Below are 57,671 nucleotides of genomic sequence, written 5' to 3'. Positions count from 1 at the left end.
GCTTCAGCTCCACTCCTATCAGCGCCGGGCCCATTTCCTTATTATGTTTCTGAATAAATTCAAAACGGGTGATATCGTCGTCTGGTCCCAGTACATGGTTCACGAACTCTTTCAATGCACCTGGGCGTTGTACAAAGCGGATGATGAAGTAATGCTTCAAACCTTCGTATAACAACGAGCGTTCCTTGATCTCCTGCATACGGTCGATATCATTGTTACTGCCACTCACCACACATACTACTTTCTTTCCTTCTATCTCTTTCGCGTAGTAATCGAGCGCCGCGATAGACAGTGCTCCTGCGGGTTCTACAACGATCGCATCTTCATTGTACAGACGTAATATAGTAGAGCAAACCTTCCCTTCCGGTACCAGTTGCATTTTGTTCAATATATCTTTGCAGATGCTGAATGTAAGCGCACCTACTCTTTTTACTGCGGCGCCATCCACGAAACGTTCTATTTCGTCGAGTGTAACCGGCTCGCCTGCCTCCAGTGCGCGTGTCATAGATGGAGCACCTTCAGGTTCCACACCAATGATCTGCGTCTGCGGACTATAAGTTTTAAAATAAGTACCGAGACCTGACGCTAATCCGCCACCACCGATGGGCACGAATACATAATCGATCTTTGCCTGGTCTTCCAGGATCTCTACTGCTACGGTACCTTGTCCTTCGATGATCTTCGCATCATCAAAAGGAGGAATGAAAGTCATGTTGTGCGCCTTAGTAAAAGCCTGGGCTTCCGCCGCACAATCATCAAAAGTATCGCCTACCAGTTTTATTTCGATGTTGTCTCCACCGAACATACTTACCTGGGTCACTTTTTGTTTTGGAGTGATGATAGGCATGAAACAAACGCCCTTGATATCCAGCTGACGGCATGCATAAGCAAAGCCTTGTGCATGGTTACCTGCACTGGCGCAGGTTACGCCTTTTGACAGCGTTTCTTTATCCAGGCTGCTAATCAGGTTGTATGCACCGCGCAATTTATAAGACCTTACAATCTGCATGTCTTCTCTTTTGAGATAGACGTCTGCATTGTACCGGCGGGAGAGCGTAGCGCTATATGTAAGCGGGGTACGGTTCACCACAGGCTTCAACTTCACCGCAGCATCAAGGATGTTCAGCGGGTTCACACTTGTTAGTACCTGGGACATTGTTCTTTAATTAGTGATCAGAAAAAGAATCAGGAACCGATGCATAACACCCAATTCCTGATCCTTTATTTTCCTGATCAAATATTGAATTAGTTGTTAGGACGCAACTTTCTTACAGCTGCACCTGCCTGCCACATTTCGCTTTCACGCAGTTCTTTCAGTTCAACTTCCAGTTTCTCGCGGTAGTCAGGAGTACTGTTAGATGCGATAGAACGTGCAGCTTCTTTACCGGCAGCAACGCTTGCATACAGTTCTTCAAATACTGGCTGGCTTGCATCTTTAAATTTCTTCCACCAATCCAGCGCACCACGCTGAGCGGTAGTAGAACAGTTAGCATACATCCAGTCCATACCGTTTTCAGCAACGAGTGGCATCAGAGACTGAGTCAGTTCTTCAACGGTTTCGTTGAATGCTTCAGATGGAGAGTGACCATTCTTGCGCAGTACTTCGTACTGAGCAGCGAAGATACCCTGGATAGCACCCATCAGGGTACCACGCTCACCTGTTAAGTCAGAAGTAACTTCTTTCTTGAAATCAGTTTCGAACAGGTAACCTGAACCAACACCGATACCCAGCGCAATAACGCGGTCACGTGCCTTCCCGGTTGCATCCTGGAAGATTGCAAAGCTGGAGTTCAGCCCCTGGCCAGCCAGGAACAGTCTGCGCAGGGAAGTACCGGAACCTTTAGGGGCTACCAGGATCACATCCACGTCAGCAGGAGGAACAATACCAGTCTGGTCTTTATAAGTGATACCAAAACCATGAGAGAAATACAAAGCTTTACCTTTAGTCAGGTGTGGCTTTAATGTAGGCCACAGTGCGATCTGACCGGCATCGCTCAACAGGAACTGGATAATAGTACCTTTTGAAGCAGCTTCTTCGATCTCGAACAGTGTCTGACCTGGAACCCAGCCATCAGCGATAGCTTTATCCCATGTTTTAGAACCTTTACGCTGTCCTACGATAACGTTAAAGCCGTTGTCTTTCAGGTTCAGTGCCTGGCCGGGGCCCTGTACGCCGTAACCAATGATAGCTATCACTTCGTTCTTCAGCACTTCTCTAGCTTTTTCCATTGGGAATTCTTCTCTGGTTACTACGTCTTCCAGTACCCCTCCAAAATTGATGGTTGCCATGTTTTGATAGTGTTTGTTTTTTATGAATTATTTAAACTAGATACTTTCTTCTTCTGCAGATACTTCTGCGTTGCCATACTTCGCTTCCTTCAGATTGTCGGGACGAAGTGCTGACAGTTCTTTCAGATGATCATGGAAACGGCGGCTCCATTTTACGATCGCCACTCTTCCACTCTTTGAATATTCGATCAGACCATATGGCGCCAGCTTCGCCTGCAGATCGATCAGCTCCTGCTGATGACCTGTTTTTTCCAATACAAAATACTCGTCTGTAAGTGTGAGTATACGTGCATTGTTCTCGCGGATCAGCTGTTCGATATTACCATTCTGCAATGCCTTTGTAGATATTTTGTAAAGGGCCAGCTCCTGATATACCACCTCGTCTTCCTCATGCACAAAAGCACGGTGGATCTCTATCAGTCTTTCTATCTGACCAACGATCTTCTCCAGCTTCGCTTTTTCGGACAATACGGTGATGATGAACTTATATACGCCCGGGATCTCCGTTTCAGCTGTCGTCAGGCTGGTGATGTTGATACCCCGGCGGGTGAAGATAACGGTGATACGGTTCGTGATACCGATCCTGTCTTCCGTATATACCGTTACTGTATATTCTTTTTGCATAGTGTTCGTGTTAATGATTTCGGGTTCCTTGTTCCTCCTACTCGAGCCTGATATTAGCTATCGGAGCACCGGCAGGCACCATTGGGAATACGTTGTCTTCTTTTTCCACTACAACTTCCAGCAGGTAAGCGCCTTTGTGAGAGATCATCTCATCTACCGCTGCTGCAATATCCGCACGGTCAGTTACTTTCCGGCCCGGGATGAAGAAACCCTTTGCTATCTGTACAAAATCAGGGTTCACCATTTCCGTGGAAGAATAACGTTTGTCAAAGAACAGCTGCTGCCATTGACGCACCATACCCAGGAAGTTATTGTTCAGGATCACTATTTTCACGCCTATTTCAGACTGATAGATAGTACCCAGTTCCTGCAATGTCATCTGGAAACAACCATCACCGATCACCGCCACTACTTCTTTTTCAGGTGTACCTACTTTCGCGCCCATTGATGCCGGCAATGCAAAACCCATTGTTCCCATACCACCTGAAGTGATATTGGTGTTAGGATCTTTAAAGCGATAGTAACGGGAAGCGATCATCTGGTGCTGCCCTACGTCTGTTACCAGTACGGCTTTACCTTCTGTTCTTTCAGAGATGAGACGCACCACTTCAGCCATCTTCAGACCACCTTCAGTAGGATACAGTTCCTTCTTAGTTACTTTTTCCTCTTCCTGTTTATCTGCTTCGCGGAATCCCTGGATCCACTCGTCATGCTTCGCTGGTTTTACCAGTCCCAGTAATGCCTGCAAGGCAGTTTTTGCATCAGCATGTACTGCTACATCCGCTTTGATGATCTTGTTGATCTCAGCGGCGTCTATTTCGATGTGCACCACTTTGGCCTGTTTCGCATATGCGCTCACATCACCGGTAATACGGTCGTCAAAGCGCATCCCCACAGCGATCAGTACATCACACTCATTTGTTTTGATGTTGGGTGCATAGTTACCATGCATACCCAGATAACCTACATACAGCGGATGATCTACCGGAACAGCAGATAAGCCGAGCAAGGTGGAAGCAACAGGAATGCTTGCTTTTTCCGCCAGTGCGATGAGGTCTTTTTCAGCTCCTGCCAACAGTACGCCGTGACCACAAAGGATATATGGACGTTTCGCGCTGTTGATCAGTTCTGCCGCTTCTGCTACCGCATCCTTATCCATTACCGGAACGGGACGGTAACTGCGGATATACTCACATTTTTCGTATTTGAAGTCAAACTTCGCTGCCTGCGCATTCTTGGTGATATCTACCAGTACAGGGCCAGGACGGCCGCTGCCCGCGATATAGAATGCTTTGGCAATAGCGCCTGGAATGTCTTCCGGACGTGTTACCTGGATGTTCCATTTTGTGATAGGCATAGTGATACCTATTACGTCGGTTTCCTGGAATGCATCGGTACCTAGCAGCGCTGCTGCCACCTGACCGGTGATGCACACCATCGGTGTAGAGTCCATGTAAGCATCTGCCAATCCTGTTACCAGGTTGGTAGCTCCGGGACCGGATGTGGCGAAGACCACTCCTGTTTTGCCGGAAGTGCGTGCATAACCTTGTGCTGCATGCGTTGCACCTTGTTCGTGACGGACCAATATGTGATGTACCTGGTCCTGGAAATCGTACAGGGCATCATAAATGGGCATAATAGCGCCTCCCGGATAGCCGAAAATGGTTTCTACACCTTCTGCAATCAGCGAGCGGATCACTGCCTCAGAACCAGTGATATTAAGGGGAGCAGTTGTTGCTGCCCGCTTTTCAGTTGGCTCAGGCTTCATCGGTAACACATCCTTCTGTTGCATTTGAAACGAGTTTTGCGTATTTTAACAATATACCGTTGGTTACTTTCAATGCAGGCTTTACCCACTGTGCCCTGCGGGCTGCCAGTTCCTCTGCGCTCACTTCCACATTGATCGTGTTCTTTTCGGCATCTATTTCAATAATATCATTGTCTTTTACCAGCGCGATGGTACCGCCTTCATAGGCTTCCGGTGTGATATGACCTACCACAAAACCGTGTGTACCACCGGAAAAACGTCCGTCTGTGATCAGCGCTACACTCTTACCAAGACCTACACCCATAATAGCAGAAGTAGGTTTCAGCATTTCAGGCATACCAGGTGCTCCTTTAGGGCCTACCTGTCTGATCACCACCACATCTCCTTTCTGCACACGGCCGCTCTGGATACCTGCTATCAGTTCAAACTCACCATCAAACACACGTGCAGGCCCGCGGAAGCTTAAGCCTTCCTTACCGGTTATTTTTGCTACTGAGCCCAGTTCTGCCAGGTTACCATACAACATCTGTATGTGGCCGGTAGCTTTCAGCGGTTTCTCAGAAGGAACGATAATGTCCTGTGATTCAAAATCCAGATCAGGAACACTTGCCAGGTTCTCTGCCAGGGTCTTGCCGGTTACGGTGAGGCAATGTCCGTGCAGGTAACCTTGTTTCAGTAAATATTTCATTACCAGTGGAACACCGCCAATGTTGTGCAGGTCTTCCATCAGGTATTTACCACTTGGTTTCAGGTCAGCTATCAATGGCGTTTTGTCGCTGATACGCTGGAAATCCTGTAAAGTGAATTTCACGCCTACTGATTTTGCTATGGCGATGAAGTGTAATACCGCATTTGTACTTCCTCCCAGTGCCATCACAACGGTAGCGGCATTTTCAAATGCCTCAAAGGTCATGATGTCGGTAGGCTTAATATCTTTTTCCAGCAGCAGGCGGATATATTTACCTGCTTCCAGGCATTCTTCCTGTTTTTCCTTGCTGGTTGCAGGGCTGGAAGAACTGTATGGAAGGCTCATACCTAATGCCTCAATAGCTGATGACATGGTATTAGCCGTATACATACCGCCACAGGCGCCAGCGCCAGGGCAGGAGTTCATAACTATTCCCTTAAAATCTTCGTCATTCAGCTCACCTGCCATTTTCTGGCCCAGTGCTTCGAATGCGGAGATGATGTTGAGATCTTTTCCTTTGTACTTGCCCGGAGCGATCGTACCACCGTATACCATGATAGACGGACGGTTCAGACGGCCCATTGCCATCAGGGAACCAGGCATGTTTTTATCGCAGCCAGGTACGGTGATCAGTGCATCATAATATTGTGCACCACAAACAGTTTCAATGGAATCAGCAATCACATCACGGCTGACCAGGGAGTAACGCATACCGGGAGTACCATTACTCATACCATCGCTGACGCCTATGGTATGGAAAGTGAGTCCGACGAGATCATTAGCCCAGACGCCTTTTTTGACCTGCTGAGCGAGGTCATTGAGGTGCATGTTACAGGTGTTACCGTCGTAGCCCATACTGGCAACGCCTACCTGTGCTTTCTTCAGGTCTTCTTCTGTTAAACCTATCCCATACAGCTGCGCCTGTGCGGCTGGCTGTGTAGGGTCCTGGGTGAGCGTTTTGCTGTATTTATTTAATTCCATCTGTTTGTTAGTATTTCCGGTTGCTATTTAAAGTAGTACAAAATAGCAGTGATAAAAGCCAAGTTCCAAACCAATTACTGCCCGGTTAGCCGGTATTCAAATCTCTTCGTTTTATGCCTAAACCCGCTATGGCACTGGATAACACACCTTCAAAAATCCAAATTCCAACTTATCAAAAAATACTGTTACGGGAAGAAACGGGAGGTATGTACGAAGTCTTTATGAAGAGCATCCCGCTTTGTTTTGAATAATACAAAGCGGGATGCTTTGCGTAGCTATCTGATGATCGGATACAATACTATCAGTTTCAAATAATAATGTATCGTTTTCAGGTATAGTAATTAGAGGGAATACCTGAATCAGCACGAGTTTTCATGAATATCTGTAACCTGAGACCAGTGGTTAGGAGACTGGTACAGCAGCGCGATCGAATTCTTTTTCCAGCACTCTTGCTTTATAAGCCTGCTGTAGCAATTTGCCCAGGGAAGTAGCCCATGGTTTTGCAAAAGTCTGACCGTCAAGAGAATCCCAACCAACTACTTCTGCTGCGGTACCGCAATAGAATACGCAATCGGCAGTTTTCAGTTCGTCTGTTGTGAAGAGTTTCTCTTCCAGGGGAATACCCAGTTCATGGCATAGTTCAATCACTGTAGCGCGGGTAATGCCCGGCAGAATGTTACCTGGAGGCGGGGTGAAGATCTTACCGTCTTTTTCGAAGAACAGGTTAGCTCCCGGACCTTCAGCTACATAACCGTTCATATCCAGCAGCAGTGCTTCATCGTAACCGTTTTCCTTTGCTTCCTGCGAAGCCAGGATCGAGTTTACATACAGACCGGCAGTTTTTGATTCGATCTTGAATGCTTTTGGATTTGGACGCTGGTAAGATGATGTCATCACACGCAGCAGTTTTTCACCTAAATAAGCGCCCCACTCCCATGCACAGATCAGTACATGTGTTTCGCTGGCCGCTTTCAGGGTCATGTTCGGGGGGCAGAAAGCCAGCGGACGGATGTACGCTTCTTCCATATTGTTCAGTTCCAGTATTTTATAACATGCCTCGATCAGTTCATCATTGTTGAACGTATATGGCATGTGTATCAACTCGCAGGAACGTTTGAATCTGTCAAAGTGCTCTTTCGCTTTGAAAATCTTCACTTTTCCATCAGCTGTTTTGTAAGCACGGATACCTTCGAATACGGCATATCCGTAGTGCAATGACTGACCGTAAAGGTCGATAGTGGCCGCGTTGGCTTTCTTATACTCCCCGTTAACGTAAAGAATGGTGTTCTCGTTGTAATAGCTATACATAATTCAGATATTAGAATTCGATTTTGGATACTTAATTACAGGCGCAAAAAAAAAGCCTTCCTCTTGTGGAGGAAGGCTGCTGTTATCTTTAGTGATTGTACACAATTACCTATCCTCCATATTGGTGGCTAATAATGACAACGACAACCACGACTAGCGTGATAGCCCAATTCAACTGAGCTACGATGTGATTGATCTTGTTATTGTCTTTATTTACCCACATGGAGGTACCTTGTTTTATTTTGCTTCTACAAATGTATTGGTCGTTCGACTAAAAAACAATACGATCAAAAAATTTAGTTATTTCGCAAACAAACCTGCACTTTTTGAAGATATTGAAATAAAAGTTAGTTTCTTTAGTCAAAATCCACACAAATAGCAAAAATATTACAATTCTTCAGGTATTATTTCCAGAGATTGTCCGGATATTCCCCACTTTTCACCAGTGCAGAAAGGCTTTCCTGTACTCCCGGTGCATCTTCTTTATAAGTTACACCGAACCACTGCGCTGCTGTAGGGATGACATTTACCACACCCAGCTTGTTTTTAATGAAGTGATCCACTACAATTGGAATGAAGAATTCTGACTTAGGCTTATCACCGTCTTTCTTTAAGAAATCCTTGAACAGGCCCTGGCTCATGTCAAATACTGACGGATGGAAACCCCAGAAGTTCATGGATACAGGGGTGTCAGGAGCCATAGCATGTTTGCTGCCATCAGCATCTTCATACACGATCTGTTCACCATCTTTGTAAACCTTGGTCCTTTCGTTGATAGCAGCCAGGTTGCTATTGCTGTCAGCCGCACATACACCGCGGGAAACGGAGCCATGCTCACTGATAGTTTTATTCAGCTGATACCCTATCACGCTGTAAACATCAGGCTTCGCGTCATTCTTCAAAAATGCCGCTGCTTTTTCAAAAGAATCACGACCATAGAAATCGTCCGCATTGATTACCGCAAAAGGCTCATTGATAGCGTCTTTCGCACATAATACAGCATGCGCTGTTCCCCATGGTTTGGAACGGTCTGCAGGCATCGGATAACCATTCAGATATGCATCCATTTCCTGGAATACATAATCAGTAGCTACACGCCCCTTCAGTTTTGGCTCAAAGATCTCTTTAAATTCTTTTTCAAAATCCTTGCGAATAATGAATACTATCTTGCCAAAACCGGCACGGATAGCGTCGTAGATGGAGTAATCAACAATTGTTTCACCGCTGGGGCCGAACTGCTGGATCTGTTTCAAACTGCCATAACGGCTAGCCATTCCAGCTGCAAGGATCAATAAAGTTGGTTGCATTTATAGACTTGTTTTTTGTGTTTTCATATTTTGAACAAATTTCCTGGCGATAAATTTAATCATTAAAACCATTATCACGCTGTCTTTTTGTTATCATACTGTTACGCATAATGGGGCATCATGACGCAAATCCCGTACCAACCGGTTCAATCCCTCAAAAAGTACTACATTATTTAATTAATTCATATATTCCGTCACATTGTAATCAGGAACATGTCAAATTAGCATTGTTCAAGGCTACCAGTTTATCAAAAGAATCCACTACCTTAAACCCTTCCGGCCCGGTAATGTAAATAATGTTCCCGCTGCTGTACAGCATGCATACTTACGGAACGCCGGTGCAATCGGATCATCTGGAACAGTGGATTATCGTACCAACAATAAGCATATGAAGAAATTATTCTTGTCAATCCTAACGGCACTTTACTTTCTTAACGGAATGGCGCAACTGAAAACAGGCGATATCACGATCATCCCTGAACCCGTGTTGCTGACTCCCATGCCAGGAAGTTTCGTACTGAATGAGAAAGCGGAAATACATTACAGCGGACAAGCGGCCGGTAAGGTTGCCAATTTTCTGAATGATTTTCTGCAACGCAATTATAATTTCAAACTGCCTGCTAACGGCTATGCAAAATTGCCCCGTGTTACAGCACATTCCGTGATACAACTGGTAGAAGCCAGTGCCGGGAATGCCGAAGGCTACATACTGGAAGTGAACACCGGCCGTGTTTATCTGCAGGGAGACAGCTACGGATTATTCAATGGCTTGCAAACGTTGCTCCAGTTGTTTCCCCTGAATAAACAAACTGCCATTCACCTTCCAGGTGTTAAGATCCAGGACTATCCCCGCTTCGCTTATCGCGGGATGATGCTGGATGTAGGACGCCACTTCTTCCCTCCCGCCGCTGTCAAACAGTTTATTGACATGATGGTGCTCTATAAATTCAACCGCTTTCACTGGCATCTCACTGAAGATCAGGGATGGCGTATAGAGATCAAAAAGTATCCCCGCCTGCAGGAAATTGCTTCCATAAGAAAAGAAACGATCGTAGGCCATCATCGCCGCAGTACTACTTATGATAGTAAACCATATGGCGGTTATTATACACAGGATGAAGTGCGTGATATCGTGAAATATGCTGCCGAAAGGAACGTCACGATCATCCCCGAAATTGAAATGCCAGGCCATTCACAGGCCGTGCTGGCGGCTTATCCGCAGTTCGGAAATACAGGTGGCCCATATGAGGTACGTACTACCTGGGGCATCTCAAAAGATGTTTTAAACCCGGTGAATGATTCTGTCTTTACTTTTTTGCAGGATGTACTGACAGAAGTAATGGCCCTCTTCCCTTCTCAATATATCCATATCGGTGGCGATGAATGTTTGAAAGACCGCTGGAAAGAATCCGCTGACGTGCAGCGCCTCATTAAGAAATTAGGTTTGAAAGATGAACATGATCTGCAGAGTTATTTCATTCAACGGATGGAGAAATTCGTAAACAGTAAAGGACGTACTATCATTGGTTGGGATGAAATACTGGAAGGCGGTCTCGCACCTAATGCTACTGTGATGAGCTGGCGTGGCGAGGAAGGCGGTATTGCCGCCGCCAAACAAAAACATGATGTCATTATGACGCCGAACACTTACCTCTACTTCGATTATACACAAGGTCAGCCTGCTACTGAACCACTGAATGCAGCGGCATATCTTCCGCTCAATACTGTATACAAATATGAGCCTCTGCCGGCTTCCCTAACACCTGCAGAGCGCAAATATATAAAGGGTGTGCAGGGTAATATCTGGACGGAGTTCATCCCTGACCAGCCTATGCTCGATTATATGGTATGGCCGCGGGCACTGGCTTTGTCGGAAATTGCCTGGTCACAACCGTGGAAGAAAAATTATCGTCGTTTCATGCAGAAACTACCGATGGAGTTAGGGCGACTGAATGCGGCCGGCGTCAATTTCCGTATTCCGGAACCACAGGGCCTTGAGAGTAAAGTGGTGACAACGCCTTCAGTAACGGTTACTTTGAAACCTCCTGTGAAAGGTAGTTTCATTTACTATACTACTGATGGTAGTCAGCCGGGAACGAGGAGCACGCCTTATACAAAACCGTTTGCTCTTTCTGTTCCTGAGAATGGTTCTGCAATGGTGCAGTGTATTGTTGTTCTGCCTTCCGGAAGGATCAGTCCTTTGTACAGCGCTACCTATGTACGCAAACCTTATCTTCCTTCATTGCCTGTGCAACCGGGCAAGAAAGGCGTGCGTTTCTCGCTCGTTAATTCCACACCGGCCAATGCGCGTCAGTTACCGGCTACAGGCGATAGCACTGGTGTTTTACCTACCATTGATATTCGTCCGTTGTCGCTTAAAAATGCAGGTGTGACCTATACCGGGTATGTAAAAATCCCTGCGGATGATCTGTATGAATTTCACCTTAACAGCGATGATGGTGCCGTCTTTTATGTGGATGATCAGGTCGTAGTGGATAATGATGGTCAGCATGATCTGACTGACAAAAGTGGGTTCTTACCTTTACGGAAAGGATTACATAAGATCAAGGTACAGTATTTTAATGTTGGTGCAGGCGCTTGGCTGGATGCAGGGATATACAGGGATAGAGAGAAGTTAAATCCTGCGGAGGTATTGTATACCGGGCAGTGATGTTTATGTTTTACTGCTCATGTCTCGTTGTTTGTGTTTTGTTGTTTGTGGGGTGGTTGTTTTTGCGGAAGAGACTGCGGTTTCAGGAGGGATGCCGGTCGGCGCCTCTTTGGTTGGAATGCTATTGAACTTTATCAAGCGTATCAACACAGCATACTTATTTAGCTTCATCAAGCGTGGGTCAAAGAGCCTAAGGCCCGTCATCTCCTCCTGAAACCGTTCCGCTACTTCCGGCGTTCTATTGTAGATGGCGTATCGTGTTATGTTTATAGTGTTATGTTTATAGTGTTATGTTTATAGTGTTTTGTTTATAGTGTTTTGTTTTTTTTATGCGACTAATGCTCGATTACAACAATATCATACTACAAACTATCTCTCCTTCATGGTTGCCGGATAATATCCGGGCGGCAGTGTTGCGCCTCGATCTGCTGCATCCGGAGGTTTCGGGGAATAAGTGGTTTAAACTGCGTTATAATCTTGAAGCTGCATTTGCCAATGGAAAGAAACATATACTCACATTCGGCGGCGCCTATTCCAATCATATTGCAGCTACTGCTGCGGCCTGCCAGTTGGCGGGCATTGCGTGTACCGGCGTTATAAGAGGAGAACGGCCATCCGTGTTAAGTCATACCTTACGTGAAGCATCTGCTAAAGGAATGGAATTATTATTCATTAGCAGGGAGGCATACCGTATTAAGAATGAGACGGATTGGAGCACGCTCTATCCTGATGCATATGTAGTGCCTGAAGGTGGCAATAATGCGTTAGGGGCTAAAGGATGTGAAGAGATCCTTTCATTAGTCAATGATCCATCCTTTACACACATTGTCTGTGCCGTGGGTACAGGTACAACACTGGCAGGCCTGATCAATAGTGCGGATCATCAGCAAGAGATACGAGGTTATGTAGTCCTGAAAGGTGCTGCTTACCTGGAACAGGAAATACAATCCTTGCTGGCTCCCGCCCCTCTCCCACACTGGCAATTAGTGCATCAACATCATGGAGGAGGATATGCAAAAGTGACGCCTGCACTAAGCGGGTTTATGCGGCAATTCTATGATGAAACCGGCATTCCGCTGGATATTGTGTATACCGGTAAGTTAATCATGGGCTTCAGACAGGATGTATCTGAAGGTTTGTATCCTCCGGGTAGCAAGGTGCTGCTCATCCATACAGGCGGATTACAGGGAAATGATGACGGTAGGTAAATCCCTTTTACTTTTAGGGCTTTCAGCATTTTACTTAAATGTATGTACTTCCTGCAACGGTCATCAAAACAAAAAGATAAAGAGCAGACCTCCTGTTGTATGTAGCGATACCAGCAAACACCAATTTGTATTGGATACCATAAAAGGCTATGAGTTTAAGCCCGATGTGAATCTTACTCTCCTGCTGGATATTGAGGAATTCAACAGTAAAGAAGAATTCGATAAATATTTTATGAGGCCACCTATCCCCACAGACAGTGTTCCGCCAGCCTTAAACTTTAAGGACAACTGGCTGGTAGGTATCCTTGTCGATAACAGAACACCTAACATTAATGACCTCAACCGTTGGGATGATGTAGATGCAAAACTCTTCGTCGATAGCTCTTTTACAAAAAACTGCCAGCTTATTATTCCCTTTTTCCTGTTGGCAAATCAGTCTCCTGTTTTTGGAACACCAGCTCCGAAAAGGAAATTTGTGCTGTTCAGTATTCCAAGGTCTGCACAATTCAACGAGGTGTATGTGAAAAACACGGGAGGAAGCTTGTCACGCTCCATAAGGGTTCCCGCTGCTGAAGAGTAAAATGTTTGTTTTACTTTCCGGGCTCTTCTCCCTTTTATTAAAAGCTTTGTTAAATGGTATCCTGATACACTATCTCCATATATCAGAATTGTTTATATTTACGCAGTTCACTATTTTCAATCGTCTATTTACTATTTTTGCCAACTTAAGAGGAAAACCGGTGTTTTTTGTCCAACAAAAGGCATTGGGAAGTATGGATACAGGAATTAGCATTTATGAAGCAGTTGTCGCGTACTATTCTATTCGCAGTCTTTTTTGCAGGTTTATTTATAACGTCAGTTTCAGTTAAAGCACAGACTACCACCACACCGCCAGTATTACCAGATTTCTCTGCACTGATCAAAACAGGCAAGATCCAACTTGACTTCATATCCGGATTCAGGGAGGTTAAATTCATCGGGGTGCAGCGCTCCCTGGATAGCGTATTGAATTTCAGTACGATCGGGCTGGTGAACAATCCGAATGATTTCAGGAATAGTTATCAGGACGTCAAACCCCTTCCCGGTTCCAACTACTATCGCCTGTTCATTCAGTTCAATAACGGCCGCTACCTTTATTCCAGAATTATCCTTGCTGTTCCGGACAGTACCATAGACGGGAGCAAAAAACTACAGCTTGCTGACGTAAAAGAGGCGATTGCAGCCGCTAAAGAGGCCGGGGTAAACACTGGAGCACCCGGAACCTCAAAAGACAAAAATGAGGCCCATAAAGAGGAAAAAATAGTATGGCATCCTTCCAACTATGTATATACCACTGCAGACGGCAATGTGAATATCAAACTGCCGGACGCTGTTGACAAGAAATACAGTGTGAAGTTCTTCGAACCGGATGGGTCTTTCCTGTTCGAGATCAAAGAAGTAAAGGAGCCTTTCCTGATACTCGAAAAAGCCATTTTCCTGCACTCAGGCTGGTTTAATTTCGAGATCTACCAGGACGGCAAATCCTATGAGAAGTGGAACCTGTTCATTCCACTGAACTACAGGAACTAATATATTGATTGATAACTTTTCATCATTCAAGGATCATCAATAATCCTTAATCCATTATCATTTCTGCTTCAAATACTTCTGCGAAGTATTTGCTGATCTTAGCTTTGACTTCCGCTTCCGGTATGACAAAGCCTAACTCTTCCTGCATGGAAGCAACCTTCTTATCAGTAATGCCGCAGGGAACGATATTACCAAAATAGGCCATATCGGTGTTCACATTCAGGGCAAAACCATGCATGGTCACCCAACGGCTGCAACGTACCCCCATCGCACAGATCTTACGCGCACGGATAGGGTCCTGCGGGTCCAGCCACACGCCGGTCTCTCCCGCTGAGCGCTCTCCCTTGATGCCATAGTCTGCCAGCGTACGGATGATAACCTCTTCCAGGAAACGGAGATATTTCCCGATATCAGTAAAGAACTGTTCCAGGTCCAGGATTGGATATCCTACCACCTGCCCGGGACCATGATAGGTGATGTCACCTCCCCGGTTCGTATTTGTAAAGCTGATCCCTTTGTCTTCCAGCTGATGGCCATCCAACAACAAATTCTCTATATGGCCGCTTTTTCCAAGTGTATAAATGTGCGGATGCGCACAGAGCAAGAGGTAATGGGTCGTTTCCTTTGCCTGACCGGCCGGTATCTCCCCTTTTGCCAATGCCTGCTTGATACGTACATTCTCCTGTAAAAGCTGCTCCTGGTAGTCCCAGGCCTTCTGATAATCAATGATTCCCAGGTCGTTCGTGTGGATCTTCTTGTTCATATTGCAGGCACAAAAGTACGGAATTAGTTGATCTCACATCCTCCCTGTCAGCCTTCTGCTTCCTTAAATCCCCGCTGGTAGCCGAATTTCTCCTATTGTTCTTTTAGAAATGCCTTTATACAGGGTCTTTCCTCTGTTCGTCCATATCTCATCACCGGCATTTCCATATCATCTTACCGTCATCTGTATATCGAAGGGATATACAGATGACGGTAAAGTGATGGTGAAATGACGGTATAGCGATATGGAGATATAGAAACCTGGGTAAACCCAGAGCGGGATTGAACTGTAGCAGACACCTTAAATCCGGTACGGGAACACTTCTTATTGTAGTTCCCCACAATATGTGGGCATCCGGCGGGCAATCCGTACCTTTGCAAAAATTTTGAATCCTCATGGCGGAAGAACTGATTGAACTTGACGATGAACTGGAAAATGGCGAAGGCAGCGAGGAGCTGTACGAGCGGGTAAATATTATAGCAGATAAAGGCCAGGAGCCACTCCGGGTTGACAAGTTCCTGATGAACCGGGTGGAAGGTGCTACCCGTAACAAAATTCAGCAGGCTTGTGAAGATGGCATGGTCATCGTCAACGACAAACCGGTTAAATCCAACTATAAGGTAAAGGCACATGATCATATCGTGGTCTTTTCACATAAGAACCCGGAAAATACGGAGGTTATTCCGGAAGAACTTCCGCTGGATATCGTTTATGAGGATGAAGACTTAATGATAATCAATAAGTTGCCGGGAATGGTAGTTCATCCTGGCTGCGGAAACTATACCGGCACTCTGGTGAACGGGCTGGCCTGGTATCTGGGCGATCGTACCACTACACCAGTACCGGAACCGGAAATTCCCCGTTTCGGATTAGTACACCGTATTGATAAGAATACCAGCGGATTGCTTGTCGTAGCCAAATCTGACAAGGCGATGAACGATCTGGCTAAACAGTTCTTCGATCATACCGTTCAACGTCGTTATATGGCTCTTGTATGGGGCGATTTTGAGGAAGATGAAGGAACTATTCAGGCACACGTAGGACGTCACCAGCGTTTCCGCAAGATCATGGATGCATACCCGGATGGAGAATATGGCAAGGACGCTATTACCCATTACAAGGTGCTGGAACGGTATAACTATGTGACACTCATCGAATGCCGTCTGGAAACAGGACGTACCCACCAGATCAGGGTGCATATGCAACACATTGGCCATTCCCTGTTCAATGATGATACTTATGGAGGAAACCGCATCCTGAAAGGCACAGTATTCGCCAAATACAAGCAGTTTGTGGAAAACTGTTTCGAAATTATGCCACGTCATGCCCTTCACGCACAAACGCTTGGTTTTATACACCCCCGGACCCGGAAACCTATGCATTTTGAGAGTCCGCTGCCGGAAGATTTCAAGGCTGTCCTGGAGAAATGGAAGCGGTATGTAAGCGCGAGACCCTTAGACGAGTAATTCCATTAAAAAATAAAAACATATCATTTTTTTCTTTTAATTTAGCGTCTTACCCATGTCCCTTCATGAGAAGCCTATATCTATTACTCGCGGTTTTATTAACCATACTGGGTGCGTATGACGCCCAGGCACAGACACCATTTACGTATTCGACAACCTGCCAGAATGATAGTGTTAGATTTGAAATAGCTCAGGCGGACCTAGCAGATATTGATTCCGTACATTGGTATTTTGGGGACCCAGCCTCCGGCTCCGCGGATACATCCCGGAGAATAAAGGGCGCACACCTATACAATACCCTCGGTGACTACACTGTGCAACTGATCGCCTACAGAAATGGCGTTCCGGAAACCTCCACTACAAACCTGACAATCGTAGAACGTGTTATTTATGATTTCGGTCCTACAGACCAGACCATATGTGACAGTACTACCATTACCCTCACCGCACCTACCGTACCCGGAGCAACCTACGAGTGGCAGGACGGATCTACTGATCCAAGTATCCTGGTCGACACGATGGGCACCTATAAGGTGAAGATCAACGGCTGTCTGATCGACGATTCCGTTAACGTGTTCTATACTCCCGTTCCGGAACTCGACCTGGGAGACAGCAGCCTGATACTTTGTTTAGGTGAAACATTAGAACTGGACGCTACCGCCCAGAACTGTACCTACCTGTGGAACACGGGAGATACTACGCCTAACATCATAGTACACAGTGATGTAGCAATGCCTTCTACTCCTTACATCGTAGTTGCTGATGCTAAAGGTTGTGGAATGTATCGTGATACTATCTATATCGCTTTCGCCGGTCAGGAACATCCGTTCTCTTTAGGAAAAGATACGATCTTATGTCCGGGAGAACAGATAACAGTAGATGCCACCACACCAGGTGCTACCGCTTACAGATGGAGTAACGGCGCCGAAACGCCCACAACCCGAATACGAAGTCGATGGGACCTCTGGGTCTTTGTGAATATCAACAATACCTGTGAGGTGCTCGATACGATCCTGATCCGTTTTAAACCTGAAGAGAATCTGAACCTGGGGAATGATACTGTTGTGTGTAAAGGTGAAACGCTGGTACTGAAAGCTGACTTCGGAACTGCCTCCTACCGTTGGCAGGATACCTCCAAACAGGCTACCTACTATGTACGTGAAACCGGTTACTACTGGGTAAGGGCACAGGTGGGACGTTGTGTTGACAGCGATACCATCCACGTACAGTTTGAAGATACATTACGAACGAACCTGGGACCAGATACTTTATTATGTATAGGAGAGGTTTACAACTTGCATCCAGACGGTGCAGGGGCACAATATAAATGGCAGGACAGTTCTTCCCTACCACTGTTCCCGGTTACGCAGGCAGGACATTATGCCATCGTGGCGACGAATAGTTGCGGACAATCAATAGACGAATTAGATATCACCTACCAGGAGTGCGGTTGCCAGGTATATTTACCGACGGCCTTTACACCGAACGCAGATGGATTGAACGACTACTTCCGACCGAAATTCAGGTGTGCAATTTCCGACTTCGAGCTGGTGCTTTTCAACCGGTGGGGGCAACGGATCTACTACACCACCGATCCGGGAGTAGGCTGGAAAGGTACCTGGGACAAAGGACGCGTACCGGTAGGAACATATGTTTGGGTGATGGATTACAAGATCGTAGCAACCGGAGAGAAAGTGAAGAAGACAGGTTCTGTAACAGTGATCTACTAAAGATAAAAACGACATAAAAACGAAAGAGGGGATCTTCATTGATGAAGATCCCCTCTTTCGTTTTATACTTTACATCGTTATTCGGTGAAGCTATGGAACTTTGCTATGAACTTCGCTGTTTCCCTTTTCTTAAAAGGAACGTCCCAGGTACCGTCGTAGGTAACCAGTGCCGGGATGAGCAGTCCTTGTTGTTTCGTCATCTGTACATTCATCTTCACATCAAAATCAAAGACCATTGTTTTGTAAGAGAGGGAATAAATGCGGCCCACTATCTCAAAATTGTCTTTATTAAAATAAGTGATCAGCTCATTTATCACCACGTCTCCCCTGTCCAGGCTATTAAGACCAGGTTTGGCTTTTGCAGTGAATACATAACAGGGAATATTGCCGGCATAATTCTCTGAAGTGATAGAGAAGTCGTACAGCCTCATTACTTCCGGATCAAAAATAGCCACCTTGCCGCCAACGATAGGAACACCTTTAACTGGTTTACCGGGGTTGAAGATGAGCTTTTTCAGCTGGTTTTTATGTCTGGCTATGCTGCCTTTAGCTCTTTCGGGTTCTTCTCCGCTGGCATCTACACATACGGTGCCTTTAGTGAAAAACAGGTTGCCGTATAACTCTGCCGTATAATAATTGTATTCTCCCTTTTTGTCAAAGAAATCGCCTGTAACGTTTTGGCTAAGTACTTTCATGGTGCGGCATCTGCCTTGCATGGTTTGCACTGTCTGGCCTTTAAGCGAAGCCTGAATTTCGTTATTCTTATCATAAATGCGGATATCATTGTCAGAAGTATATCCCAGGAGACGCAGGTTCTTGAAAGCACGGTAAAAAGTAGTGTCGTCTTCTACTCTTTTTATGAAGCTGTTGACATCAAAGCCTATACGTTTGGCTTCAACGATCACTTCATCCAGGTTAACGGTCATCCCCTTGTATCTGGCGGTATCCTGTGCATAGGTTTGCTGAAAGAAAAACAGTGTGATAGTATAGATCCAGATTTTTCGCATGCTGCGAAATTATGTATTTTACTCATTTTAGCTGGCTTTTCCTGCCACATACATCTGGTCTAGTGTAGGAACGGGGCTTCCGCCTTTTTTCTCTAGGGTTATAGCAAACATCTCAGCGTTGTCTATAGATTTCATCTTCTGCAGCAATTCATGATGGCCGCCCATCTCAAATACGCCCATATCAACCGGTTTGCCATCTACAATGGCCCACAGCTGGTATTGTTTATCGGCGGCCGGTTCCGGCAGATTGTTCACCATGACGAACACTTCTTTTGACTGCTGATTCCAGTAAATGGTAGCCAGTGCTGAAGGGAACGGTTTGGTACCAGGCATCTTTACTGTCTTCATGGAAGGGTCCTTTACGAGATCCATGGAGTGTTCCATTTGTTCCACGCGGGTTTTATACAGGTTTGATTCAGATGCCAATGTATTTTGTGTGGAGAGTAATGCTTCGTAGCGGCCTTTATAATCGTTGATCTGTCCGAAGAATACATAATTAAGTAACAGGCTGCCCAGCAATAACAGGATAGCGGCAACAGCAATCCAGCGCCAGGAGCTGTTTACATAAACTTTTGTTTCAGGGAATGCTTCAGTTTCTGTTTCGGTAGTGAGGGCGCCACTTTCACGTGCCGCTTCTTCATTAACGATGATATGAAAGATACGTTGTTTAAGATCGGCAGGCGGCGTTTTGGATTGTAAAGTAACATATTGCTCCATATCCAGCTGGCAGTCATTCACTGCAGCTGCAACTTCCGGATATTGCGTCATGCCGCGTTCCAGCTCCTGGATCTCGTTGGAGGTAGCTAGTCCGCTTACATAAGCTTCGATCAATCCGGACGATATGAAACGTGATGCGTCCACTCTTATACTAATTTTAGTAAGTTCCTTAATTGTATTATGGCATTTCTCATCCTTGTTTTTACGGTACCCAAAGGAATTTCCAGCACCTTGGAGATCTCTTCCTGGGTGCAACCTTTGTAATACGCTAAATCAATGATGATTCGTTGTTCCTTGGTTAATTTTTCAAGAACCTTTGAAAGTCCCAGATGGTCAACGGATGGGTGTACAGTTAAATTACCTGTATATAAATGTACGTCATCTCCAATGTCTTGGATTTTCTGATCCATTTTATGGGCCTTCGAGCGAAGAGTATCAATAGCAGAATTGCGGGTAATATTGAGCATCCAGGTAAACAAACGTCCCTTACTTTCATCATACCGGTCGATGTTACGCCATATTTTGAGGAACACTTCCTGCAGGACATCATTCGCATTACTTTCGTCGTTGAGCACCTTTAGCGCTACACCGTACAAAGCGGGGGAATAACGGTCATAGAGGTAGCCGAATACCTTCTGGTCTTTGGCTTTCAGCCCCTGTACCAGCTCAGATTCCGTATATGTAAACGCGGATTCCAAAACAGTAATAAATTTTGTTAAAAATAATTATCAGTGTGCTCCACTATTTAGCTGCAGGCGCTACAGTATGATTGGAACTGTTACCGGTACAACTTTGTTACAATCCTAATAAGTCCTAATTAGATGGTTAATGGGAATGCAATATTAAAGGAAAGATAGCAATTATTACGGAATAATTGATAATGAGCGCTCTAGTGCGGTTAAAGGGTAAAAATGAGAGGAAGATCAGCCAGCTACTTTTCCGGCTACAAACATCTGGTCTAAGGTAGGTGAAGGGTTTCCTCCTTTCTTTTCGAGGGTCACGGCAAAAACCTGTGCATTTTCCACCGGCTTTACTTTTTGTACGGAGTGAGCTTTGCTGCCCAGCTCAAATACGCCGGCGTCAATTGGTTTACCATTAACGATGGCCCACAGTTGATATTGTTTATCTGCTGGCGGCTCTGGCAAAGCCTGTGCAAGAATAAATGTTTCTTTGGATTGTGGGTTCCAGCAAACGGTTGCAACCACGCCCGTGTGTTTACCCACACCCGGCATGCGTGTCCATTTGAAGGAAGGATCTTTCATCACGCCCATTTCTTTATGAGCAAAATCCAGCTGTTCCTTCAACGCTTCTTTCTCAGCCATCAGGGAAGACTGTTCTGCCTGCAGGGAGGAAATTTGCTGTTGGTAGCCACCGGAATTACTATAGGAAACGACGTTCATCACCACGCTACCCAGCAACAATACGATCGCCGCGGCGGCGCTGTATTGCCAGATCTGGAGTTGTGATAAATTTATTCCTGTATTTTCTGAGAAAGTATCTTCGTTCGTTTCTGTGATGGTTTCAGATTCAGCAACAACGGGTTCGTCGGCTTCTGTTTTGTGCAGGCGTTCCATTATCTGGCGCTTGATACCAGCGGGAGGTTTGGTAGCCCACAATTGTATATAGCGTTCCATGTCCACCTGCAAAGCATCGGCAGCAGCCTTTACTTCAGGATACTGTTGCATTGCACTGAGCACCTCACGGGATTCTACTTCTGAAAGTAACCCTGTGACATGGTTCTCAATAATACCGGACGATATGTAACGTTGAACATCCACTTGCTTACATCTGTTTTAAAATATTCCGCAATTGTATGATCGCATTACGCATCCTGGTCTTCACTGTTCCCAAAGGGATATCCAATATCTTCGCAATTTCTTCTTGCGTGCACCCTTTATAATAAGCCAGGTCTATAATAACACGTTGTTCCTTATTAAGCTGCTCCACCACTTTAACCAAACCAAGATGGTCCACGGAAGGGTGGATGGCCAACTGGTCTGATGCAAGTCCGTTGCTCCCTAATTCACTAGCTTTTTGCCCCATTTTATGGGCCTTTGAGCGGAGAGTATCAATGGCGGTATTACGCGCGATGTTCACCATCCAGGTGAACAGGCGGCCTTTATCGGAATCATAGCGCTCAATGCTGCGCCAGATCTTGAGAAAGATTTCCTGCAGCACATCACCGGCAACTGTTTCATCGTTTACCACTTTAAGGGCAATACCATATAAGGCCGGTGAATAATGGTCATATAAGTACCCGAAATGTTTTTCGTTCCTCGCCTTAAGGCCAAGCACTAATTCGGATTCTGTATATGTGACTGCTGCTCCCAATGTATTGTATTAGTTTGCAGGCACTAAAGTAATAGGGATTTTTAACATTACAAAATTTTCACTTGTTTTATTTGTGAAATATCATTTTGTAATCCACACTGATCTTGCCTTTTGTGATGTCTTCCAGTTTGCCTTTCAGCATTCTTCTCTTTAATGGCTTCAGATAATCAATGAACAGTTTACCATCAATATGGTCGTATTCATGGAATATTACACGGGCGGTTACGCCTGAGAATGTCTTTTCCTGTGGTTGGAATTTTTCGTCTACATAACGGATGGTTACGGTTTCGGGACGATATACGTCTTCACGCACTTTCGGAATGCTTAAGCAACCTTCATTATAAGGCCACTCTTCACCACCAGTGCTAACAATGTGCGCATTGATAAATACCTGCTTCACACCTTCATCACCAGGATAGTCGTTCTTTTCGTCTTCTTCCAGGTTGTTGATGATCTGCTCACTGTCTACAACAAAAAGGCGGATAGGCCTGTTGATCTGTGGTGCTGCCAGTCCTACTCCGCTGGAAGCATACATGGTTTCCCACATATTAGCAATCAGTTGCTCTAACTGAGGGTAATCTGGAGTAATATCTTCACACATTTTCCGTAATACCGGATGACCGTAAGCAACTATAGGTAGAATCATTTTAAAAAATTTTCAGAAATGCAAAGGTAAGTATCAATCAGGAAATAGGAATGAGGAATTGAAATGTAGTGCGCTGCGCAATACAAAAACCCTTAAACCCCGATTAATCAATTATTTATATTGGAGATATTCCTGCAGGATGATCGTAGCACTGATCTCGTCCACCAGTCCCTTGTTCTGTCTGTCCTTCTTTTTCATGCCACTATCTATCATGGACCGGAAGGCCAGTTTGGAAGTGAATCGTTCGTCTACTTTCTTAACAGGTACTTGTGGGAAATTCTTCTGCAGGATACGCACACATTCAGTTACAAGTGCGGTGGCATCAGTAGCTTCCCCATCCAGGTTCTTAGGATCGCCTATCAGGAACAGTTCTACTGATTCCTGGGCGAGGTATTTTTTGAGATAAGGGATCAGGTCATGCGTAGGTACGGTGGTCAGACCGGTGGCTATCATCTGCAGCGGATCTGTCACTGCAAGTCCTGTTCTCTTTTTTCCATAATCTATTGCAAGGATACGGGCCATACTAACTTTTTAACCGAGGATGAACATATCGGCAATGGCGAATACGGCAAATACCACGCTGGCAATACCATTTGTAGTCATAAAGGCAAGGTTGACACGGCTCAGATCATTTGGTTTTACCAGCAGGTGCTGAGAGATCAGCATGCTGACAAATACCAGCGCGCCTATTGCATACAGCCAGTGGAAGTTACCATAGAAGCCGATCGCAATAGCCAGGGAACCTGAAATAAGGTGTAAGGCCTCAGAGAAGTGCAGTGCCCCTGCTTTTCCCAACCATGCAGGAATAGAGTTCAGGGCCAATGAACGGTCAAAATCCTCATCCTGTAAAGAATAAATAATGTCAAAACCTGCTACCCAGCATAATACAAGGCAGGACAACATTACAGGCAATACCGCAAACTGACCTGTAACCGCCAGGTAAGCACCTACCGGCGCAAGGGATAAACCCAGGCCCAGTACCAGATGACACAATGCGGTAAAGCGTTTGGTATAACTATATCCCAGTACTACCAGCAAAGCTACCGGCGACAGGATAAAACATAACAGGTTGATAAACCAGGTAGCCGCAATGAAGAGCAGACAGTTCACAATAACAAACGTGAGCGCATTCTTCTCAGTGATCACTCCCCGGGGAATTTCCCTGTTCACGGTACGTGGGTTCTTTCTGTCAATGTCTGCATCCAGATAACGGTTGAAGGCCATTGCCGCGCTACGGGCAAACACCATGCACAGCACAACCAGTACGAACGACTGCCAGCTGAAAGAATGATCAGTTTTGGTAGTAGCCATAAAAAAGCCTGTCAGTGCGAAAGGCATGGCAAATATTGTATGGGCGAATTTTACCAGCGAAAGGTATTTATTAACCGTTGCGATCATTATGCCTGTTGTTTTTTCAGTTTTGCAAATATATCCCAAACCACAATACCGGTGCTCACAGAGATGTTTAATGAATGTTTCATGCCAGACTGCGGTATTTCAATACAGCCGTCCACGAGTTTCATCACTTCTGCATCCACACCCGTCACCTCGTTTCCAAATACCAGTGCCAGTGGCTTACCGGCTGCCGGCTCAAATGCATCCAGCATAATGCTGTTCACTGCCTGTTCGATTGCCAGGACCGTATATCCGGCATCCCTGAGTTCCGTCACCGCTTCAACAGTAGTGGCAAAGTATTGCCATTCAACCGTTTCAGTGGCGCCTAACGCCGTTTTCTGAATATCACGGTGAGGCGGTACGGGAGTATATCCACATAAAACGATGCCTTGTAAAAGGAATCCGTCTGCCGTACGGAATACCGATCCTACATTGTGCATGCTGCGTACATTGTCAAGTACCAGCACCAAAGGTGTTTTATCAGCCGCCTTAAACTGGTCCACCGTTTTGCGGCCAAGTTCATCCATGCTTAATTTTCGCATTTTGCAAAAATACGACAAAATGAGTACTACCGGTATGTGTACATCTCTCCCTTCAGCACGTCCGGACATTATTATATATTTGCCGAATGGCAAAAAGCAAATCAGAAACTCCTCTCATGCAACAGCATAACGCTATTAAAGCCCGTTATCCGGATGCGGTGCTGTTGTTCCGTGTGGGAGATTTTTATGAAACTTTTAATGACGATGCGATCATCGCATCCAAAGTATTAGGTATCGTGCTCACCAAAAGAGCCAATGGTTCTGCATCCCAACAGGACCTTGCAGGTTTTCCACACCACTCCCTCGATACCTATCTCCATAAGCTGGTAAAGGCAGGCTACCGTGTAGCGGTGTGCGACCAGCTGGAAGATCCCAAAATGGCAAAAGGCATTGTGAAACGCGGTGTAACCGAAATGGTAACTCCCGGCGTAGCAGTGAATGATAAGATCCTGGAAAATGCCAACAACAACTTCCTGGCGGCCGTACATTTCGGTAAAGACCAGGCCGGGGTATCCTTCCTGGATATTTCAACCGGCGAGTTCTTTGTTGCACAAGGCAACCTGGAATATGTGGATAAACTCCTCCAAAGCTTCAAACCGGCAGAAGTCATATTTGCCCGTCAGCAGCAGAAACATTTCAAGGAACAATTCGGTTCCAAGTTCTATACTTATACACTGGAAGAGTGGATCTTCACGACTAACTACGCACAGGAGATCCTGCTGAAGCAGTTTGAAACACATAGTCTCAAGGGCTTTGGCGTAGAAGGGCTTTCAGAAGCGATCATTGCTGCAGGCGCCGCCCTGCATTACCTGCGCGATACAGAACATCCGCATCTGCAACATATCACCAATATTCAACGGATAGAACAGGATGACTTCCTCTGGATGGACCGGTTCACTATCCGTAACCTCGAACTGCTTGGCAGCAGTGTGGAAAATGGTCATACCCTGCTGGGCACATTGGACAGCACAGTGACGCCTATGGGCGCCAGACTGCTGAAACGGTGGCTGGTACTTCCCCTGCGGGATATCAACCAGATCAACGAACGACTGGACGTTACGGAATTCTTTATTAAAGAGACCGACCTTTCCAGGGACCTGCACCAACATCTGAAGCAAACAGGTGACCTGGAACGCCTCGTATCTAAGATCCCGTTGCGGAAGATCAATCCGAGGGAAGTGATGTCGCTGGCCAAAGCACTGCAGCAGGTGGAAGGTGTAAAGAAACTACTGTCGCAGACCGGTCATCCTTACCTGTTACAACTCAGTGAAAAGCTGAATCATTGTCCGGATATCCTCTGCCGCATCCTGGAACAGGTGATGGAAACACCACCGATACTGGTCAGCAAAGGAGGCGTTATTCAGAACGGCATACACCCTGAACTGGATAACCTCCGTACCATCGCACATTCCGGCAAGGAATACCTGCTGCGTATCCAACAGACAGAATCTGATGCTACCGGTATTCCCAGTCTGAAAGTAGCTTTCAATAACGTATTCGGTTATTACCTTGAGGTAACGAATGCGCACAAAAACAAAGTACCTGAAACCTGGATCCGTAAACAAACGCTGGCTAACGCAGAGCGCTATATTACACCGGAATTAAAAGAGTATGAAGAAAAAATAGTAGGTGCGGAAGAGAAGATCCTTTCCCTGGAAGCACAACTGTTTGATGAACTCCTCCTTGCTTTGCAGCCTCACATTCAGGCCATTCAGCTGAACGCACAGATCCTGGCGCGTATAGACTGTCTGCTGAGTTTTGCCCATAACGCTATTCACTATAAATACCGCCGTCCGAATGTTACAGAAGGTTATCACCTTGACATTCGTGAAGGCAGACACCCCGTAATAGAACGCGGTTTGCCTCCCGGTGAAAGTTATGTAGCCAATGATATCGTACTGGATAAAGAACAGCAACAGATCATCATCCTGACAGGACCGAACATGAGCGGTAAATCGGCCTTACTTCGTCAGACGGCGCTGATCACGCTGATGGCGCACATGGGCAGCTTCGTTCCTGCAGCTGCTGCGGAGATAGGTTTAACAGACAAGATCTTCACACGTGTAGGTGCTTCCGATAACCTGAGTGGCGGCGAATCCACGTTCATGGTTGAAATGAATGAAACAGCCAGTATCATCAATAATATCACACCGCGTAGCCTTGTTATATTAGATGAAATTGGCCGTGGTACCAGCACCTATGACGGTATTTCAATTGCCTGGAGCATTGTGGAATACCTGCATGACATGACGTCGCACAAGCCGAAAACACTTTTCGCCACGCACTATCATGAACTGAATGAGCTGGAGAATAAACATGGCCGGATCAAGAATTTCCATATTACAAATAAGGAGTCTGGCAATAAAGTGGTTTTCCTCCGTAAGCTGGCTCCTGGCGGCAGCCGTCACAGCTTTGGTATCCATGTGGCCCGTATGGCCGGTATGCCGCCTCAATTGCTGCAACGCGCCAATGAAGTGCTGGCACACCTGGAGGAGAAACATATTGACGCACCATTGGAGAAACATATCAAGGATATGGCCACTCCGGCGCCGAAGGTGCAGCTCAGTATTTTCGATACGCACAGCGATACCTTTAAACAGATTAGGGATATGTTGGAGAATGTGGATATCAACAGGCTAACGCCGGTAGAAGCCTTACTGAAGCTAAGTGAAATAAAGAATCTGATATAAAATAAAAGAGGGCTCGTTTCAAGCGAGCCTTCTTTTATTTATTGCCGTTTTATTTCCTGATCCTCATCTCCTTTCTCATAAGGTATGGTCATGATGATCATCGTCATCATTTCATCCTTCGTTCGCATGGCGCCATATACCAGCTGTGGTGGAAAGGAAGGATTGGATGCATTATTTACTGTATTGTCGTAAGATCCTTCCATAGTGATCACTGTACCTTTGGGGATCTTTACCAGTTTAGGGAACCAGTATATTTCCTGCCAGTTAAAATCCCATTGCGGAATAGAGACAAGCCTGATGGTGTCTTTCTGCGGTGTTACAGCATATGCTTTAAAGGTTTTACCCAGTAGGTGCATATGCGGCCATACATACATCAGCGACTGTGTTTCGGTCATCTTCACATTCAGCTTAAAAGTCTTCTCTACGTTAGCAGGGATATAAAAGAAAGGCTCGATGTCCTTCTCTCCTACACCACCGGAACCCAGTGTTGTAGCTTTTATCTGGCGTTTTACAGGCTTCTTTCTGAAAAAGAACTGTACACCGCTGATCACCTCTTCATCTCTTCCTACAGGTGCGTAATGCACTGTAAGTAATACTACACCACGTTTCGGCATAACCCAGCCCATTTCATCCGGGTAAGATTCATAAGTACTACCAGGTATCCATCCACCGAAATATTTCATTTGCTTACGGTAGTTGACATATTGCTGGTAATAATCGAGGTGTGATTCTGTATTGTCGACGTAATCAGCTGTGTTATGCAGATCAGCTTCCGGAACGTCGTCTATTTCATAGTTGGCATGATGAATGACCTTCCTGTTATTGGAAGTAAATTCTATTGCCTCCACGGCAACGGAATCAGGCAATTCAAAAGGCAGTTTATAAACAATGAAACGTTCTACATTATCGCCCTTCAGCGCGTAGGGTGATTTCATCTTCAATACCAGGTCCGGCTCCCGTTTGAACAGGGTGCCTTTTATAAAATCGGGGGCTGTTTCCTTTACCGCACTTTCTCCCCTGGGCATACCATGTTCCGCCCAATCGCCGATCATTTTAATCTCTTCGACTGTAAGTTTCCTTTCATTGGCAAAGCTCACATAATGTGGATCTGGCTTCCAGGGCGGCATGTAACGGCTCTCTGTTACACGTTTAATGAAAGACGCTCTTTTGGCAACTTCTTCATAAGTAACAAGTGGAAAAGGCGCAGCTTCTCCCTGTCTATGGCAGGGTGTGCAATTGCGATGAATGATGGGGGCAATATGCCCGAACCACGTGATGTTTTGCGCTGAAAGATCTCTCAGACCGGTAATAAGGAATAAAAGTAGTAAGGTGATGGAACTTCGCATGCTCATACGCTCAGACTTATTTATTTCATGTCGGGGAAGCGCCCTTTGTTTTTCATAATACATGGTCAAGATACAAAATCAGGCGCATAAAAAAACCGTCCGCTAAAAGCGGACGGTCCTTTATTATCAGTGTTAATGAGCAGATTAGTTTGCCATATCCCACCAAACACGGCCAGTTACATCATTTGGCTCTCCATACTCACCTGTAGTCTGCATATCTTTAATTGCAGCTTCATAGTTAGGTATGTTTTCCTGTGTACCGCTCGGAATCGGCAGCTGCCAACGACGAGGTACAGTATTTCTCGCACCGTTTGTGAAGAATGGTTCCATAGCAAGAATACCGCCTTCTTTAGGATAACCAGTACGCTTCCAGGCGCCCCATGCTTCATGAGGTGCTTTGAAATGGTTAACGAAGTTCTGAACGGCAATCTTTTCCAGCTTCTGTTCCTGGGTTCCGGTATAAGCAATATCAGCTGATGCGAGGTAAGTATCAACTTCCTCATCATTTACTGCGCTGTATTCCAGTATTTTCGCCAGGGAAGCCATAGTGTTATAATCCTTGATAGAAGCTCTGATACCTTTCAGATACCATTCTTCAGCTGACTGAGCGATGATACCTTTTTCAGATAATTCAGCCAGGATGAAACACTGTTCAGCATAAGTCATCAACGGCATAGAGTAAACACCACCACTGGTAGCACCACCGTTCTGGTCCAGATCAAACAGACGTGTCTGTACCAGTGATACTGTATCCAGGGTCATTTCAGATACTTTACCACCTATGGTAACTTTGTAGGTTTTTACACCGAACAGTTTAACATAGGCAGGATTAGTGCGGGCATCCGGACTACAAGGAGCTCCCACATAACGACGTGGGTTATAAGTAGTATTTGATGACAAAGCACCACCTTGTTTAAGGCTGTCTATTGCACTCTCTGTATATCCATTACGTCTGAAGAAGAGACGGATACGAGGATCGCTGTTTTCATACATGAAATCAACCATACCCATTGGAGCTGCAAACGGACTACCGGTATCAGGATTCCAGTTAGTACCACGAGCGAAGCCGATAGGCGCAGAGATAAATTTAAATTCCTCTTCAACACTTGTGAACAGGCCGGCAGAGCTGGCAAGTACGTCAGTGATGATCTGCTTTGCAGCAGCTTCAGATCTTTTCAGCTGACGCATAGCCATTTTCAGGCGCAGCACGTTTGCTGCTTTTGCCCATTTAGCTGCATCACCGTTATAGAACATATCTGAACTACCGTAAGACACCTGGTTAGCAGCACCTGAAGCCAAAGTTGCTACTGCAGCTTTCAGTTCATTTTCCCAGATCGGGAACAGTGTTGCCTGGTTATCATATTTAGGCGTAAACTCAGAACTATCACGTCCTTTCAATGCCTCAGTATAAGGAATGCTACCGTTTACATCAGACACTCTCCAGGCAGCGTATACCTGAATGATCTGTGCAATAGCACCGGCATTCTGGTAAGTAGCCTGCTGATCTGCCGGCATTTTGCTGATTACGCTCTTGATCTCAGTAGTATATCTTCCGATAGTTTTATAGAAATCAGGATACATACTGTTCGCTCTGTCGGAGATAGTGAACATCGGAGTAATATTGGAAGAAGTTGGCAATGAAGATCCCAACTGCATCCATCTCATGATATAAGTGTAGTTATCATAGAACCAATCCAGGTCCCTGTCTACTACTTTATACTCAGCTGCCACGATCAGATCCTGTGGCGTTGCTACCGGAGACACCACCGGATTGGTATTCAGCTCTTCAAAATTTTTGGTACAAGAGGACAGCATTAAAGAAACTGCTGCTGCTCCTAATCCCAATTTATTTATAAGTTTCATGTTTGCTAACAATTTAAAATTAATGCCTCAATTAGAATCCTACCTGCACGGTAACCGCCATGTTACGGGTGTAAGGAGTGCTACCATACTCAGAGAATGCGGAAGCGCTGTTATTACGTACCGCCTCAGGGTTGATACCAATTGGCATGTGGTTATACAGGTAACCCAGGTTACGGCCTACCAGATTGATACGAACACTGTTCACTTTTACGCGCTCCAGTATATTAGCCGGAATAGAGTAACCTACTGATACTTCACGCAGTGATACATAAGATGCATCGAATACAGAGTATTCACGGATACCGATACCCCAGTCTCCCTGCATGCTGTAATACTGGTAAGCACTCAGTGGTCTTACATAACCAGCATTGTAAGCATCTCTGTAACTCATTCCACCAATGTTCTGTAACTGTCCAGCCGGAGTAGTTACCTGAGTTCCATCCTGGAATACGCCATCCGGGATCATACCGTCGTTACGCTGAATACCTGCTGCATCAGTAAATGCGATACCACCGCTTGCAGCATCACGACCAGGTAAAGTGTTAGCTGTAGTACCACGGCCTGTACCATACTGATGAGATGCAGAGAACATATCACCACCGATACGTGCCTGTACCAGGAAGCTCAGGTTCCAGTTTTTGTATCTGAAGTTGTTGCTCAAACCGAGGTTCAGGTCTGGAGTAATATTACCCAGGTTTTCGTTTGTACCACGGATGAACTGAACTGGCAGATCACCACCGCTGAAAGCCATCAGCGCAGCACCTGCACTATTACGCTTATATGCCAGGGAGCTTGCCAGTACTCCATAAGCCTGACCAGGAGAAGCCATTACACGGATACCCTGATCTTCATTCAGCTGATAGCTGGTGATACCAGGCGCCAGTTCAACAACTTTGTTCTTGTTATGGCTACCGTTCAATGTCAGATCCCATGTGAAGTCTTTCTTCTGGATAGGAGTTGCATTGATAGCTACTTCTATACCAGTATTTTCCATGTTACCGGCATTGATATAACGTCTTTCAATACCTGATTCAAACGCTGCAGGCAGCTGAATGATCTGGTTTTTGATATTTGTTTTGTACCATGCTACGTCAACACCTAAACGGTTATTGAAGAAACGAACGTCAGCTCCTAACTCGATAGAGTGAGAGATAGAAGGTTTCAGGTTCGGGTTAGGCATGATTTCCTGGTTGAATATTTCAACACGTGGCAGGTTACTGTTAGTACCACCGCCTGTGAAGTATCCGGAAGTCTGGTAACCGCTGTTAGTCTGGAATGGATCCAGGTCACCACCTACCATTGCATAAGATGCACGTACTTTACCAAAGCTGATCACTGAAGGAAGTTTACCTTTCAGGCTCTCAGTGAATTCCCATGCACCACTGAAGGAAGGATAGAAATAAGAGTTATTGCTGGTTCCTGTCAGGTAAGTAAGAGCGGAAGACCAGTCATTACGGCCGGTAACATCCAGGAAGAATGCATTCTTGTAAGCCAGGCTGGCTGCGAAGAATACAGAGTTGATACGTTTACGCAGCAGTGGCTGGTTGTTGATCTGAGCAGCACCAACGCTGTTAGAGATCACGTATAACTGAGGAGTACGGAGACCGCCATTAGTATTATTGTAATACTGGCTACCGATACCACTGTTCCAGGTTTCAGCACCCAGGTTGATAGTTGCTTCGAAGTCTTTACCTAATTTAGGAGTGATCATAGCAATACCGGTAAAGGTGTGCTGTAATCTATCAAGACCTGATTCAGCATACAAACCTGCTCCACCTGAGAAGTTTGGACCCTGACCGGATTCTTTACGCTGTTCAAAGTTATTTTCTTTACTGAAGTTACCTTTCAACAGGAATTTCAGCCAATCAGTAGCAGTAGCGTTCAAGTTCACATAACCAGTGGTTAATGCTTCTTTCCTTCTCCAGCTATTATATTCCATTGCGAACCAATAGTCAGAACCTGCATATTGAGCTGTAGATCTCATAGAGTTATCAGGACCTACAAAGTTTTCTTTCCTGCTCCAGTACGCCGGATCATAGTTACGTGGGAACACATACACGTATTTACGCCCGAGGTTCAGTGAAGTATAGTCGCCACCCTGACGATCAGGGTTGTCAGTCTTACTCTGAGAGTACGTAACACCCGCATCAGCACTCAGGAACTTAGAGATAGTCTGAGTAACTTTTAATGAGATGTTATTTCTGTTGAATTCATTGTTCTTAACAACGCCCAGATTCTGCAGGCGGGAGTAAGACAAACGGAAAGTTCCTTTGTCGCTACCACCTTCCATAGATACGTTCGTATTATAGTACTGACCTGTACGATACATATCTTTATAGTTGTCAGGCTTTGCAGCGAAAGGCTGGATATCACCGTTAGGGAGTTTAGCCAGCTGGCCTTCCATTTTCGGACCAAAGCTTGTAGCTGCCCACTGAATTACGTTGTTACCATCAGCGTCTTTATCGAATATTGGATTACGGCCTGCACCATATACGTTCTGCAGTTCGATCGGTGTTCTGTAAACCTGTTCCAGCTGAACTGTCTGGCTTACGTTCACACCAATACCTTTACGGGTAAGACCTTTTTTGGTAGTGATCAAAACCGCACCATTCAGTGCTCTTGAACCATACAATGCAGTTGCAGCAGCACCTTTCAGTACTGTTACAGACTCATAGTCGTCTGGGTTCAGGTTTTTCAACACGTTACCGAAGTTTACTGCGTTGTCACTCACTGAGTTTTCAAAGATCACACCGTCGATGATAAAGATCGGCTGGTCTTTGTCATTCAGTGATTTAGCACCACGCAGAATGATACGGCCGGCAGCCTGAGGACCACCTACAGCACCAGAGATGTCCACGCCTGCAACTTTACCTTGCAGAGCGGCAACAGGGTTAATGGAATTGGTTTTTGAGATCTCATCACCTTTCAGTTCAGTGATCGCATAACCCAGTTTACGTTGCTCACGCTTCATACCTAAAGCGGTTACAACTACTTCATTCAGATTTTTGTTGTCTTCAGACAGGGTAATATCCAATGGTCCGTTGGCTGGAGCTTCTTTGGTAGTATATCCCATGTAGGAGAACACAAGAACCGCATTGGAAGGAACGGACAGTTTGAATCCTCCTTCTGCGTTGGACATAGTACCATTTGAAGTGCCTTTTTCCTTAACGGTAACACCCGGCAAAAGCGCGCCGTTGCTATCTTTAATGGTTCCGGACACTACCTTCTTATCCTGTGCAAACGCTGTTATACAGCAGCATAAGAATAGCAATGTGCATACAAGAAATGATCTTCGCATAGCTTTCTTTAGGTTTTAATTTATTATTTGTTGTTTAGTCTCACAGTGAAAACATAGATTTCCCAGGCCGCCTACCGGCGACAAAAAGGGGAGCTTGAAAAATTTAAACATCAATGTAAAAGCAGGTTACGGTATACCGCTAAGCATAGCCCAGTAGGATCGTCTTTCTACGATCTCCGTTTTTTTAAACTCAAAGGCATAGGCATCATCTCGTCCGCACAAAAAAATTATTATAGTTACTCCAAAGTTTACTCAACAAGTTTACTCAAATGCATGTCCCGTTATTTCCACAATTGAACCAAATTCACACATTAAGCAAAATCTTACTTTTTGCTAATGGATGCCAAACTATAAAAAATAAAATGAAGAACAAAAAACATTTAACAGTTTTTTGCCATTTTGTTAACAATGCATTAAAAATGAGAATATTACATCTTATTTGAATAAAATAATATCATTTGCCCTATTTCAAAACCTTTCATTTTTCTTCAGAATGATGTTTTCATCCTCTTTTTCATAAGGTAAAAAAACCATAACCAATGTTAACATTTCGTCGGTCGACTTCATATCGCCGTTTGAGTAAACCAGCTGGGGCGGGTTAGATGGGTTATTTGGGTTGTTAGCGGTGTTGTCATAAGTACCCTCTATGGTGAGGATAGTACCTTTAGGGATTTTTTTCAATGTTGGGAACCAGTAGATCTCCTGCCAGTTGAAATTCCAGTCAGGAATATGCACCAGTTTGATTGTGTCTTTTTCCGGCGTTACACCGTAGGCCTTAAAGACCTTGCCCACATAGTGCATGTGTGGCCACACATACAGCAGGGACTGATCTTCAGGGGTTGTCACTTTTAACTTAAAGGTTTTGACAGCATTGGCCGGGATGTAAAAGAAAGGGTCAATTTCTTTTTCGCCCACGCCGCCCGAACCCAGGCTCACAGCCCTTATATGACGTTTTACAGGTGTCTTTGTAAAATAGATCTCTACGCCACTTACATTGTCTTCTTCTTTTGCTACCGGTGCGTAGTGTATCGTCAGTAATATCACTCCTCTCTTCGGCATTACCCAGCCAATATTTTCAGGATATGATTCTCCGAAAGAACCGGGTATCCATCCACCGTAGTAGATCATATGCTTCCTGAAAGGAACGTACTGATCGTACTTGAAACGGTTGTCTTCGGTCAGATTGATGTAGTCGTCCGTATTGTAAATATCAAGATCGGGTACTGCATCAACTTCGTAATTCGCGTGATGTATGACCTTGTTGTTCGTTGTTGTGAACTGGATGGCTTCCACGTTAGCAGAATCAGGCAGTTCAAATGGTATTTTGTATACAATAAATCTTTCCAGGTTATCCCCTTTCACATGAAAGGCCTTATTCATCTTCAGCACAAGATCCGGTTTGCGGTTACCACGTGAGTGTGTGCCTGCTACTACAGTCTCTTCATCTTTTACTGCACTCTTCTTCCCTTTCGGCATATTGTGATCGGCCCAATCTGCTATCATTGCGATTTCCTCATCGGTCAATCTTCTCTGATTGGCAAAAATGGAATAATGCGGGTCAGGTTTCCATGGCGGCATGTACCTGCTCTGTGTTACTTTCTTGATGAACGCCGCTCTCTTAGCAACGTCTTCATAGGTCACCAATGAGAACGGAGCCGCATCTCCCGGCTGGTGACAAGGTGTACAGGTAGTATGTATCAGCGGAGCAATATGTTCATTCCAGGTGATACGTTGTGCTACTGCACATGATATATTGAAAATAAAAAAAAATAAAACTGATACTGCAACTCTGCATTGCATACGCGCCACTTAATATAAAACTCAATAATTACTGATCAGACAGCCTATCGGCGTAGTCTGTGATACCAGTTCGTTTCCTGTCTGCAAATTGTTGATCGCCTGTTCAAGATATTTCCTGGTGGCTTTGATACGTTTAGTACCCAGTCCTGTTACCCAGTCATCGATCAGACCTCTGTAATACTCTTTGCCATTACTGCCTATCAGCAGCACTTCAGGTGTAACGGTGGCGTTGAGATAACCGGCTACTTTCTTATCGGCATCCATCAGCATGGGGAACGTTATCTTATAATCTTTAGCATAATCAGCTACATCACTTTTAGTGAATGTCTTACCACTGATGATACCATAGAACTGCACGTCTTTATACTTATTCTGTAACTGTTGCAGCACCGGCGCATAATTCTTGCACAGCGGGCATTCAGGGGAAAGAAATATATATACCACAGGTTTGCCTGCGGGCTTTACAGTAAATGTTTTTCCATTATAATCTTTTAAACGGCCTGCAGACATCGCATTCGAACTGGCTATCAGTTGCGCGCTGAGTGTATGTACAGACAAGATCCCTGACAACAGGGCACAAAAAAATAAACGCGACATAACGAATTAGTTTATCATAACACTTCTCTCTGATCCTGGTTGATGGTGAAGGCAGCGGTGGATCTGCCTTGTTCTTCATAACTTCTGTAACATCCGGTTGATAAAATACTATACTGTGTCTTCTTAGTTCCGGTCTATCTGCACGTTAATCAACAAACCGGTTATTCTTTCCTTTCAGTTTCTGTTACGTCTGTAAGATATACAAATAAATAAAAATATCGGATAAAGAAGAACATTTTTTTAAGCCTGCTATTCTACTCTATCCACAAACAAATATGACTCAACACCCTATGTGTTATTTACATAAAAGCGCCCCGTACAGCGACGGGGCACTTTTATTTTCACTATTCTATTTCTTATCCCACCAAACGCGGCCGAAAATATCAGATGGGCCTTCTCCGAAATCCGGGTTCTGAGCCATTTCTGTTAATGCAGCTTTGTTGTTGGCAACGTTCAGATTGGTTTCATCCGCTACATTCAGGGAAGCCCTTCTTGGTATCACCTGTACAACACCGCTTGCTTTCATTACTTCCAATGCCAGTGGTGTAGTTGCATTCGGCATGCCTAATCTTTTCAGGATAGCCCATGCTTCGTTCGGCATCTTATAGTAGTTCAGGAAAGCCTGTGAAGCGATCAGTCCTGCAGCGTTCCCGGCCGTATACTTTACACCCGGACTGTTTTTGTAATTTCCTATTTCATCTTCTGTTACTGCAACATAGTCTGGCAGTCTGGCGGTATTGGCCATAGCGTCATAATTTCTGATAGACGCATCTACACCTTTGTAATACCAGCCTTCAGGATCACTGCCTGCTATACCTTTCTGTGCAAGCTCTGCACGCAGGAAACAGATATCAGCATAGGTCAGCAGCGGGAAAGTAACGTGACCAGCGCCTACCAGGCCATTGTAAGTATATTCCGGCTGGAACAAACGGTACTGTATCAGAGATACTGTATCCAGGTTCTGGTCATTTCCTTCACCATTTTTGATCTTCCTTGTTCTGAAATAACCGGGATAAGCAGTTACTGCATCAGGGCTGGAGAAAGCACCTACATAACGGTTATTCGGGAATACCGCATTAGCCGGCAGCGCTTTCTGACTTACAGCAGAATCGAAGTTTTCTCTTGAATAATCATTCTGTTGATAGAATACACGCAAGCGTGGATCTCCGTTAGCCAGCATAAAGTCCACCAGTGATTTGGATGAATGGAAACCAACTGGGTTCCAGTTACCACCTTCAGTGAATTTATCGCCTGCTATCAGTTGCAGATCATCTGCATTGCTTTCGAACAAACCACCTGCAGCCAATACTTCTGTCGCAATAGCTCTCAGTTTTTCAGGCGCTACTTTAGACAGGCGTGATGCGATCTTCAGACGAAGAGAGTTAGCACATTTCAACCATTTTGCAGATACACCTCCATAGTAAAGATCACTTGATCCGTAATTGGTCTGTGCCACTGAGTTATCTGCCAGTGTGGTAGCTATCGCTTTCAGCTCCTGGTCCCACAGCTCATACAGCGCTTCCTGTGTATCGTATTTCGGAGTGATCGTACCACCATAACGTGCCTGGAACGCTTCTGAATAAGGAATACTTCCGTTGATGTCAGATACATACCATGCATAATAGATATTCAGCAGTTTTGCGATAGCCTTTTCGTGCGCACGCTTTGCCTGCTCTTCAGCAGGCATTGCTTCTATCAGCTTCACTATATTCACCAGATTATTACCTACCCTGGTGTAATAATAACCATAACGGTTGTTCGCGTTACCGGTATTATCGGCGATGAAGTTAGCACTGTTACCACCGTTTGCCGTTGACAATTCAGTGAACAGCATGATGGTACGGTAGTAATCGTAGTAATACTCAAAGTCGCCGCTATGTATCTGTACAATAGCATTGATGAATTGACCTTCGGGTGTTACTGTAGCCAGCTTCTCAGGATCCGTATTGATTTCTGCAAACTTGCTTTTCTGACAAGCAGCGAGTGAACCACATATCACTGCATAAATGCCATACTTTTTAAACTTGCTATATATTGTTGTCATCTGTTTTCTTTTTTCTTCTTGAATTATATGTCTCTTTTATTAGAAGGAAGCCTGCAGGTTGAAGCCCATGCTCCTTACGAAAGGAATACCGCCATAATCAGCTGCTGAAGCGGAAGAGTTGTTGTACAAACCTTCAGGGTTCAGACCAGCCGGCAGGCTGTTATAGATATAAAAGAGGTTTCTTCCCACCAGGTTCACACGCAGGTTGCTCAGTTTCAGTTTTGAATAAACAGAAGACGGAACGGTGTAACCTACAGTTACTTCACGCAGTGCTACCCATGAGTTTGTGAAGATGGCGTTCTCACGGATACCCTGTCCCCATGAACCGAGGCGATAGTAATAATCCCATGCATGTTTAGGTCTTACCAGCCCCTGATCGTATGCTTCCTTGTAGCTCATACCACTCGCATCTACCGGCGTACCACCGGCTATAGGTGTGAGGGTTACTCCTTTTGCGAATACGCCATCAGGAATGATACCATCGTTATATGAATCACCCAGTCCATCTGTCCATGCAAGACCACCACTTTCAGCATCACGACCTGACAAAGTATTTTTCAGTGTACCATCTGCATAAGCATAGTTGTAAGTAGCAGAAGAATATTTACCACCTACTTTCGCATCCACCAGTACATTCAGATTAAAGTTCTTGTACCTGAAACCGTTGGTCCAGGAAGACAGGAATTTAGGCTGGATAGTTCCAATATCGATATAACCAAGACCTGCATCACTTGAACGCAAATAACGGCCTGCAGAGTTCAGCACTTTTTTGCCATTAGCGGAAGGCTTGGCAGGATCATCGTAGTATGTATACGCATACTTGGTCTGCATAACACCATATTCAGCACCTTTACGGGCAATTACGAGTACGTCAGAACCTTGTGAGTAACCATTAGGCAGTTCCATTGCATTTACGCCTTCAGCAATCTCTTTTACGAGGTTCTTGTTACGGGTAAATGATATGGTGGAGTTCCAGTCAAAGTTCTTTGACTTAACAGGAACAGTATTTATCAATACTTCAATACCAGTGTTCTGTACGTTACCTGCATTGATCAAACGGCTGGTCACACCACTTTCCTGTGGCATATTGATAGGCACGATCTGATTGAAGGTATTCTTTCTGTAAGCCGCGATATCAAAACCCAGTCTGTTATCCAGGAAACGGATATCAGCACCTATTTCAAAGTTGCGGGTATACTCATTTTTCAGGTCGTTATTACCAAGTGTGTTACCGTCAAATCCGTAACGTGGAGTAGTTCCACCACCAACACCGATGTAGTTACCGATGAAAGAGTAAGTACCGATACCTGTTTTGTATGCTTCAGTACCACCACCGGTACCTGCATAAGAAGCTCTTAACTTACCGAAAGTGAAGAACGCAGGCAGGTGGAAAGTTTCAGAGAACAACCAGGAAAGGCTTGCTGATGGGTAGAAGTAGTTGCTTACACCATGACCATCAGAATACATCAGGGTAGAGTTCCAGTCATTTCTTCCTGTCAGGTCAAGATATAACTGATCTTTGAACGCGAAGTTTGCAAAAGCATAGATAGCGTCTGTTCTAACACCCTTGATGATCCTAGCTGTAGCCAGCGGGTCCTGCACTGAGTTACTGATATAGAACTGACCCGGTGCTTTAAGACCCCCACGTGTTTCGGCTTTGTTGTATTTGCCATAACCCCATCTGTAAGTCTCACCACCAACTGACAGGTCCATTTCGAGATCGCTGGCCAGTTTACGGTGACCATGCAATATTGCCTGTAATCTGCGCTGGTTAGCTGTAGTAGAGGTCAGGTTATAATAACCGCCGTTGAAGTTTTCGTTACCTCCGAGTTCTTTACGTTCGTACTGTTGTACGTTCGCCTGCATATCACCATTCAGCGACAGGTTTAACCAACTGAGGATATCTATTTTCAGGTTTAAACGACCCTGGAAGTTATCTTCATCCTGCCTGGTGTTATAGTTATTCAGGTAGAAGAAAGTAGATGCCATTGTATAAGGGTCATTCTGCAGAATACCTCCTTTAGGATCTACATACCTGTCTTTCCAGTATTTGGTATTGTAGTTACGGGACATTTTGTAAACGGCACTGAACACGAGGTTTTCGTTACCACCGTTGATAGCCGGATTTTCTACATTGGTCTTACCGTAGTTAGCGGTGATGTCCGCAGAAACTTTAGAAGACAGTTTATGCGTTGCGCGCAGGTTGAAGTTATTACGCTTGAAATTATTGTTTGGCGCAATACCATTTGTGTAGTTGTTAGAGTAAGACAAACGGAAGGTCGTCTTTTCATTACCACCGTCAATAGCTACGTTAGTATTGTAGTATTTACCTGTGCGGTAAAGGTCCAGCAGGTTATTGGGCTGTGGCGAATAGTTGATCCAGTTGCCCTGCCAGTCTTTCACGCGCTGGCCCAGCATCTTAGGACCGTAGCTCAGACCTGCCCAGTTGTTTTCATCAATATATGGGTCGCCATTGTTGTCAACAGGAAAATCTCCTGCCACATTACCAACACCATAAACATTCTGGAAGTCGATCGATTTGTAAGCCTTATCATACATCTGTGCATGCGTCAGCGTTACACCCAATCCTTTCCTTGCAAAACCTTTCTTGGTAGTGATAATGATCACACCATTCTGGCCACGGGAGCCATACAGCGCGGTTGCAGCACCACCTTTCAGAACGGATACACTTTCGAAATCATCCGGGTTCAGGTTCTTCATCATATTACCGAAGTCCTGTGAGTTACCCCACTGATCACCACCGGTAATAGCGTTCTCAATGAACACACCATCCACCACAAATAGCGGCTGGTTGTTCAGGCTGAGTGAGTTATTACCTCTGATCAGGATACGTGCGCTGGACTGTGGTCCGCCACCACCTAAGGAGATGTTCACACCGGCTACTTTACCTTGCAGGGCATTCACCGGGTTTACCTGTCCGGAAAGGGCTACATCTTCACCCTTTATTTCTGTCATGGAATAACCCAATGCCTTGGTAGATCTCTGAATGTTCAAAGCGGTTACGACTACTTCCTGTAATCCTTTCTGGTCTTCTTCCAGAGAGATATTCAGGCTGCCGCTGTTACTGACAGCAGCTTCCTTTTTAATATAACCTATAAATGAAAACACGAGCGTGCCGGAAGGACTGACATTGATTTTGTAGCCACCATTCAAGTCTGTTACACCGCCATTGGTAGTTCCTTTTTCGGAAACACTGACACCCGGAATCGGGTAGCCCTTCGGATCTTTAACAACGCCGGTTACTGTTACTTTCTGTTGTGCCCACGCAAGCTGGAAGCACAATACAGAAAGAACCGCAAATAATAAAAGCGATCTCTTCATTGTTTATTCTTTTTGGTTGAAATACTAGTGGTATTAGGTATAAAGTTTAGCTATGATCATCGTGAGCCTGGTTAACAGGCATAGTTTCCCCCTTTGCCATCTTAATGGCATTAAAAAACGTTTAGTCATTACCGAAAATCTCAGTATTTATGCCATCACGGGCATAGGTATGCTGCTTTGAAATACATTAGTGTGTAAAGTCAAATCATGTGGTTGATATTAAATGTGGAAAAAAGTTACGTTTACAACAAGTCCTTTCACAGGAAAATCGCGAGTATAATGCGACACCTATGAAACATAAATGTTTATCCTTTTCTGCTCAGAAAATTATCTTGAAAATCCTGCTTCTCTCTTTCGCTGTCTGTCGATTTAAAAAATTGGTTGATATTCCTTTCCTATACCTCTGCTAAATCTTCAATCTGCTGCTTTTTTAAAATGCTTGATTTAACGTATTGTTCACTTATGCTTAAGGCTATAGATATTAAACGTTTTAGCCTATTATTTTAAAAAAAGAAATGCTCTGTTTTACTTTTCTATTGTTCCCCTATAACTGTGAATTATTATCAATTCAAACTTAGATAAAGTTTTACTCAAACACAAATTATTTTTGCAATTATTTAACAATCTCAACGCTTATCAAACGTCGTTCGCGGAATTATAACATATTCGTTGTACTACTGACTACAAAGGGTTTACGTGGGTTAATAGTATTTTTCTCCAGTTAATTTTTATGCGTTCACATGAGACATGTGCTGCATGGATGATTCCCTTTTGCGTAGTTCAAGTGAGAGGACTACTTGTTGAGGAGTAGTGGAACTATGTTCAAGTTCTGCTATCAGCAAATGAATAAGTCTGCGTCCGATCTCTTCCACAGGTTGGGCCACACAGGTGATAGAAGGGCTGTGCAGGCGGAAGATATCATGATCGTCAAAGCTGACCATACCTATATCAGTACCGATGTGAAGACCGATTGCGCGAATGCTTTCTATACCGCAGATTCCAAGATAGTTGGTTGCAAAGAACAACGCATCGAGGTCTTTATTAGCCTGCAGGTATTGGGTGATCTCCTGGATGAACCCTGCCCTGTCAAGATCGAACGGGAGGCGTTTGATAACGTTCTTTCCTGCCGGCAGACCGTGTTTCTTCAATGCATCTACAAAACCCTCCAGACGTTGCTGCATTTGTATCTGTGAGGAAGTCGTAGTGATGATGCCGATCTTCTTGTAGCCTTGTTCCACCAGGTGACTGACGGCCACATAGGCTCCCTGGAAGTTATCTACCACTACGTAATGTGAATCTGCGATATTTGGAAAATAGCGGTCCATCAGCACGACAGGCTTCTGAAGGGAGACGATCTCCTTATCAAGATTAAGTGTTGGTGTGATAATATATCCGTCTACCTGGCGGTAGCGCAGTACTTCCAGCAACCCTTTAGCTTTTTCTTCATTGTCTTCGGTACTTCCGAAAAGCACTTTATAACCAAATTTATCTGCTTCATCCTCTACAACTTTGGCTACATTGGCAAAAAAACTGTTCGCTATATCTTCTACTATTAATCCGATCGTCTTTGTTTTACCGGTGCGTAAACCTCTTGCAAGCTGGTTAGGCTTATATTTCAGCTTTCCGGCAATCTTCAGGATCCTTTTGCTGACCTGTTCGCTGATCCTTTTTTCCTTTCCTTTACCATTTAATACAAAAGAAACTGTTGTAGGAGAAACACCTGCCTCTTGGGCAATATCTTTAATGGATATTCCTTTCACGAAATTCAGATTTGGTTTGATATTCATCAGAAAATTAGAACCTTAACAGCACACCGCCAAATATAATAATATTCTCTTTCTGTTTTTCCCGCATGATTATTACGAATAAATGATGTTTTTTTAACCAAAATTTTCTAATTTGGCATTTTATAAGAAAAAGTTCTGTCAGGGGGATTTGCAATATTTGCTGTATCAGCATGCAGCAGGGGTCATAACCAGGATAGTTTACGCACACTGTTCGAGAGTCATCACACAGGTCAAGGGAAGTTTTAAACTATAATTACATGAAACCCATTCTTATTAAAGTGGGGGCGTTTGCCGACAATCAGATCACCATAATAGAGCGATGTGATCCTTATTTCAATACACCTTTTCACTTTCATCCGGAATGTGAGCTTGTATTCGTAATGGAAAGCAATGGAAAGAGAATCGTAGGGGACAGCATCGAGAGTTTTGATGTTGGCGACATGGTTTTTCTGGGGCCACATATTCCCCACGTATGGTATAATGACGAAAGCTACCATAAAAATAACGAACAGTTAAAAGCACGGTCTGTGGTGATCTATTTTCCGAAAGATATTTTTGGAGATAAATTTTACGGACTACCGGAAACGAAATCGTTGACAGATCTCTTCCACAGGGCACAACGCGGGATGAAGATACTGGGTCCGACCTATGATATCCTGAAAGAGCAGATATTAACCCTGCCAAAAAAAGAAGGACTGGAAAGGATCATTTCATTGTTAAGCATCCTTAAAGTACTGGCAGAGACGAAAGATGTGCAATACCTGGCCAGTACAGGATATTCACATGCATTCAATGCAAAGGATAACCACAAGATCGATGAGGTGTTCAAATATGTGATGGGCAACTTCTCTAAAGAGATCTCATTGCAGGATGTAGCGAGTATCACCAATCTTTCACCACAGTCTTTCTGCCGCTTTTTTAAGAACCGTACCAAGAAATCATTTGTGCAGTTCCTGAATGAAGTACGTATTGGCCATGCCTGCAAACGACTGACAGAAGAAGATTGGTCCATTGCCGAAATTGCCTATTCCTGCGGGTTTAAAAATCTATCCAACTTCAATCGCTTTTTCAAAGAGATCGTCGGTAAAACTCCTAAGGAGTATAAGAACGAATTAAGGCTGAAAGAAGCGTGATAAATACATTTATAAGCAGACTATATCCTTACTACTAAAATCAGCAGGACTATATCCTGATCATCAGCCAAGTAGTAACATCGGTTGCGAACATGCAGTGTAAATTGTTTGGTAATTGGTCAAAATGTATTAATTTCCTTTCGGCTGACAACTAAAGATGCCACTATAAATGGAATTATTCACTGATAATAAACCATTTATCAACCAAACTCTATTTGCTGTAATCCATGTATAGTAATTACACTGACCAAGAATTACTATCGCTGCTGCAAGAAGACAGTATAAATGCTTTTAACGTTATTTATGAGCGTTACAGTCATCCTTTATACCTCTACATTCTCAGCAAGATAGACGGTGCTGATGCCGGTAAGGATGTCCTGCAGGACCTCTTCACCTCACTGTGGGAAAGAAGGCAGTCTATCAGTGTAAATGAATCGCTTAAATCTTACCTGTACCAGTCTGCCAGACATAAGATCATAGACATTTACCGTAAGAATACCACCTACCGGAAATATCTGCAACAGCTGATAGAGCACTTTGACGTGCAACCGGGTGGTATTGCCGAGCTGGTAGACAGCCGGACCAGGACACAGGATGTTTTTGAGACCATCAATCACCTGCCTGAGAGAATGAAGGAAATCTTCATGTTAAGCCGCGTTGAGCATCAGACAGTTGAGCAGATCGCCCTTAGACTGGGACTATCACAACAAACAGTTAAAAACCAGATAACAAAAGCCCTTAAGATATTACGCGCTAACCATGCCAGGACGGACATTGTGCTGTTCCTGCTCACCACACAGGCCATGTACTCATTTTTTGCCAACTAATGGTACCTGTCCCTTACTGGTACGACATAGCTTTATCATTGGGACATTTCAAATTTGCAAGCAGTGGAGCAAGATAAGATAAGGAAAATACTCGAGCGTTATAACGAAGGCCAATGCACCCCGGAAGAAGCAGCAGTAATTGAAGAGTGGTTTAATAGCATTGGCGATCAATATACATCGCCTAAAAGTGAGCAGGAGGTTCAGGCGGACCTCGGCACAGTACAACGTGCGCTCATGAAACAGATACAACCGGCCCCCAGACGCTTTATGCGTTCCTGGTATTATGCGGCCGCCGCCATTACCGTATTGGTAGCCGCCGGCGCCTGGTTCTTCCAGCAAAGGCAGCAACCTGCTACGCCTGTCACACCAGGACAGCAGCCCATTGCCGGTAATCAGGCACAAAGCACCCGTGTCATTGCCGACGGTTTTATTACTGTCAATACGCCTAAAGGTATCCAGGAGCAGATTGCTCTGGAAGACGGTAGCAAAATTGTACTGAATGCCGCCAGTAAGGTTCGCTACGCAGAACATTTTACGGGCAAACAACGGGATATATTCCTGGAAGAAGGAGAAGCCTGGTTTGATGCCGCTCCTGGAGCTGAAAACGTCTTTACCGTCCACGCAGGCAACGTTACCACCGTGGCACTAGGTACTACTTTTAATGTGCGCGCCTACACGCATGAACAGCAAATCACAGTTGCGCTGCTTAGCGGTAAAGTAAAAGTTACCACCGCATCGCAACCATTTGTTATATTGCAGCCGAGCGAGCAGGCCAGCTATGACCTCCGCTCCCTGCAACTTGTGAAGACCAATTTTGATGCCGACGAAGTTACCGGCTGGCAGAAAGGTTACCTTATTTTCAAAGATGCATCCTATGAGCAAGTACGTATCGGTATCGAAAACAGGTACGGCGTAACTATCATTAATGAAAGCAATAAGAGCGACTGGACCTATACCGGAAATTTCAGACAGGAGACCCTGGCAAACGTTATTGAAACCATATGCCTGACAGAATCACTTTCCTACACCATCGGAAAGGACACCGTAATACTGAAGAACAAAGAATAATGCTGGTAGATCTATTGGCCCCGACAGGGCGAACACTTTTTCATTGAAGCTGCTTTTGAACGTACATCTAAATGAGGCTATATGAGGGGAAAATCATACTTCTGTAAAGTATGTATTATTGCCGGCTTCCTGTTAATGCCTTCATTGACCGGTAGCTCTCCTGTGCATGCCCAACAACAGCTGTCTCCCTGCAATCAGTGTATCACTATCAGTGCCAGTAATGCAAATCTTTCTGATATCATGGCGGAAATAGCCTTACAGAGCCGCCTGAATTTCCACTATGATAAAGGAGCCTTTGATATCAGTAAGAAGTTCTCTTTACATTGTAAAGATCTCCCTGTAAAGGAAGTACTTGACAAACTCTCCGTCCGTACCGGACTTTCTTTTCTCATAAAAGACGACAAGATCATTGTATGGGCCACTAAGACAGAAGAGGCAAACGGAAAGATGTATGCAGCCGGTGCTGACGTTCGCCTTCAGTTAACAGGACGTGTGCAGGACACCCGTGGGCGCCCGTTACCTGGCGCCACCATCCTTGTAAAAGGCTCTCACAAAGGTGTGCATACTGACGATGAAGGTTACTACAGTATCAAAGTCGTCCCCGATGAAATTCTCGTCTTCCGGTCAGTGGGTTTTCTGAATAAAGAGATCGTTCCCGGAGAACAACCTACGCTGGATGTAACATTGATTGAAAGCGTATGCGGATTAAGTGAACAGATAGTAACCGCACTAGGCATCCCCAAGAGTAACAAAGAACTCCCCTATTCTACCGGCCACGTTTTCAATGAAGATATTTCCACCATCAAAGACGCTAACGTGATCAACAGCCTGGCCGGCAAAGTAGCTGGAGTGATGATCAACAGAAGCGCTTCAGGCATAGGCGGCTCTGCCAGAGTAATACTGCGCGGTAATAAATCCACACGTGAAAATCAACCACTGTATATCATTGATGGTGTGCCTATGGCTAACTTCACGCCTTCACAACCGACAGACATCTGGGGTCAATCATCCGGTATAGTCGGTACCGGAGGCCGCGATGGCGGTGATGGTATTTCAAATATCAATCCTGACGACATTGAAAATTTCAGCGTACTGAAAAGTGCCTCTGCTGCAGCTTTGTATGGCAGCCAGGCAGCCAACGGCGTGATCATGATCACAACAAAAAGGGGGAATGCCGGCAAGGGACGTATCAATGTTTCGTCTGATCTGATGGTAGATGCTCCTCTCCTGTTGCCAAAACTGCAATTTCGCTACGGACAAACCATCCGGCCTTACAAAGACGACAAGGATAAGCTGCAGCCGGGTTCCTCAGACAGCTGGGGCAGTAAGATACAGACGCCCGACCATACCAGGGATTTCTTCCGGACCGGCCTGACTTCTACCAATGGCCTGTCTTACAGCGGTGGTACAGAGAATAAACAATACTATCTTTCCTATGCCAATACAATGAGCCGGGGCATTATGCCCGCCAATCATTTTCAGCGGCATACCTTTAATACCCGCATCACCGGCAATATGCTGAAGAAGAAATTGCAGGCGGACCTCAATCTTTCTTATGTCATACAGGACGTGTTGAACCGCCCCTCTTCCGGGCTGTATTATAATCCGCTGACAGGGCTGTATAATATGCCAAGGGGATTGGATTTCAACACTTACAAGCAATTTGAGTATGCTGATCCTACCCGTAACCTTCCTCTTCAAAACTGGTGGAACATCCGCAAAGATCTGGACTGGACAGGAATGGACGATCAGCAAAATCCTTACTGGATACAATACAGGGACCAGCGCAGGGAAGTCAGGTACAGGGGCATGGCCTCTCTCTCTCTGAAATACAAACTGGCCAGCTGGTTATGGTTGCAGGCGAGAGGTAATTTCGATAAAAGTTATGACCGATATGCGATGTCTGCACATGCAGGCACCCAACAGGTGTTAAGTCCGCCGAATGGCAGATACACACGCGAAACCGAATCGAACACCCAGTTATATGCCGACATGATGCTGACCGGTACCCGGCAGCTGTCATCACATTTAAAGCTGCAGGCTATGCTGGGCGTCAGCATCACCGATGTGAAGTCGCATGACAAAACATTGATCAGTACTAACCCCACCGCAGCGGAAGGGCTGATAGTACCGAATGTTTTCACTGTGAATAATATTGCCGGTAATGCGCTGGACATTCAGCAAACCATTGACAAGAAACAATTACAGGCATTCTTCGGTAGCGCACAGCTTAACTGGAAACAACGTGTGTTCCTTGATCTGACAGGGCGTAATGACTGGTCCAGTACCTTTGCCTTCACTCCTATCAAAAGTAAAGGATATTTCTATTACTCCGCCGGTGTTAGTACTGTGCTAAGTGAGTGGTTCAATATGCCTGCAGCTATCAGCTTTGCAAAGGTGCGTGCGTCGTATGCAAAGGCGGGAAATGATATTGCACCTTATTCTTCCCGGCCAGCACGCTTCCTTGTGATGACCACAGCGGGCGTCCCCCGTGTTAATTTCAATACCCGTGCACCTTATCCGGGCATCTATCTGAAACCGGAAGATAACCGCTCACTTGAAGTAGGCGCCGAACTTCGTATCCTGAAAGACCGTGTTGGCATTGACGTGACCTGGTATAAGAACAATAACTATCAGCAATACATGGAAGTACGCGCGCCTTCCGGCTCCGGATTCCTGTTTTATTACCTGAACCTGGGCAATATTGAGAACAAAGGATGGGAAGCGACGCTGAACATTGTGCCGGTACAACAAACGCAGTGGAGATGGAACACCAATTTCAACCTGACCATCAATAATAATAAAGTAGTAAAACTCAGTAACAGCAGCATACCAGGTGCAGGTCCCGATAACTATTATATTCTCACTGACTTCCTGACCAACATGTACGGGTCCTTTATTAAGGAAGGAGGTTCATGGGGCGATATTTATACCAACAAGGAATTATACAGGAATGAAAAAGGACAGCTCGTTATTGACGATCAGGGTAATCTGAAGACCCGCAATGTATTGAAAAAAGTAGGCAATCCGAATCCACGTTTTATGTTAGGCTGGAATAACTCTCTCACCTACAAAAGCTTCGCACTAAATTTCCTGATAGATGGCCGGTTCGGTGGCAAGGTGATGAGTGTGACCAACTCTGTGCTGGACAGCTATGGCGTCAGTGAGGCCAGTGCTAAAGCCAGGGATGCAGGCGGCGTGACAATCAATGCAGTATATGAAAATGGCGTTCCGCTTACCAGTCCATACGACGAACGCAGGTTTTTTGCCACTATCGGCAGCAGGGCCGGCATCGGTGAAATGTATATGTACGATGCCACAAATATCAGACTTAGAGAGATATCACTTACATACAAATTACCGTTAAAGAGCAAATGGATCAACATGATGCAGGTAGGCCTGATCGGCAGGAACCTCTGCTTTTTCAAACTAGATGCTCCATTTGATCCTGAAGTATCCATGAGCAGCGGTAATGGCTTACAGGGAATAGACGCATTTGGCTTATCAGCTTTAAGAAGCATAGGCGCTAATATTAAACTCGTCTTGTAAAAAGAGCTTATGAATGAATAAGGGAAGATCTATAATTAACGTAATCATAGTTCTGCTATCCGGGCTGACGCTTCCGGTTGCCTGTACGCGCAATTTTGAAAGCATCAATACCAACCCCTACGACCTGTATGATGATGACATACAGGGCAATTTTAAGCTGATCGGCGATCCGCTGGTACAATCCATGCTCAGTGTTTATGTCAGCAATGACGTATCTATTACGCAGCTGCAACAAAACCTGATGGGAGATGTCTTTTCCGGATATATGATGTCACCCAGTCCTTTCCAGGATAACCGTAATAATATTACGTATGACCTCCTGGATAACTGGAACGACGATGCCTGGCTAACGGCATATGGGAACGTTATGCCCAACTGCAAATTCGTTATGGATAAATGCAGGGGGAAATATCCTGATTTTTATGCCTGGGCGCAGATCATAAGAGTACTGGCAATGCATAGGGTAAGTGATATCTACGGTCCCATCATCTATACACGTTATGCGATCATTGATGATGACAGAAGTATAGATTACGATTCACAAGAGGCAGCCTATGATGCTTTCTTCAAAGATCTTGACTCAGCCATCACCACCCTGAATAAATACGTACCGACCTCCTCTTCCAACCGGTTTAAGAACTTTGATCTCTCCTATAGCGGCGATTACATCAAATGGATCAAACTGGCCAATACCTTACGGCTACGACTGGCTTTACGTATATCTGAAGTGTCACCTTCCAGGGCAAAAAAAGAAGGTGAGGCTGCTTTAAACCAGGAATATGGGGTACTTAATAATCCCGACGATAACTTTACTATCAATATTGCTCCGCTTACGCACCCGCTGAATGTGATCTGTAATTCCTGGAACGATATCAGGATGGGTGCTTCTATGGAATCTATTCTCTGTGGTTATCATGATCCGCGCATTTCCCGGTACTTTGTACCGTCAGATATGCGGGACTCTCTTTATCGTGGTATCAGGAATGGTATTGCTATCACGAGTAAGGATGCGTATACCGGTTGTTCAAAACTGGCCTTACAACCGTCCAGGATACAGTTATGCACTGCAGCCGAGGCATGGTTCCTGAAAGCGGAAGCAGCACTTTACTCATGGAAGGGCGCCGGTGACGCAAAAGACAATTATGAAAAAGGCATTTATACTTCCTTTAAACAATACGATCTGACGCCGTTCTATAGTAATTATATAAATGATGATTCGCTAACTCCGAAACCCTATAGCGACCCACAGAACCCCATGAACAATATTTCATCCGGCAGTCCTTATTTAAGCAAGCGGACCATCAAATGGGTGCACAATGCACCTGTTCATGAAAAGTTGGAACGGATTATCACACAGAAATGGATCGCTATGTTCCCCGACGGACAGGAAGCCTGGTCTGAGTTCCGGCGCACAGGTTACCCTAAACTTTTTCCTGTAGTAGTTAACAACAGCGGCGGCAAAATTCCTTCTTCAACATTCATCCGCCGCATTCCCTTTATTCAATTCGAATATGCTACCAATCCTGTCGGTGTACAGAGAGCGATACACACACTAAAAGGAGAAGATAATGGAGGCACAAGATTATGGTGGGACAAGCCATAATTTTTTTTTCACGGTACATGGTACTATTTTATTTTCCACACGACACCTTTTTATGCGCTAATAGTGCTTGTTGAGACACATAGGGACAAGACGGCGTATCACGTTTGAACATGTAAGTATTAATATCAACTAAAACAAATCGCAACATTTTCACTGTGCGTGGAAAACGCACCGGTATGCATTGTTATGCCGTTTATCAACCAAAAGGGAATAAATATCACGTCAGACATAGTATAGATGGCTTCTGCAAAAGAACGCAATGGATGCAATCTGCACCCAGCTGCCCTTGCTATGTCACCATGGGTTTAAACTATTCTAATCATCCAAAAGGAGTATCTATGACAAGTAAACTACGCTTTAACAAAGCATGCATTACTGCAGGAGTAATGCTCGGTCTTATGCTTGCCGACGGCACGCAAATGGCCTTCGCAGCTCCTACGCCTTTCTCCAGTATGAGGCAGCAGAAGCAGATCAGGGGTGTCGTTAGGGACAAGACCGGCAACCCGATCCCTGGTGTTAATGTATTGATCAAAAACAGCAATGTAGGCACCGCTACCGGTCAAGATGGCAAGTTTGTAATCTCTGTTAAATCCCCTTCAGACATTCTGGTATTCAGATTTATTGGTTTCCTCACTCAGGAAGTAGCAGCAGGAGATCAGACATCCATCGATGTAACCCTTCAGGACGATGTTGCCAATATCAATGAAGTAGTAGTAACTGCATTGGGCATACGTAAAGAAGCGCGCAGCAATGGTTATGCTGTATCAAAAGTAAATGGTGCAGATATGACCAAAGCCAGGGAGATCAGCGTAGCCAATGCCCTGGAAGGCCGTGTAGCAGGGGTAAACAGTGCTCCCCCCTCCACAGGTCCGGGCGGTTCTTCCCGTGTAACGATCAGGGGTAACTCTTCCCTGAGTGGCGCCAATCAGCCCTTGTATGTTGTGAATGGCATTCCCATGAACAACGCTAACCTGGGTTCTGCCGGCAAGTGGGGTGGTACCGATCTTGGCGACGGTATCTCCAGCATCAACCCGGATGATATTGAAGATATGACTATCCTTAAAGGAGCTGCTGCTTCTGCCTTGTATGGTCAGCGTGGTGTGAATGGCGTTATCCTCATCACCACCAAAGCTGGTAAGGCAGGACAAATGCAGGTAGAATTAAACAGCAACGTCACTATTGACAAAGTAAATGACTTCCTGGACTTCCAGGATGTATATGGACAGGGTATCAAAGGCGCAAAGCCAACGAACGTAGCATCTGCACTTAACAGCGGTTTATCAAGCTGGGGCAGCAAACTGGATGGCTCTTCTACCATCATGTTCGATGGTATGTCCCGCCCTTATTCCAAACAAGGTAACCACATCAAAGACTTCTACAAAACAGGATCTACTTTCAGTAACACGCTGTCAGTAGCAGGCGGAAGTGACAAAACAACTTACCGTATTGCACTTGGAGATCTGCGAAGCAACGGTGTATATCCTAATACAGAATACATCCGCGACAACGTAAACATCGATCTCAATTATAAATTATCAGATAAATTCAGCGGGCAGACAAACGTTATCTATGCGAAGGAAATCACAAACAACCGTTCTAATCTGAGTGATGCTCCCGGTAATGGTAATTATGGTATAGCCTTCCTGCCTGCCAACGTAGCGGCATCTTACCTGGCGCCAGGTTATGATGAGCAGATGAACGAAACTGTGTACAGCAGTGATCTGTTCAGTACCAACCCATACTTCGCAGCTTACCGTTTCATGAACAACACAAAGAAAGACCGTGTACTAGGCGTGACCAGCCTGCGTTATACGCCTGTACCATGGTTGTTCGTCCAGGCACGCATAGCGAACGACTACTTTGGTTTCAATGCTACTTCTATTACGCCAACCGGTACGGCTTATCGCCCGAAAGGCAGCCTGGACCTGGAACGTAACCGCCAATTCAATGAAACGAACATAGATGCGTTACTGGGTATCAATAAAGCGCTCACCAGCAAATTAAACCTGAGTTTCACTGCCGGTGGTAACCTGCTGAAGAAGACTGACAGGATAAACGATGTGACTGCATCCAATTTCGCCTTCCCATTCGTTTACAATCCTTCAACAGCAGCTACCAAAAACAGTACTATCGTACAGTTTAATAAAGAAGTGCAGTCTGTATATGGTTCATTAGAGCTGTCCTGGAACAGTACCTTATACCTGACAGTGACTGACCGTAATGACTGGAGCAGCACGCTGCCTAAAAAGAATAACTCCTATAATTATCCTTCTGTCAGCGGTTCATATGTATTCTCTGAGAATATCAAAAACAACTGGCTGAGCTTTGGTAAGATAAGGGCTGGTTTCGCGCAGGTAGGAGGCGATGCGGAAGAATACAAAACAGCCCTCTACTACAGCACCCTGGGTAACAGTCTCAATGGTGTACCACTTGGCGATATCGACAATAAGATCCCTAACAGCGAACTGAAACCTTTGAAAGTAACAGAACTGGAAATCGGTGCTGAACTTAAACTGTTAAATAATCGCTTATTCGGTGACTTCAGCTGGTATAACAAACAGGCTTCCAATGACATTGTAACAGCTTCAGTATCTGCAGGATCAGGTTATACTGCAGCATTGGTGAATGTAGGTAAACTGGAGAACAAAGGTATAGAACTGATGATAGGCGGCACGCCTGTGAAGTCGGCCAACTTTGCATGGACCACCACTTTCAATTTTGCTCATAACAAAAACAAAGTGATCGCGCTGGCTGAAGGACAAAACTCCATGCTGGTTGAAGGCGGAGAGTCACGTACTGAAGATGGTTTCATCAATCACGTAGTGGGACTGCCTTACTCACAGATCATGACGTACGACTTCAAACGCAATGCGAAGGGGGAACTGATCGTTGATGCATCCGGCGTACCACAGCGTACTGACGCGCTGATTGCACAAGGTAGCGGTGTAGCACCTTATACCGGCGGATGGAGCAATGACATTTCCTACGGAAGATTCCACCTGAATTTCCTGATCGACTTCAAGGCAGGCGGTAAGATCTACTCAGGTACCAATGCCAATGCTTATAGCTATGGTTTGCATAAAGAAACACTGCCAGGGCGTGAAGGCGGTGTAGTTGTAACCGGTGTTACAGAAACAGGTGAAACAAAAACCACCACTGTTACTCCTGATGATTACTACAACAGGCTTGCTACCGTTTCATCATTACATGTATACAAATCTGATTTCATTAAGTTCCGCTCTCTGAGTCTGACATACGACTTCACAAAAAAGGCGCTGAACAACAGGTTGAATGGTATCAGTGTATCTCTTGTTGGACGTAACCTTTTCTACTTCAAGAAATCAACGCCCAACATCGATCCTGAATCAAACTACAGCAACAGTAATGCACAGGGGCTGGAGTATGCGGGTTTGCCTACCACACGGTCTTTCGGTGTCAATCTGAATGTTAAATTCTAAAAACTGGTATCATGAAATCTTTGCATAAAATATTACTCGTATTATGCCTGCCAGCTTTACTACTGACACCGGCATGTACAAAAGACTTTGAAGATCTGAACACTGACAAGAACAAATCCAATGAAGAAAGTGTCGTGCCGGAATATAATCTCTCCCGCGCTATACTTGAATTCACCGGTAACAGTGACTACAGTTACGATACATGGCGCGTGAACATTATCTACTGTTCGATGATGATGCAACAATTATCAAACGCAACATGGTATGCCGGCGATAAATACCTGCAGAATGACGGATGGGCAAGTGCTTATTTTGAACGTGCTTTTCCAGATCAGGTTAAGTATATCACGGATGTAATAAGGGTGACCAAAGACAAGGCTCACTTGTCTAACCAGTATAACATTGCCCGTATCTCCAAGGTGCTGATCTTCCATCGCCTGACAGACATTTATGGGGACATTCCATATTCTGATGCAGGTAAGGGTTACAGTGACCGGAACTTTACACCGAAATATGACGCGCAGCAGGCTATCTATATGGATATGCTGAAAGAACTGGACGAAGCTGCACAAGCACTGGATGCTACCAAAGAGGTGTATGGCCAGGGAGACTTGATCTATAACAAAGGAGGTTCAGCTAATGCGACCCAGGTAGTGGCCAGCTGGAAGAAACTGGCTTATTCACTGATGCTTCGTTTAGGTATGCGCCTTTCAAAAAGAGAGGAAGAAACTGCCAAAACATGGGTTGAAAAAGCATATGCCGGAGGTTTGATCGCATCTAACGAAGACAACGCCTACATCGTACATGATGCATCTGGTGGCAGGACTACGGTGAACAGGGTTAGCAATATCCTTTCCGGTGAGTGGAACGCTATTAATACCAAAGGTGAGGCCAGCATCAGCAAAACATTCATGGACTTCCTGAAAAACAACAATGACCCGCGCCTGAAATACATCGCTGTGGTGCCTGCAAGCAACAGTGAAGTTCCTTCTGATCAACTGGGCATGCCTAATGGTTATGACACGAACGGAGACGCCAGTCCAACAGATATCAGCAAAGCACCCGGATATCCCGGCGATCTGAATAAATATTCTGTTCTGAATAAAAACGTATTACTGAAGCTCAACGGTCCTAGTTTCCTGGTGACTTATGCGCAGGTGGAACTCCTGCTGGCAGAAGCAGCCAAAAGAGGCTGGAGCGTTGGTGCTAATGCCGCCACTCACTATAATAATGGCGTGAAAGCTGCAATGGAACAACTCGCACAATACAGCGCTACTGCAACTATCAGTGGCGCTGACGTGCAAGCTTACCTGACAGCTCACCCATACGTAGATGCTGACGGTTACAACCAGATCAACACACAATATTGGGCAGCCTGCGTGCTGGACTGGTATGAATCATGGGCAAACTGGCGCAGAAGCGGATATCCTCAGCTGACACCAGTGAACTATGTAGGAAATGCCACCGGTGGAAAGATACCGCGTAGAATGCTGTATCCTTCTTCAGAGCTTGCCTCTAACCCTACTCATTACCAGGAAGCCATTACAAGACAAGGTACTAACGCTTTGACCACCCCGGTGTGGTGGGATAAGCAATAACAATTCTCGTATAGCCATCTATACCGCTATAAAAAAAGCAGCAATAACAAGCCGGACCTGTCGAGGTCCGGCTTTTTCTTTAACGCGCGCTGCGATAGTGTTACATTCCCTCCTGTCTACCTTTACGCTGCAGATTCATTTTACAGCCCCAATACCACAATACCTTAAAAATGGTATCCACAACATTTTCAGCTACGTAACACAACATTTTATAAACCCCAAAACCTACAAGCATGTCAACCCGACTACTAACGGCAGGTTTACTCCTGACCACTTTTGTTCTCCATTCCTGCGGAGGAGGCAAGAAAAAAACGCCAGATCAGAACACCCTCAAAGCCCCGGCTGTTGTTACTGAGTTTGAACGTAACCCTCCTATTGCTACGAACATCAGTGTAAAAGCACTCAAAGAAGCGGTTAACGGTAACAATGTCCTGCTTACAGCTACCTTTCGTCCCGGTCAGATCAGGGACAATGTGCACTCCATTGTTGTGAACGATGAAACACTCTCACTCCGTGACGACGGAAATGAAGGCGATGAGAAAGCCGGAGACGGCGTTTTCTCTATTGCTGTCAATGAGAATCTTGAGGAGTTCAAAAAAGAGCTCATTGCGATCCAGGACGCGAACCTGGAAAAGCTGAACAAGCGGGAGCATTTGTT

40 protein-coding genes (2 of these 40 cut by a window edge) are annotated in these 57,671 nt (G+C 45.1%); 15 read left to right on the top strand and 25 right to left on the bottom strand.

Annotated elements, in window-relative coordinates; all coding sequences use genetic code 11:
- The 7 genes from ilvA to C7475_RS19085 form a co-directional block, all read right to left on the bottom strand.
- A protein-coding gene (gene ilvA / locus C7475_RS19115; RefSeq protein WP_110054984.1) for a threonine ammonia-lyase IlvA crosses the window boundary here: on the bottom strand, positions 1-1,156 show its 5' portion. 101 nt of this gene lie to the left of the window's left edge; the window shows 1,156 of its 1,257 coding nt (coding positions 1-1,156); it begins with the start codon at positions 1,154-1,156; its stop codon lies beyond the left edge, outside the window.
- 89 nt (positions 1,157-1,245) lie between these two features.
- Complete coding sequence (gene ilvC, locus C7475_RS19110; protein WP_110054983.1) at positions 1,246-2,289, bottom strand: ketol-acid reductoisomerase; 1,044 nt, start codon at positions 2,287-2,289, stop codon at positions 1,246-1,248.
- Between the two features lie 36 nt (positions 2,290-2,325).
- The gene (ilvN, locus tag C7475_RS19105) at positions 2,326-2,913 is read right to left on the bottom strand and encodes an acetolactate synthase small subunit (protein ID WP_110054982.1); all 588 of its coding nucleotides are present in this window, start codon (positions 2,911-2,913) and stop codon (positions 2,326-2,328) included.
- 37 nt (positions 2,914-2,950) lie between these two features.
- A complete protein-coding gene (gene ilvB, locus C7475_RS19100) occupies positions 2,951-4,705 on the bottom strand; it encodes a biosynthetic-type acetolactate synthase large subunit (RefSeq protein ID WP_370445431.1) in 1,755 nt (584 codons plus the stop codon).
- Entirely contained in the window at positions 4,671-6,350 is a 1,680-nt protein-coding gene (ilvD, locus tag C7475_RS19095) for a dihydroxy-acid dehydratase (protein ID WP_110054980.1), read from the bottom strand. The genes ilvB and ilvD overlap by 35 nt, the downstream gene beginning before the upstream one ends.
- Positions 6,351-6,752: 402 nt before the next feature.
- Complete coding sequence (locus C7475_RS19090; RefSeq protein ID WP_110054979.1) at positions 6,753-7,658, bottom strand: branched-chain amino acid transaminase; 906 nt, start codon at positions 7,656-7,658, stop codon at positions 6,753-6,755.
- A gap of 404 nt (positions 7,659-8,062) precedes the next feature.
- Positions 8,063-8,965 (bottom strand): sugar phosphate nucleotidyltransferase, encoded by a 903-nt coding sequence (locus C7475_RS19085; RefSeq protein ID WP_110054978.1) that lies wholly within the window; start codon positions 8,963-8,965, stop codon positions 8,063-8,065.
- A gap of 388 nt (positions 8,966-9,353) precedes the next feature.
- On the opposite strand from C7475_RS19085, the gene C7475_RS19080 reads away from it, so the two are divergent.
- From C7475_RS19080 to C7475_RS19065, 4 genes are all read left to right on the top strand, one after another.
- The gene (locus C7475_RS19080) at positions 9,354-11,636 is read left to right on the top strand and encodes a family 20 glycosylhydrolase (RefSeq protein WP_110054977.1); all 2,283 of its coding nucleotides are present in this window, start codon (positions 9,354-9,356) and stop codon (positions 11,634-11,636) included.
- A gap of 329 nt (positions 11,637-11,965) precedes the next feature.
- A complete protein-coding gene (locus C7475_RS19075) occupies positions 11,966-12,844 on the top strand; it encodes a 1-aminocyclopropane-1-carboxylate deaminase/D-cysteine desulfhydrase (RefSeq protein WP_199236256.1) in 879 nt (292 codons plus the stop codon).
- 130 nt (positions 12,845-12,974) lie between these two features.
- Positions 12,975-13,424 (top strand): hypothetical protein, encoded by a 450-nt coding sequence (locus tag C7475_RS19070; RefSeq protein ID WP_146217595.1) that lies wholly within the window; start codon positions 12,975-12,977, stop codon positions 13,422-13,424.
- A gap of 167 nt (positions 13,425-13,591) precedes the next feature.
- Positions 13,592-14,413 carry a hypothetical protein gene (locus C7475_RS19065; RefSeq protein ID WP_146217594.1) on the top strand — a complete coding sequence of 274 codons (822 nt, stop codon included), beginning with the start codon at positions 13,592-13,594 and terminating at the stop codon, positions 14,411-14,413.
- Positions 14,414-14,459: 46 nt separating this feature from the next.
- On the opposite strand, the gene lipB is transcribed toward C7475_RS19065, so the two are convergent.
- Complete coding sequence (lipB, locus tag C7475_RS19060) at positions 14,460-15,176, bottom strand: lipoyl(octanoyl) transferase LipB (protein ID WP_110054973.1); 717 nt, start codon at positions 15,174-15,176, stop codon at positions 14,460-14,462.
- 395 nt (positions 15,177-15,571) lie between these two features.
- Between lipB and C7475_RS19055 the strand changes: the two genes are divergently transcribed.
- A complete protein-coding gene (locus tag C7475_RS19055) occupies positions 15,572-16,642 on the top strand; it encodes an RluA family pseudouridine synthase (protein ID WP_199236255.1) in 1,071 nt (356 codons plus the stop codon).
- Between the two features lie 65 nt (positions 16,643-16,707).
- Positions 16,708-18,372, top strand: a complete 1,665-nt coding sequence (locus C7475_RS19050; RefSeq protein ID WP_158286548.1) for a gliding motility-associated C-terminal domain-containing protein — start codon at positions 16,708-16,710, stop codon at positions 18,370-18,372.
- A gap of 77 nt (positions 18,373-18,449) precedes the next feature.
- Here C7475_RS19050 and C7475_RS19045 read toward each other — a convergent pair whose 3' ends face one another.
- The 9 genes from C7475_RS19045 to C7475_RS19005 form a co-directional block, all read right to left on the bottom strand.
- Positions 18,450-19,379, bottom strand: a complete 930-nt coding sequence (locus C7475_RS19045; protein WP_110054970.1) for a hypothetical protein — start codon at positions 19,377-19,379, stop codon at positions 18,450-18,452.
- Positions 19,380-19,406: 27 nt separating this feature from the next.
- Positions 19,407-20,240 carry an anti-sigma factor domain-containing protein gene (locus C7475_RS19040; protein WP_110054969.1) on the bottom strand — a complete coding sequence of 278 codons (834 nt, stop codon included), beginning with the start codon at positions 20,238-20,240 and terminating at the stop codon, positions 19,407-19,409.
- Positions 20,241-20,242: 2 nt separating this feature from the next.
- On the bottom strand, positions 20,243-20,794 hold the full coding sequence (locus C7475_RS19035; protein WP_012789579.1) for an RNA polymerase sigma factor: 552 nt from the start codon (positions 20,792-20,794) through the stop codon (positions 20,243-20,245).
- A 225-nt stretch (positions 20,795-21,019) separates the two neighbouring features.
- Positions 21,020-21,874 carry an anti-sigma factor domain-containing protein gene (locus tag C7475_RS19030; RefSeq protein ID WP_146217593.1) on the bottom strand — a complete coding sequence of 285 codons (855 nt, stop codon included), beginning with the start codon at positions 21,872-21,874 and terminating at the stop codon, positions 21,020-21,022.
- Positions 21,875-21,878: 4 nt separating this feature from the next.
- The gene (locus C7475_RS19025) at positions 21,879-22,427 is read right to left on the bottom strand and encodes an RNA polymerase sigma factor (RefSeq protein ID WP_110054967.1); all 549 of its coding nucleotides are present in this window, start codon (positions 22,425-22,427) and stop codon (positions 21,879-21,881) included.
- Positions 22,428-22,494: 67 nt separating this feature from the next.
- On the bottom strand, positions 22,495-23,073 hold the full coding sequence (gene def / locus C7475_RS19020; RefSeq protein WP_110054966.1) for a peptide deformylase: 579 nt from the start codon (positions 23,071-23,073) through the stop codon (positions 22,495-22,497).
- 111 nt (positions 23,074-23,184) lie between these two features.
- A complete protein-coding gene (ruvX, locus tag C7475_RS19015; RefSeq protein WP_110054965.1) occupies positions 23,185-23,595 on the bottom strand; it encodes a Holliday junction resolvase RuvX in 411 nt (136 codons plus the stop codon).
- Positions 23,596-23,604: 9 nt separating this feature from the next.
- Positions 23,605-24,471 (bottom strand): UbiA-like polyprenyltransferase, encoded by an 867-nt coding sequence (locus tag C7475_RS19010; protein WP_110054964.1) that lies wholly within the window; start codon positions 24,469-24,471, stop codon positions 23,605-23,607.
- Positions 24,471-25,010: an RNA methyltransferase gene (locus tag C7475_RS19005; protein WP_233259897.1), complete on the bottom strand. Its 540-nt coding sequence runs from the start codon at positions 25,008-25,010 to the stop codon at positions 24,471-24,473. The genes C7475_RS19010 and C7475_RS19005 overlap by 1 nt, the downstream gene beginning before the upstream one ends.
- Positions 25,011-25,096: 86 nt before the next feature.
- On the opposite strand from C7475_RS19005, the gene mutS reads away from it, so the two are divergent.
- Positions 25,097-27,700: a DNA mismatch repair protein MutS gene (mutS, locus tag C7475_RS19000; RefSeq protein WP_110054962.1), complete on the top strand. Its 2,604-nt coding sequence runs from the start codon at positions 25,097-25,099 to the stop codon at positions 27,698-27,700.
- Between the two features lie 38 nt (positions 27,701-27,738).
- On the opposite strand, the gene C7475_RS18995 is transcribed toward mutS, so the two are convergent.
- The 8 genes from C7475_RS18995 to C7475_RS18960 form a co-directional block, all read right to left on the bottom strand.
- Positions 27,739-29,052, bottom strand: a complete 1,314-nt coding sequence (locus C7475_RS18995) for a calcium-binding protein (protein ID WP_110054961.1) — start codon at positions 29,050-29,052, stop codon at positions 27,739-27,741.
- Between the two features lie 138 nt (positions 29,053-29,190).
- Positions 29,191-30,909: a SusD/RagB family nutrient-binding outer membrane lipoprotein gene (locus C7475_RS18990; protein ID WP_110054960.1), complete on the bottom strand. Its 1,719-nt coding sequence runs from the start codon at positions 30,907-30,909 to the stop codon at positions 29,191-29,193.
- A 31-nt stretch (positions 30,910-30,940) separates the two neighbouring features.
- Positions 30,941-34,207: a SusC/RagA family TonB-linked outer membrane protein gene (locus C7475_RS18985; protein WP_110054959.1), complete on the bottom strand. Its 3,267-nt coding sequence runs from the start codon at positions 34,205-34,207 to the stop codon at positions 30,941-30,943.
- Positions 34,208-34,675: 468 nt separating this feature from the next.
- A complete protein-coding gene (locus C7475_RS18980; RefSeq protein WP_110054958.1) occupies positions 34,676-36,007 on the bottom strand; it encodes a cytochrome c in 1,332 nt (443 codons plus the stop codon).
- A 21-nt stretch (positions 36,008-36,028) separates the two neighbouring features.
- Complete coding sequence (locus C7475_RS18975) at positions 36,029-36,604, bottom strand: redoxin domain-containing protein (protein ID WP_110054957.1); 576 nt, start codon at positions 36,602-36,604, stop codon at positions 36,029-36,031.
- 349 nt (positions 36,605-36,953) lie between these two features.
- A complete protein-coding gene (locus tag C7475_RS18970; RefSeq protein ID WP_110054956.1) occupies positions 36,954-38,648 on the bottom strand; it encodes a SusD/RagB family nutrient-binding outer membrane lipoprotein in 1,695 nt (564 codons plus the stop codon).
- A gap of 39 nt (positions 38,649-38,687) precedes the next feature.
- A complete protein-coding gene (locus tag C7475_RS18965) occupies positions 38,688-41,990 on the bottom strand; it encodes a SusC/RagA family TonB-linked outer membrane protein (RefSeq protein ID WP_110054955.1) in 3,303 nt (1,100 codons plus the stop codon).
- A 728-nt stretch (positions 41,991-42,718) separates the two neighbouring features.
- Positions 42,719-43,777 (bottom strand): LacI family DNA-binding transcriptional regulator, encoded by a 1,059-nt coding sequence (locus C7475_RS18960; RefSeq protein ID WP_110054954.1) that lies wholly within the window; start codon positions 43,775-43,777, stop codon positions 42,719-42,721.
- 257 nt (positions 43,778-44,034) lie between these two features.
- Here C7475_RS18960 and C7475_RS18955 point away from each other — a divergent pair, with 257 nt between their 5' ends.
- The 8 genes from C7475_RS18955 to C7475_RS18920 all read left to right on the top strand — a co-directional run.
- Entirely contained in the window at positions 44,035-44,910 is an 876-nt protein-coding gene (locus C7475_RS18955) for an AraC family transcriptional regulator (RefSeq protein ID WP_110054953.1), read from the top strand.
- Positions 44,911-45,137: 227 nt separating this feature from the next.
- Positions 45,138-45,737, top strand: coding sequence for an RNA polymerase sigma factor (locus C7475_RS18950; RefSeq protein ID WP_110054952.1), 600 nt, complete (start codon positions 45,138-45,140; stop codon positions 45,735-45,737).
- A 63-nt stretch (positions 45,738-45,800) separates the two neighbouring features.
- Positions 45,801-46,805: a FecR family protein gene (locus C7475_RS18945; protein WP_146217592.1), complete on the top strand. Its 1,005-nt coding sequence runs from the start codon at positions 45,801-45,803 to the stop codon at positions 46,803-46,805.
- 81 nt (positions 46,806-46,886) lie between these two features.
- Positions 46,887-50,354 carry a SusC/RagA family TonB-linked outer membrane protein gene (locus C7475_RS18940; protein ID WP_110054950.1) on the top strand — a complete coding sequence of 1,156 codons (3,468 nt, stop codon included), beginning with the start codon at positions 46,887-46,889 and terminating at the stop codon, positions 50,352-50,354.
- A 13-nt stretch (positions 50,355-50,367) separates the two neighbouring features.
- Complete coding sequence (locus tag C7475_RS18935) at positions 50,368-51,957, top strand: SusD/RagB family nutrient-binding outer membrane lipoprotein (protein ID WP_110054949.1); 1,590 nt, start codon at positions 50,368-50,370, stop codon at positions 51,955-51,957.
- Between the two features lie 338 nt (positions 51,958-52,295).
- A complete protein-coding gene (locus tag C7475_RS18930; RefSeq protein ID WP_158286547.1) occupies positions 52,296-55,415 on the top strand; it encodes a SusC/RagA family TonB-linked outer membrane protein in 3,120 nt (1,039 codons plus the stop codon).
- 11 nt (positions 55,416-55,426) lie between these two features.
- Positions 55,427-57,013 (top strand): SusD/RagB family nutrient-binding outer membrane lipoprotein, encoded by a 1,587-nt coding sequence (locus C7475_RS18925; RefSeq protein ID WP_110054947.1) that lies wholly within the window; start codon positions 55,427-55,429, stop codon positions 57,011-57,013.
- 233 nt (positions 57,014-57,246) lie between these two features.
- A protein-coding gene (locus C7475_RS18920; RefSeq protein WP_110054946.1) for a choice-of-anchor X domain-containing protein crosses the window boundary here: on the top strand, positions 57,247-57,671 show its 5' portion. 1,492 nt of this gene lie beyond the right edge of the window; 425 of the gene's 1,917 nt are visible here — the first part of the coding sequence; its start codon is at positions 57,247-57,249; its stop codon lies off the right edge, out of view.

The sequence above is a fragment of the Chitinophaga sp. S165 genome, assembly GCF_003182155.1.
Classification (GTDB): Bacteria; Bacteroidota; Bacteroidia; order Chitinophagales; family Chitinophagaceae; genus Chitinophaga.
Note: the sequence above shows the minus strand (reverse complement) of the source record. Positions and strands in the feature narration are given on the sequence as shown.

Bases quoted from the DNA above. Each gene is read 5' to 3' on its own strand.
- ilvC (WP_110054983.1), bottom strand. From the start codon at position 2,289: ATGGCAACCATCAATTTTGGAGGGGTACTGGAAGACGTAGTAACCAGA.
- ilvN (WP_110054982.1), bottom strand. From the start codon at position 2,913: ATGCAAAAAGAATATACAGTAACGGTATATACGGAAGACAGGATCGGT.
- ilvB (WP_370445431.1), bottom strand. From the start codon at position 4,705: ATGCAACAGAAGGATGTGTTACCGATGAAGCCTGAGCCAACTGAAAAG.
- ilvD (WP_110054980.1), bottom strand. From the start codon at position 6,350: ATGGAATTAAATAAATACAGCAAAACGCTCACCCAGGACCCTACACAG.
- C7475_RS19090 (WP_110054979.1), bottom strand. From the start codon at position 7,658: ATGTATAGCTATTACAACGAGAACACCATTCTTTACGTTAACGGGGAG.
- C7475_RS19085 (WP_110054978.1), bottom strand. From the start codon at position 8,965: ATGCAACCAACTTTATTGATCCTTGCAGCTGGAATGGCTAGCCGTTAT.
- C7475_RS19080 (WP_110054977.1), top strand. From the start codon at position 9,354: ATGAAGAAATTATTCTTGTCAATCCTAACGGCACTTTACTTTCTTAAC.
- C7475_RS19075 (WP_199236256.1), top strand. From the start codon at position 11,966: ATGCGACTAATGCTCGATTACAACAATATCATACTACAAACTATCTCT.
- lipB (WP_110054973.1), bottom strand. From the start codon at position 15,176: ATGAACAAGAAGATCCACACGAACGACCTGGGAATCATTGATTATCAG.
- C7475_RS19055 (WP_199236255.1), top strand. From the start codon at position 15,572: ATGGCGGAAGAACTGATTGAACTTGACGATGAACTGGAAAATGGCGAA.
- C7475_RS19050 (WP_158286548.1), top strand. From the start codon at position 16,708: ATGAGAAGCCTATATCTATTACTCGCGGTTTTATTAACCATACTGGGT.
- C7475_RS19045 (WP_110054970.1), bottom strand. From the start codon at position 19,379: ATGCGAAAAATCTGGATCTATACTATCACACTGTTTTTCTTTCAGCAA.
- def (WP_110054966.1), bottom strand. From the start codon at position 23,073: ATGATTCTACCTATAGTTGCTTACGGTCATCCGGTATTACGGAAAATG.
- ruvX (WP_110054965.1), bottom strand. From the start codon at position 23,595: ATGGCCCGTATCCTTGCAATAGATTATGGAAAAAAGAGAACAGGACTT.
- C7475_RS19010 (WP_110054964.1), bottom strand. From the start codon at position 24,471: ATGATCGCAACGGTTAATAAATACCTTTCGCTGGTAAAATTCGCCCAT.
- C7475_RS19005 (WP_233259897.1), bottom strand. From the start codon at position 25,010: ATGCGAAAATTAAGCATGGATGAACTTGGCCGCAAAACGGTGGACCAG.
- mutS (WP_110054962.1), top strand. From the start codon at position 25,097: ATGGCAAAAAGCAAATCAGAAACTCCTCTCATGCAACAGCATAACGCT.
- C7475_RS18995 (WP_110054961.1), bottom strand. From the start codon at position 29,052: ATGAGCATGCGAAGTTCCATCACCTTACTACTTTTATTCCTTATTACC.
- C7475_RS18990 (WP_110054960.1), bottom strand. From the start codon at position 30,909: ATGAAACTTATAAATAAATTGGGATTAGGAGCAGCAGCAGTTTCTTTA.
- C7475_RS18985 (WP_110054959.1), bottom strand. From the start codon at position 34,207: ATGCGAAGATCATTTCTTGTATGCACATTGCTATTCTTATGCTGCTGT.
- C7475_RS18980 (WP_110054958.1), bottom strand. From the start codon at position 36,007: ATGCAATGCAGAGTTGCAGTATCAGTTTTATTTTTTTTTATTTTCAAT.
- C7475_RS18975 (WP_110054957.1), bottom strand. From the start codon at position 36,604: ATGTCGCGTTTATTTTTTTGTGCCCTGTTGTCAGGGATCTTGTCTGTA.
- C7475_RS18970 (WP_110054956.1), bottom strand. From the start codon at position 38,648: ATGACAACAATATATAGCAAGTTTAAAAAGTATGGCATTTATGCAGTG.
- C7475_RS18965 (WP_110054955.1), bottom strand. From the start codon at position 41,990: ATGAAGAGATCGCTTTTATTATTTGCGGTTCTTTCTGTATTGTGCTTC.
- C7475_RS18960 (WP_110054954.1), bottom strand. From the start codon at position 43,777: ATGAATATCAAACCAAATCTGAATTTCGTGAAAGGAATATCCATTAAA.
- C7475_RS18955 (WP_110054953.1), top strand. From the start codon at position 44,035: ATGAAACCCATTCTTATTAAAGTGGGGGCGTTTGCCGACAATCAGATC.
- C7475_RS18950 (WP_110054952.1), top strand. From the start codon at position 45,138: ATGTATAGTAATTACACTGACCAAGAATTACTATCGCTGCTGCAAGAA.
- C7475_RS18940 (WP_110054950.1), top strand. From the start codon at position 46,887: ATGAGGGGAAAATCATACTTCTGTAAAGTATGTATTATTGCCGGCTTC.
- C7475_RS18935 (WP_110054949.1), top strand. From the start codon at position 50,368: ATGAATAAGGGAAGATCTATAATTAACGTAATCATAGTTCTGCTATCC.
- C7475_RS18930 (WP_158286547.1), top strand. From the start codon at position 52,296: ATGACAAGTAAACTACGCTTTAACAAAGCATGCATTACTGCAGGAGTA.
- C7475_RS18925 (WP_110054947.1), top strand. From the start codon at position 55,427: ATGAAATCTTTGCATAAAATATTACTCGTATTATGCCTGCCAGCTTTA.